This window comes from Alteromonas lipotrueae (assembly GCF_019249255.1).
Classification (GTDB): Bacteria; Pseudomonadota; Gammaproteobacteria; order Enterobacterales; family Alteromonadaceae; genus Alteromonas; species Alteromonas lipotrueae.
In genome coordinates this window covers 115343-173013 of sequence record NZ_JAESDJ010000005.1, presented here as the reverse complement: position 1 = coordinate 173013, position 57671 = coordinate 115343, and the positions used below count along the sequence as shown (strand labels likewise).

48 protein-coding genes and 1 tRNA gene (1 of these 49 cut by a window edge) are annotated in these 57671 nt (G+C 43.5%); 21 read left to right on the top strand and 28 right to left on the bottom strand.

What is annotated here, in order from left to right:
- Together KYS23_RS09250 and KYS23_RS09245 are read right to left on the bottom strand one after the other, a co-directional pair.
- Positions 1-3173, bottom strand: the 5' portion of a protein-coding gene (locus tag KYS23_RS09250; protein ID WP_218418447.1) for an ExeM/NucH family extracellular endonuclease. The gene continues 832 nt to the left of window position 1, outside the view; the window shows 3173 of its 4005 coding nt (coding positions 1-3173); its start codon is at positions 3171-3173; its stop codon lies off the left edge, out of view.
- Between the two features lie 346 nt (positions 3174-3519).
- The gene (locus KYS23_RS09245) at positions 3520-6090 is read right to left on the bottom strand and encodes a M1 family metallopeptidase (protein ID WP_159531679.1); all 2571 of its coding nucleotides are present in this window, start codon (positions 6088-6090) and stop codon (positions 3520-3522) included.
- Between the two features lie 376 nt (positions 6091-6466).
- On the opposite strand from KYS23_RS09245, the gene KYS23_RS09240 reads away from it, so the two are divergent.
- The gene (locus tag KYS23_RS09240; protein ID WP_159531681.1) at positions 6467-7312 is read left to right on the top strand and encodes an enoyl-CoA hydratase/isomerase family protein; all 846 of its coding nucleotides are present in this window, start codon (positions 6467-6469) and stop codon (positions 7310-7312) included.
- A gap of 45 nt (positions 7313-7357) precedes the next feature.
- The gene (locus KYS23_RS09235) at positions 7358-7600 is read left to right on the top strand and encodes an HP1242/YdcH family protein (protein WP_159531683.1); all 243 of its coding nucleotides are present in this window, start codon (positions 7358-7360) and stop codon (positions 7598-7600) included.
- A gap of 88 nt (positions 7601-7688) precedes the next feature.
- Here the strand turns inward: KYS23_RS09235 and KYS23_RS09230 are convergent, their stop codons facing one another.
- The gene (locus KYS23_RS09230) at positions 7689-8342 is read right to left on the bottom strand and encodes a TetR/AcrR family transcriptional regulator (protein WP_218418446.1); all 654 of its coding nucleotides are present in this window, start codon (positions 8340-8342) and stop codon (positions 7689-7691) included.
- Between the two features lie 262 nt (positions 8343-8604).
- On the opposite strand from KYS23_RS09230, the gene KYS23_RS09225 reads away from it, so the two are divergent.
- From KYS23_RS09225 to KYS23_RS09215, 3 genes are read left to right on the top strand one after another with little or no spacing between them, the layout of a single operon-like run.
- Positions 8605-10071 carry an efflux transporter outer membrane subunit gene (locus KYS23_RS09225; RefSeq protein ID WP_218418445.1) on the top strand — a complete coding sequence of 489 codons (1467 nt, stop codon included), beginning with the start codon at positions 8605-8607 and terminating at the stop codon, positions 10069-10071.
- Positions 10064-11563 carry an MFS transporter gene (locus KYS23_RS09220; protein WP_218418444.1) on the top strand — a complete coding sequence of 500 codons (1500 nt, stop codon included), beginning with the start codon at positions 10064-10066 and terminating at the stop codon, positions 11561-11563. Before KYS23_RS09225 ends, KYS23_RS09220 begins: the two co-directional genes overlap by 8 nt.
- A gap of 25 nt (positions 11564-11588) precedes the next feature.
- Positions 11589-12629 carry an HlyD family secretion protein gene (locus tag KYS23_RS09215; RefSeq protein ID WP_218418443.1) on the top strand — a complete coding sequence of 347 codons (1041 nt, stop codon included), beginning with the start codon at positions 11589-11591 and terminating at the stop codon, positions 12627-12629.
- A gap of 11 nt (positions 12630-12640) precedes the next feature.
- Here the strand turns inward: KYS23_RS09215 and KYS23_RS20690 are convergent, their stop codons facing one another.
- Complete coding sequence (locus KYS23_RS20690; protein ID WP_159531693.1) at positions 12641-12892, bottom strand: hypothetical protein; 252 nt, start codon at positions 12890-12892, stop codon at positions 12641-12643.
- 573 nt (positions 12893-13465) lie between these two features.
- Between KYS23_RS20690 and KYS23_RS09210 the strand changes: the two genes are divergently transcribed.
- The gene (locus tag KYS23_RS09210) at positions 13466-13843 is read left to right on the top strand and encodes a type 2 periplasmic-binding domain-containing protein (protein WP_159534591.1); all 378 of its coding nucleotides are present in this window, start codon (positions 13466-13468) and stop codon (positions 13841-13843) included.
- A 122-nt stretch (positions 13844-13965) separates the two neighbouring features.
- On the opposite strand, the gene KYS23_RS09205 is transcribed toward KYS23_RS09210, so the two are convergent.
- Positions 13966-14157: a substrate-binding domain-containing protein gene (locus tag KYS23_RS09205; protein WP_338081873.1), complete on the bottom strand. Its 192-nt coding sequence runs from the start codon at positions 14155-14157 to the stop codon at positions 13966-13968.
- A 468-nt stretch (positions 14158-14625) separates the two neighbouring features.
- Between KYS23_RS09205 and KYS23_RS09200 the strand changes: the two genes are divergently transcribed.
- Entirely contained in the window at positions 14626-16434 is a 1809-nt protein-coding gene (locus KYS23_RS09200; RefSeq protein ID WP_220100281.1) for a putative bifunctional diguanylate cyclase/phosphodiesterase, read from the top strand.
- A gap of 56 nt (positions 16435-16490) precedes the next feature.
- Here the strand turns inward: KYS23_RS09200 and KYS23_RS09195 are convergent, their stop codons facing one another.
- The 5 genes from KYS23_RS09195 to msrA all read right to left on the bottom strand — a co-directional run bounded on the left by KYS23_RS09195 (position 16491) and on the right by msrA (position 21440).
- Positions 16491-17513 (bottom strand): alpha/beta hydrolase, encoded by a 1023-nt coding sequence (locus KYS23_RS09195; RefSeq protein ID WP_159531695.1) that lies wholly within the window; start codon positions 17511-17513, stop codon positions 16491-16493.
- Positions 17514-17617: 104 nt separating this feature from the next.
- A complete protein-coding gene (locus tag KYS23_RS09190) occupies positions 17618-18895 on the bottom strand; it encodes a beta-propeller fold lactonase family protein (protein WP_159531697.1) in 1278 nt (425 codons plus the stop codon).
- A gap of 150 nt (positions 18896-19045) precedes the next feature.
- Positions 19046-19654, bottom strand: coding sequence for a molybdenum cofactor guanylyltransferase (mobA, locus tag KYS23_RS09185; protein WP_159531699.1), 609 nt, complete (start codon positions 19652-19654; stop codon positions 19046-19048).
- 215 nt (positions 19655-19869) lie between these two features.
- The gene (locus KYS23_RS09180) at positions 19870-20658 is read right to left on the bottom strand and encodes a substrate-binding periplasmic protein (RefSeq protein ID WP_159531701.1); all 789 of its coding nucleotides are present in this window, start codon (positions 20656-20658) and stop codon (positions 19870-19872) included.
- A 188-nt stretch (positions 20659-20846) separates the two neighbouring features.
- Positions 20847-21440: a peptide-methionine (S)-S-oxide reductase MsrA gene (gene msrA / locus KYS23_RS09175; protein WP_159531703.1), complete on the bottom strand. Its 594-nt coding sequence runs from the start codon at positions 21438-21440 to the stop codon at positions 20847-20849.
- Between the two features lie 314 nt (positions 21441-21754).
- Between msrA and KYS23_RS09170 the strand changes: the two genes are divergently transcribed.
- A complete protein-coding gene (locus KYS23_RS09170; RefSeq protein ID WP_159531705.1) occupies positions 21755-22186 on the top strand; it encodes an OsmC family protein in 432 nt (143 codons plus the stop codon).
- A 228-nt stretch (positions 22187-22414) separates the two neighbouring features.
- On the opposite strand, the gene KYS23_RS09165 is transcribed toward KYS23_RS09170, so the two are convergent.
- Positions 22415-22918: a thioredoxin family protein gene (locus KYS23_RS09165; RefSeq protein WP_218418442.1), complete on the bottom strand. Its 504-nt coding sequence runs from the start codon at positions 22916-22918 to the stop codon at positions 22415-22417.
- A 174-nt stretch (positions 22919-23092) separates the two neighbouring features.
- Complete coding sequence (locus KYS23_RS09160) at positions 23093-23638, bottom strand: superoxide dismutase family protein (protein ID WP_159531709.1); 546 nt, start codon at positions 23636-23638, stop codon at positions 23093-23095.
- Between the two features lie 392 nt (positions 23639-24030).
- On the opposite strand from KYS23_RS09160, the gene KYS23_RS09155 reads away from it, so the two are divergent.
- A complete protein-coding gene (locus tag KYS23_RS09155; RefSeq protein WP_159531721.1) occupies positions 24031-27177 on the top strand; it encodes a ligand-binding sensor domain-containing diguanylate cyclase in 3147 nt (1048 codons plus the stop codon).
- 119 nt (positions 27178-27296) lie between these two features.
- On the opposite strand, the gene KYS23_RS09150 is transcribed toward KYS23_RS09155, so the two are convergent.
- Positions 27297-27767 (bottom strand): Spy/CpxP family protein refolding chaperone, encoded by a 471-nt coding sequence (locus KYS23_RS09150; protein ID WP_159531723.1) that lies wholly within the window; start codon positions 27765-27767, stop codon positions 27297-27299.
- A gap of 168 nt (positions 27768-27935) precedes the next feature.
- Between KYS23_RS09150 and KYS23_RS09145 the strand changes: the two genes are divergently transcribed.
- The 4 genes from KYS23_RS09145 to KYS23_RS09130 all read left to right on the top strand — a co-directional run bounded on the left by KYS23_RS09145 (position 27936) and on the right by KYS23_RS09130 (position 32734).
- Positions 27936-28649, top strand: a complete 714-nt coding sequence (locus tag KYS23_RS09145; protein ID WP_218396670.1) for a response regulator transcription factor — start codon at positions 27936-27938, stop codon at positions 28647-28649.
- Between the two features lie 8 nt (positions 28650-28657).
- On the top strand, positions 28658-30001 hold the full coding sequence (locus KYS23_RS09140; RefSeq protein WP_159531727.1) for a sensor histidine kinase: 1344 nt from the start codon (positions 28658-28660) through the stop codon (positions 29999-30001).
- 285 nt (positions 30002-30286) lie between these two features.
- Positions 30287-32140, top strand: coding sequence for an FAD/NAD(P)-binding protein (locus tag KYS23_RS09135; protein WP_218418441.1), 1854 nt, complete (start codon positions 30287-30289; stop codon positions 32138-32140).
- A 126-nt stretch (positions 32141-32266) separates the two neighbouring features.
- Complete coding sequence (locus tag KYS23_RS09130; RefSeq protein WP_159531731.1) at positions 32267-32734, top strand: CreA family protein; 468 nt, start codon at positions 32267-32269, stop codon at positions 32732-32734.
- Between the two features lie 86 nt (positions 32735-32820).
- Here KYS23_RS09130 and KYS23_RS09125 read toward each other — a convergent pair whose 3' ends face one another.
- Positions 32821-33492 carry a nitroreductase gene (locus KYS23_RS09125; protein WP_159531733.1) on the bottom strand — a complete coding sequence of 224 codons (672 nt, stop codon included), beginning with the start codon at positions 33490-33492 and terminating at the stop codon, positions 32821-32823.
- 187 nt (positions 33493-33679) lie between these two features.
- On the bottom strand, positions 33680-34612 hold the full coding sequence (locus tag KYS23_RS09120) for a DHH family phosphoesterase (protein ID WP_159531735.1): 933 nt from the start codon (positions 34610-34612) through the stop codon (positions 33680-33682).
- Between the two features lie 266 nt (positions 34613-34878).
- Here KYS23_RS09120 and KYS23_RS09115 point away from each other — a divergent pair, with 266 nt between their 5' ends.
- The gene (locus KYS23_RS09115) at positions 34879-36300 is read left to right on the top strand and encodes an 8-oxoguanine deaminase (protein ID WP_220100280.1); all 1422 of its coding nucleotides are present in this window, start codon (positions 34879-34881) and stop codon (positions 36298-36300) included.
- Between the two features lie 20 nt (positions 36301-36320).
- Here KYS23_RS09115 and KYS23_RS09110 read toward each other — a convergent pair whose 3' ends face one another.
- From KYS23_RS09110 to KYS23_RS09085, 6 genes are all read right to left on the bottom strand, one after another.
- Positions 36321-37286: a nucleoside hydrolase gene (locus KYS23_RS09110; RefSeq protein WP_218418440.1), complete on the bottom strand. Its 966-nt coding sequence runs from the start codon at positions 37284-37286 to the stop codon at positions 36321-36323.
- A 10-nt stretch (positions 37287-37296) separates the two neighbouring features.
- On the bottom strand, positions 37297-38478 hold the full coding sequence (gene tsgA, locus KYS23_RS09105; RefSeq protein WP_218396666.1) for an MFS transporter TsgA: 1182 nt from the start codon (positions 38476-38478) through the stop codon (positions 37297-37299).
- A gap of 100 nt (positions 38479-38578) precedes the next feature.
- Positions 38579-39634 carry an MBL fold metallo-hydrolase gene (locus tag KYS23_RS09100; RefSeq protein ID WP_159531741.1) on the bottom strand — a complete coding sequence of 352 codons (1056 nt, stop codon included), beginning with the start codon at positions 39632-39634 and terminating at the stop codon, positions 38579-38581.
- Between the two features lie 121 nt (positions 39635-39755).
- Positions 39756-40895, bottom strand: a complete 1140-nt coding sequence (locus KYS23_RS09095) for an FAD-dependent oxidoreductase (protein ID WP_218396665.1) — start codon at positions 40893-40895, stop codon at positions 39756-39758.
- 209 nt (positions 40896-41104) lie between these two features.
- Complete coding sequence (locus tag KYS23_RS09090) at positions 41105-43114, bottom strand: alpha/beta hydrolase family protein (protein ID WP_159531745.1); 2010 nt, start codon at positions 43112-43114, stop codon at positions 41105-41107.
- Positions 43115-43117: 3 nt separating this feature from the next.
- Complete coding sequence (locus KYS23_RS09085) at positions 43118-43657, bottom strand: hypothetical protein (protein WP_159531747.1); 540 nt, start codon at positions 43655-43657, stop codon at positions 43118-43120.
- 563 nt (positions 43658-44220) lie between these two features.
- On the opposite strand from KYS23_RS09085, the gene KYS23_RS09080 reads away from it, so the two are divergent.
- The 4 genes from KYS23_RS09080 (at position 44221) to KYS23_RS09065 (ending at position 48339) form a co-directional block, all read left to right on the top strand.
- On the top strand, positions 44221-44652 hold the full coding sequence (locus KYS23_RS09080) for a hypothetical protein (RefSeq protein WP_159531749.1): 432 nt from the start codon (positions 44221-44223) through the stop codon (positions 44650-44652).
- 96 nt (positions 44653-44748) lie between these two features.
- Positions 44749-46263, top strand: coding sequence for a metallophosphoesterase family protein (locus KYS23_RS09075; RefSeq protein ID WP_220100279.1), 1515 nt, complete (start codon positions 44749-44751; stop codon positions 46261-46263).
- Positions 46264-46351: 88 nt separating this feature from the next.
- Positions 46352-46648 carry a hypothetical protein gene (locus KYS23_RS09070; RefSeq protein ID WP_218396662.1) on the top strand — a complete coding sequence of 99 codons (297 nt, stop codon included), beginning with the start codon at positions 46352-46354 and terminating at the stop codon, positions 46646-46648.
- 188 nt (positions 46649-46836) lie between these two features.
- The gene (locus tag KYS23_RS09065; RefSeq protein WP_218418439.1) at positions 46837-48339 is read left to right on the top strand and encodes a catalase; all 1503 of its coding nucleotides are present in this window, start codon (positions 46837-46839) and stop codon (positions 48337-48339) included.
- A 194-nt stretch (positions 48340-48533) separates the two neighbouring features.
- Here KYS23_RS09065 and KYS23_RS09060 read toward each other — a convergent pair whose 3' ends face one another.
- The 3 genes from KYS23_RS09060 to KYS23_RS09050 form a co-directional block, all read right to left on the bottom strand.
- Positions 48534-48671 carry a hypothetical protein gene (locus KYS23_RS09060; RefSeq protein ID WP_167347523.1) on the bottom strand — a complete coding sequence of 46 codons (138 nt, stop codon included), beginning with the start codon at positions 48669-48671 and terminating at the stop codon, positions 48534-48536.
- 454 nt (positions 48672-49125) lie between these two features.
- Positions 49126-49575, bottom strand: coding sequence for an NfeD family protein (locus tag KYS23_RS09055; RefSeq protein WP_218396658.1), 450 nt, complete (start codon positions 49573-49575; stop codon positions 49126-49128).
- A 2-nt stretch (positions 49576-49577) separates the two neighbouring features.
- On the bottom strand, positions 49578-50522 hold the full coding sequence (locus KYS23_RS09050; protein ID WP_218396656.1) for an SPFH domain-containing protein: 945 nt from the start codon (positions 50520-50522) through the stop codon (positions 49578-49580).
- A gap of 280 nt (positions 50523-50802) precedes the next feature.
- Here KYS23_RS09050 and KYS23_RS09045 point away from each other — a divergent pair, with 280 nt between their 5' ends.
- Both KYS23_RS09045 and KYS23_RS09040 read left to right on the top strand, forming a co-directional pair.
- Positions 50803-51135 (top strand): PadR family transcriptional regulator, encoded by a 333-nt coding sequence (locus tag KYS23_RS09045; protein ID WP_218396654.1) that lies wholly within the window; start codon positions 50803-50805, stop codon positions 51133-51135.
- A gap of 3 nt (positions 51136-51138) precedes the next feature.
- The gene (locus tag KYS23_RS09040; protein WP_218396652.1) at positions 51139-51624 is read left to right on the top strand and encodes a hypothetical protein; all 486 of its coding nucleotides are present in this window, start codon (positions 51139-51141) and stop codon (positions 51622-51624) included.
- Positions 51625-51725: 101 nt separating this feature from the next.
- On the opposite strand, the gene KYS23_RS09035 is transcribed toward KYS23_RS09040, so the two are convergent.
- The 4 genes from KYS23_RS09035 to apbC all read right to left on the bottom strand — a co-directional run bounded on the left by KYS23_RS09035 (position 51726) and on the right by apbC (position 55333).
- A tRNA-Pro gene (locus KYS23_RS09035) sits at positions 51726-51802 on the bottom strand.
- A gap of 131 nt (positions 51803-51933) precedes the next feature.
- Complete coding sequence (locus KYS23_RS09030) at positions 51934-53343, bottom strand: SLC13 family permease (RefSeq protein ID WP_218418438.1); 1410 nt, start codon at positions 53341-53343, stop codon at positions 51934-51936.
- Between the two features lie 74 nt (positions 53344-53417).
- Positions 53418-54014, bottom strand: coding sequence for a dCTP deaminase (gene dcd / locus KYS23_RS09025; RefSeq protein WP_159531765.1), 597 nt, complete (start codon positions 54012-54014; stop codon positions 53418-53420).
- A 146-nt stretch (positions 54015-54160) separates the two neighbouring features.
- The gene (gene apbC / locus KYS23_RS09020; RefSeq protein WP_159531767.1) at positions 54161-55333 is read right to left on the bottom strand and encodes an iron-sulfur cluster carrier protein ApbC; all 1173 of its coding nucleotides are present in this window, start codon (positions 55331-55333) and stop codon (positions 54161-54163) included.
- A gap of 106 nt (positions 55334-55439) precedes the next feature.
- Between apbC and metG the strand changes: the two genes are divergently transcribed.
- Entirely contained in the window at positions 55440-57467 is a 2028-nt protein-coding gene (gene metG / locus KYS23_RS09015) for a methionine--tRNA ligase (protein WP_218396646.1), read from the top strand.
- The last annotated feature ends 204 nt before the right edge of the window (positions 57468-57671 follow it).

Genomic DNA, 57671 nt, shown 5'->3' with positions numbered 1-57671 from the left:
ACTGCAATTTCGTCGGTTCCTAATGCTTCACTGATTGACACATAGCTATAAACATCGCCGCCCATTTCAGCATTAACCGCTGCGGTTAACGTTGCAATGGCAGAATCTTCACCATGACCATCATTTTCAACTTCTACAAGACCCACAACATCTGCATCCATTGCTGCTAGTGCTGCAACGATTTTCGCTTCTTGGCGAACCAATTCGAATTCATTGGTAGCGCCGCGAGAGGTTGGGAAGTCTGGTCCATCGAAATAGTTAAGTACGTTAAAGCTAGCCACTTTCACATCGCCAGTTAACCCAATTAACGGGTAAGCCGTACGTGCATTAGTGCGAACTAATTCTAAGTCCATTACCGGTAGCAATTGATACTCGCTAAACGAGTAATGCATTACACCTGTGAGGTTTTCAACTGTATCGCCTAAACGAAGAGGATTAGCATGCGTTAGTCCGCCCACAGGGAATGGAATACCATCTAGATTTTGACTGTTTGAAGCATCATCTACCAACAATGTATTGAGGGCATTTTGTTCTGCTAAAGCTATCGCTTCGACTGTGCCCGCAGGATATTGGTTAGTCGGGATCATCACGCGCTCAGAGCCCACGTTAAACTGACCGTAACGACCTAAGTTATATACGTCATTAACCAGTAACGATTGGGTAAAGGTAATTTGCATACCTTCATAGGCTTCAAGGTTGGTATCTATGTTAAATGGCATACTAAGTTCGGTATATAGAATACTTCCACCTGCGCCTAACAATTCAACGTCGCCTGATAGTACAAACTCGGTTAAGTCGTTGTATTCAACCACATCACCTTGCATGCGAACCAAGTCGCCAACCATTGGGAAAGTCTCGAGGGAAGTAGCATATACAAACACACCTTCAGAGGTTGCGTCGTTGCCATCTGAATCAGCCGCTTCTTCTTGAACAAAGAAACCAGATAAGTCTTCAGCTACTTTAGTCACTACTGCTTCAATAATCACGGTAGTGTCAGCTAATGGTGATGCATCACCTTCGCCCTGCAGTTCACTGATAAGTACCAGTTCTACCGTTGGGTCGACTGGGTCAACTGGGTCTGTCGGATCAGTTGGGTCGGTTGGATCTGTAGGGTCGACCACACTGCCATTATGCGAACCAAAATAATCGTAAGTGTTTTGGCTGTAGCTATCCCACTCACTGTCTGGGTCAAAAGCAGCGTTACGTGTTGCATTACCTTCAGTAATTGAAGCTTTACGCACTAGGGTTACATCTTTACCCCAGTTGGTTTTTACGCCAAACGTACCAACAGCATCAATGGTGACATCACCGTAACTTAGCTCGATGTAATCGTCACCGTTGAAGTTCATTACAAAGCTACTCAACGTCGAGCCTGTAGTCAGCGCATCATCAGCGCTAGCATGACTAAAGGTAGCCACGGCACCAGAGGCTAACGTGCCGCTAAGCTCTAATACTTTCTCATCACCTACGCTGGTATCGCCATTTGAAAGTAGTTTAAGCTTATAGTTACTTAAATCTACTGCTTCAGTTGAGCCATTGTAAATTTCTACCGCTTTGTTATAGCTGCTGCCTTCAATGTATTCAGAAATGAAAACCGCGTGGCCTGAACCTGCACTTCCGTCGGTAGCATCATCACCTGAATCACCAGAATCTTCTCCCGTATCACCGCCATCTGAATCGCCAGCGTCTGTACCATCACAACTTGCATTGAATATTAGTGAAGCAAGCTCAGGCTTGTCGATAAATGGGTTACGGTTACCTTGGAATTCGAAAACTTTGCTGTTTCTTTCGAGTTCGAATTCATCAACAGGGTCGCTCTCATGCCATTGTAAAAGAACACACAATTTGCCATGGGCAGCTTCGTCAGTGCTGGTTAAACGGTCAACCAATACCAAGTCTTCTTCCGACTCGCTGCTATCACTGCCATCGTAACGTACGTCCATGTAGAACATAGCACGCGCTACATCGCCTTTTACGGCATCACGCGGTTCAAACGAGTCGCTGTCGATACGGTTAGCTGACGCTTCAGACAAAGCACCATCACTGAAATCAAAATCTAGATTTCCGCGAGAACCGTTTACTGAAATATCGGTTGGGCGAAGGTGATGAATATCTGAATATGCCGTTAGGCTATTGCTAGAGAAACCATGACTGTTAGCCCAAACGTGCTCTCTATTCCAATTGTCTTGGTTAGTGCTTTGCGTGCCACTACCGTTACTGAATTTAGCTAACGATGTTCCCATGTAGAACAACACGACATTGTCTGGGTTGGCAGGGTCTTGATCGGTGTCAGTTAGGGCTGTCCATGCTTCTGAATAAGAAAGCTGATGGTGGTCGAGTGAGATGATATTTTGAGCCAGCGCTTTAAGTGTTTCAGCACTTTCATTGTTAGTTATTGCAGTATCAAGCTGCGCATAATAATCCGCTTCAACATAGTCGCTAGGTAATTTAACTGCGGTTAAATCAGGGCAGTTAAAGCAGGTTTCGGTTAGGGTACGAAGTGTGTCTTCAGATGCTTCGCCATCATCGCCGCCCTCACCCTCCCCTTCTGAGCCAGTCGAACCTGATAATACAACACTGTCAACGCGATGATATTCGCTGCCAGAATTATTTATCATGGCTAATTTTATTTGAACCGTACTTCCCTCTGGGATAGAGGCATTAATCACGCCGCTAGTATAATCATCTACAAGAGTATGGCTGTCTGTACCTAAATCGTTGGTGACTAGAACGAACTCTCCACCATCAACGGAATACATCACGTCAAAGTAATCAGCAGCTTCTTGCGTACCACTTTCAGAAACGGTTACGTCGAGCTGCAAGTCGCTTAAGCCATTAACAATAATAACTTCTGACAACCATACTGCTTCGCCATCAACATCGCGGGCACTGAGTTGCTCATTCACAACTTTAAACCAATCCGATGTTGCAGTTAATTCCGCTGCAGAAACATCAATATTCCAACGCGAAACGCCTTCCATATCAATTGCGACGCTGTCGCCTCCGGTAGCTCCCTTACCGTCTAATGCAGCCTCATCGAAGTTCTCTTCCCAAATTACATCGGAAAAAGCATTAAAAGAAAGTGGCAGCGTTAACACACTACCCAATATTAATTTCACGCACAAAGCTGACTTACTCAACTTCGCTCGCCCTTGCCTACCCAGTTTCGCCATGTTGTTGTCGTCCACTTTTTTTAGGAACGTATAAATTTATATACTTGCGTATACACAGCAAGAACTTGTGCAAAATAATAACAGTTTTTTATTTAGCCATAAAAAACAAAGCTTTATTTCTTTTAAATAAGTTTATTTTTTGTTTAACTCAAGTGTACTTTGGTACAGGTAAAACTAAGTGTGTAAATTTCGTGCAAAAACTAGGGTCGTAACAAAATTGAAGCTTACCGCCCTCTTTTATGACATTTTGGAGTAGAAAATAAAAAAGAGGCTACCGAATGGCAGCCTCTTGCGTTGAGTGACAGTAATGCTGTTGATTTATAAAGACATTAATTAAATCTTATATTCACTTACCGTATTTGGCTAAGAATTTATTAAAGTCTTCTTGGTATGTCGCTTTTAAACGCAAACACTGGTTCGATTCATCCAACATAATGTCGAAACTACGCGCCATTCCTTCATGCTCATCTTTGATTGGCTCGTAGAATGTTTTAGCCATGTCTAAGTTTTCAGCACTACAGGTAGTAGATACAAATTCAGGCATACGAGATACATGGTAATCAGGCATCTTGGCAATCAATGCATCTAAATTTTTGTTTAACCATTTATACAATACGGTTTTAAGCTCAAGATTACGCGATACTCTTACCAACATATAAAGCGTGTTGGCAGGCGTAATATCATCGGTTAATGCTAAATCTAGCATCTTATTTACCGTAGCTTCATCGGTGTAGCGCATTGAATAAAGCAAAGTGCGTTTAACATTTGGTAGTTGCGCTTCTTTGAATGCGGCCACTAACGTATCGTAAAGATCATCTTCAGTATACTTCGTGGTGATACCTATCGCGGTGCCAGCAATACCCGCAGGAACTGCACTGCTATCTTCGATGTATTGCTTGGCTATCAATTCACTCTTTTTTATCAGTGTTTCGTTGTTTGCTCTGTTTCCAAGCAAACTATAAAGCTGATTTCGAAGACTGATTATACTTTCTGATTCACCGCTTTTTGGCGTTAGTGTAAGTTCGTTTAGCAAAGGTAAGTACTCTTGATTCAACAAGGCAGCATAATTTGCTTTATTATCGTCGTTAATTAAGTAGTCAAACTCACCCAAAACGCCTACCGCGGCACGTTTAACAACAGGGTCCTTGTCTTTTGCCAATGCCGTTAATACTGGCATTATGCTATCAATACTCACCTTGCCCGCGTTAAGTAATGCTTGCATGTTATACAACACATTTTTCTTTTCGCGGTTATTAAGTACATTGAGGTCGTTTAGAAGTTTGCCCATCTGCTTTGCTGAAATGGCCCAACGAAAATAGCCTGTGGCGTTATCGTTAGGAAATACCCATTCTGCTTCGGCAAGTTGTGGCAATGTGGTTTTGGCTTTATCGATAAATACCACTTCCTGCTTCACTTTTCCGTTTACTTTATAAGTAAGTTTGAGTGGAACAGCCCATGTTTGAGCTTCTACGCTAGCGCCCGCATAATGAAAGCGCTCTTGGGTGATAGTGCCGTTATCGTTAATACTAATAAGTGGGTAAGCAGGTTGTTCTAAGTAGGCTTTCATCATGGCACTTAGATTAATATCTGAAACACCATCAAGGGCAGCCCATAAATCGTCAGCAACCGTATTGCCCCACGCATGGGTGTTCATATAGTTACGTACACCTTCACGGAACTTTTCAGTACCAATTAGCGACTCTATCATTTGCAAAATAGACTCGCCTTTTGAGTAATTAAGTCCCAAGCCATCCATTACATCTGGCTGAGTACGAACCACTTTCTTAACCGGTTTAACGGTAGGGCTTGCGTCGGCACCGAACGCAGATTCTTGCACGATACGATCGGCAAAATTAAGCTCTGGGTACAGCTCCATCATGGTATAGCTGGCAGCCCACGAGGCAAACGCTTCGTTTAGCCACAAATCGTCCCACCACGCCATGGTAACTAAGTTACCAAACCATTGGTGTGCCAATTCATGTGCAATAACGTTAAGCGGGCCTTTGCGTTCCGTTAAACCCGGCTCGTCTTCTAATAACAATAAGCTGTCGCGATAAGTAATTAGCCCTACGTTTTCCATCGCACCGTGCGTGAAGTTAGGCACTGCAACAAAATCGAGTTTTTTGTAAGGGTATTTAATAGCAAAGAAATCTTCTAGCGTGGCTAAAATTTCAGGGGTATGTTTCACCACAAATTTTGTTTTATCTGCATAGCCTTTAGGCACGTAGATTTTACCAGGTACCGACAAGCCTTTTAATTCTGCGCTATCGAACGGCCCTACGGTGTAAGCAATTAAGTAGGTTGGCATAGGTTTGGTTTTTTCAAACTTAACCGTTTGCATGCCTTCGCTAACTTCTCGAGTTTCCACGGGCGTATTCGACACAACAACTTGTTTTTCAGGGGCTGTAATTGTCATTTGATACGCTATTTTAAATGCAGGTTCGTCGAAGCTAGGAAAGGCTTTACGTGCATGCATATCTTCAAACTGCGTAAATAGGTAGTTTGTCTCTTCAAAACGAGATAAATACATCCCATCAGATGAAGTATTTACCTTACCTTCGAAGTTGATGACAAGCGTGTATTTACCTGGTGCAATGTTAGCATCAGCCATACCCCAATTCATGTTGTACTCGCCTTCTTCAACATTAAGTGCTATTACGCGCTCGTTTTGAATAAGCTCGGCATGAGTGACGACAAGATCTTGCTGATAAAAGCCTACTTTTTTAGTGGCTGAATTAACCGTAAGGTTTATGCGAGTAGAACCAGAGTAATCTGGTGCATCGGGATCAAGGTGTAAATGAATATCTTGAAAGGTTGGCGTAACGGAAGAGGGTAAACGGTATTCCACATCTTTTGCTATCGCTTGTGTTGTTAGCAGCGCCAAAACACAACTGAACAACGTTATGATTCGTCTCATATCTTATAATTCCATGTAGAGAGGGAACTGAGTCCCTGAAGCCGGAGCATTGCCCCAAGTATAATCGCGAGGGAGCATAATTAGGTTTGTCACGGTACGCAACGTAGGCGGTCGCAAATCAAACTTGAAATTGTTACGAAAAATGTCCGTTACAACAGAGAGTTCCTCCATCTTACTACCAACTTTCCCCGCCTTCCTTTCACCTCAAACACGCAGTGATGACATTCGCAGCACAAATCCTATCTTCAACAAAATACATAAACTGTATTCACGGTTTTACCGATTATTTAGCCACCCAAGCACTGCTAGTCTTTTAATGGAAAGTTAAACACATCTATAGAATGACTTAACAATTAAGCAATCAGAGGAAACTATCATGGCGTATAACGGCTATACCACTTTTACCGCAAAGCAAGACGGTGCAATACTTACCGTCACTTTCGATTTCGGCCCCGTTAATGTTCAGGGCCAAGAAATGCTAGAAGACCTAATGGGTCTTGCTATGCGACTTGAGTGCGATCGCACCGTCAAGGTTGTGGTGTTCCAATCAGCTAATCCGGAAATTTGGGTTTGTCACTATGACACTAACCTTCTAAAAGATATGTCTACCGAAGCGGTAGCTCGCAGCGATGTGAAATTGCTCGACCTTCAAGTGGTATTAGAACGTATCAGCAAATTGCCACAGGCCACAATCGCGAAACTTGAAGGGTTTGCCCGAGGTGGTGGTCATGAATTTGCCTTAGCTTGCGATATGCGTTTCGCCGCTCGCGGCAAATACAAGTTCATGCAAATGGAAGTAGGCATGGGAATATTACCTTGTGGTGGTGGCGCATCTCGGATGGCTCGTCAAACAGGCCTTGGCCGTGCTCTAGAAATAATTTTAAGTGCCCGTGATTTTAGCGCCGATGAAGCCGAAGCTTACGGCACCATTAATAAAGCGCTGGAGCCCGATGAAATAGGCCCATATGTAGACGCCCTTGCTAAACGCATTGCGCTGTTTCCCGCAGAATCGATTAATGCCTGTAAACAAGCCGTTTATGAGTCTATCGATAAACCTATAGATGAAGCGTTACGTGCAGAAGCTTACTGGCTCTATCAAGCAACCAGTAAAACCCCTGCCGTTAAACGATTTAACGAAGCCGACATTAAAGGCATGGAATACGACATGGAAAATCAACGTAATTGGAATGATCTCGTTGTAGCCGTACAAGATATTAACTAACACTACTTGAAACATTTTAGTGAACAAAAATTTTAGGAGCATATTATGTTAGGTGAAAACCACTCGTTACAATCTGACTTTCCAGAATACAAAGCCGTTATTGAAAAACTTGTAGAAAGCGACAGTACGTTTGCCAGCGAGACCAAACAATACAACGCGTTAGATGAAGAAATCCGCAAGCTTGAGCTAAAAGGCGGTCCAACCAGCGACGAAACACTGCATCAAATGAAGCATGACCGCGCAGTACTCAAAGATACGCTGTACAACAAGTTACAAGCAGCAACGTAAATAATAAGCAGATTTAATAGGTAATTTCTTACGCCCTCTGTTGCACGTATTACTTAGTACAACAGGGGGTATGAATGTTCATTTTACACTAAGCGCTCTTACCGTAAGCTCGCGTGAAGGTATCGACAATTAACGTGATCCACTGCTCTTTTTGTGCTTTTGTAGGCATATCATCTGGGTGAGTTAAATAATAGAGTTGTAACTCACTTCTCACTGAACCAATAAATATTCTCGCCGCACCTTCACTCGTTAATGACCCGAGCTCTAGATCACCTGCTTCATTCGCTGAAACAATAATATTTGCGACAACCTTAATGCTCGCCCGCGGGCCAGATTCATAGAAAATTTTACCTAAATTCGGAAAGCGCTCTACCTCTGCAATGACCATACGCGCTAATGCTGCCCCTGATTTAGATAGAACAACATTCAAGTACACGTTAGCGACCTCGCGTAACACGTCGCGTAACTGTCCGGGTTTATATCGAATGGTACGCATACTAGTCGAGGTGGAAAAGCATTCGGTCTGTACAACCGCACTGAAAAGGGTTTCTTTGTTGGCAAAATGCGCATAAACCGTAGACTTAGATACTCCCGCTTCTCGCTGAATCATGTCAGTTGTAGCATTAGAAAATCCATGGGCTAAAAATACCTTTCTTGCCGCCTGTAAAACCGTGATGGCCTTTGCCCCTAGTGTCTTACCAAGCGCTTGCGCTACGTTTTCTTGTTCATTTGCTATCGTCATTGTGCACTACCCAACCCTAAGCGTTATTGACAATTCTTCAATTCAACCTTATAGTACCGAACTTAGCGGTACAGTTCAATATTATTCTCTTCCCAAAAATTTTTCTGAGAATTAATAACACTAAGTCTAAAAGACCACGAATTCCCTGAAAATCGATTCACTATTAAATAGTGAGTTGATTTTCTTTCGACTTTAAACTGTACCGATAAGTTCGGTTCGATTTTATGATTTGTAATAACCAACACCAAGAGATTCTATTGCTATGCGCACCCACTACTTCAAAACAGCCCTTAGGCTTAAAAGTCTGACTCTTTCTGTAGGCATTGCGCTTCTTGCTGGTTGCACAGTAGGTCCAACCTTTACTATTCCTAAAGAAGCTTATTCAATAACGGATATAGAGAATAATAGAGACTACGTTCAGCAATATAATGTCTCTAATACCATGATTTCCGCTTCATGGTGGTCGCAATTTAATGACCCTATCCTGACTGAACTTGCCGCGCGAGCTGAACATGCCAATCTGGATTTACAACTTACCGCGAGTCGCATTGAGCAAAGCCGAGCACGCTTAGGAATAACCAAAGCCAATAAACTCCCCCAAGTATCTTTTTTTGGTGACTACACCCGTGAAGATATTAGTGACAAGAGTAAATTTGCAGCGCTTGGCGCTAAAGACAGTGGAAACAACTACTGGCAAACAGGCTTCGATGCAAGCTGGGAAATCGACTTGTGGGGTCATATCAAGCGTACCGAAGAAGGTGCTATGGCTGAGTTAAAGGCAACGCTTCTAGACCGAGAAGCCTTTAAGGTTAGCTTGATGGCCGAAGTTGCCCACCAATATCTACAACTTAGAGGTACGCAAAGCCAATTACAGATTGTGCAACACAATAAAGCTATTGCAGCGCATAAACTAAAACTGGTTAGTAACCAAGCTAACAATGGTTTTGCTACGCGCTATGATATGTCGATGGCAGAGGCTCAGCTAGCCACGGTGGAAGCGCAAATCCCCAGAATTATTGCAAAAAGAAATGCGCAAATGAACAGTATTGCTATCTTGCTTGGTGAATCGCCGCACGCACTCGATGCACTGCTTATTGATGCCATGCCCCAACCTTCGCTACCTAATACCATTCCCATTGGCATACCCAGTGAGTTAGCGCAACAACGCCCTGATGTGCTCTCTGCCCAAGCTAGGCTTCATAAAGCCACTGCTGATATTGGGGTGGCACAAGCTAACTTCTATCCGCGCATTACCTTAGTTGGCCGCACGGGGTTCGAGTCATTTGAAAGTGGCGACTTAGCCACATGGGATGCCAGTTTTTTTAGTATGGGCCCAGCTATTTACTTACCTATTTTCCAAGGTGGGAAGCTCGAAAAACGCTTAGAGCTAACCGAAGAAGCTCAAAAAAGTGCGGCTATCACTTACCGAAAAACCGTACTAAATGCGTGGCACGAAGTAGACAATGCCCTCGATGGACTTGCGTCTATGCGAAGCCATCATGATGCCCTTGAAAAAGCCTACCATGGCTATCAACAGGCGCTTCACTTTGCAGAACGCCGTTTTGAACAAGGAGCGGGAAACTATCTTGATGTATTAACCGCACAGCGCAATTTACTCGATAGCCAACTTGCACTGAGCGAAAGTGTGACCAGTACAAGCTTAAGCTTGGTGTCTTTATATAAATCGTTGGGCGGCGGCTGGAACGCAATAGAGGTGAGCGATGAGTAAACCTGCTTTACCACCCACCAAAATTCTAGCAGCGTTACTTGGTATATTTATCAGTGCGATGATGGCAGGTCTTAACAACAGAGTTGGCACCTTGGGATTAGTGGACGTGCGTGGCGCGCTTGGCTTTGGGGTAGATGGTGGCTCATGGATAACCACCAGCTATTTAGCAGGGGAAATACTCATTACCCCCTTTGCGACATGGTTTGCCATTACCTTTTCGGTTCGTCGTTTTCACACCTACATGGTGATAATTATCGCATTGATTGCGCTTACCTTGCCCTTCGTCAATGACTTATCACTGGTTATCGCGCTCAGGTTCGTTCAAGGCGTAGCCAGTGGGGCTCTTGTTCCACTATTGATGATGATGGCGTTAAAAGCATTGCCGCTGCATATACGTTTGCATGGGCTAGCGCTATACGCCATGACAGCGACATTTTCGCCTAATATTGCTATTTGGTTAACCGGACAATGGACTGATGAGGTAAACAATTGGCGCCTTATATATTGGCAAGTTATCCCGCTGTGTTTTGTGGCTATTGCGTTGGTACGTTGGGGGGCACCGAAGGAAGCCACCAAGTATGCGCGATTTAAAGAAGGGAATTGGCTAGGCATGGGCTTAGGCGTAATTGGCATGGCGCTGCTAACTATCGCTCTTACACAAGGGGAACGTTTAGACTGGTTCAATTCCACCTTAATCACCCTAGCATCAATAAATGGGGGCGCTTTGCTCGCTCTTTATCTTATTACTGAGTGGTACCACCCTACTCCCTTTATAAGTTTGCGACTACTCGGACGCAGAAATTTAGGGTTAGGATCGCTCATCTTTACTCTAATACTAATTGTGTTCATGTCAGCGACGGTGCTACCCATGAACTTTTTAACTGCAGTACAAGATTATCGAGTACTCCAATCGTCTCAACTTGCACTGATCATCGCCCTGCCTCAGCTAGTGTTGGGTTCTGTGGTAGCCATACTGCTATATAAAAAGTGGGTTGATGCACGTGTTGTGTTCGCCATAGGTTTATTAACTATTGGTATCGCGTGTTTCATAAGTGCCGGTATTACCAGCAGCTGGAACCGTGATCAATTTTTAGTAACGCAAGTTTTGCAAGCCATTGGGCAACCTATGGCGGTGGTGTCTATGCTGTTTCTGATGACAAGCGTGGTTCAACCACACGAAGGCCCTTACTTCTCAGGTATTATCAATACGTTGCGGGTATTAGGAACATTGTTAGGCGGCGCATTAGTAGGCCACCTTTTGACGCAGCGCGGCAGTTTGCATACAGATACGCTTATCGGGCACGCGTCAACATCAAGTTCATATTTACCCATACTGAACCCTGCAGAGTTGTCACACGTTTTCGCTCAGCAATCGCTTACGCTATCAATAGCCGATATTTACCGTCTATTTGGTGTGCTTGCATGCCTGCTGATCCCCATCGTGCTCAGTATGACTCACGTGCCAGCGCCCAGCTCACCTGTAACCAATTAATCATTTTTAGCAAGGATAACAAATTATGGCATTACCCCGCCCTATCAAATTGACTATCGCTAGCGTACTTGTCGTCTTAGCAGTGGGCACTGTAGTTTATTTAAATGAACCAGAATCTAACAGCGCCTTCCAAACCACAAACGACGCTTACATAGAAGCCGACTTCAGTTCGGTGGGAGCAAAGTTATCAGGTACGGTTAAAGCCGTTTTAGTCGAGGAACACCAGCAGGTCAAACAAGGTGACCTAATGGTTTTAATTGAAGATGATGACGTTAAGCTTGCCGTTGCCGCTAGCAAAGCGAAAGCCCATAGTGCTAATGCGAACCTCGCGAGTATTAAAGCGAAATTATCTCAACAACACACAAAGATTGAACAAGCAGAGGCAACGTATAAAGCGAGTAAAGCCGCGCTCGCCTTAGCAAAAGCGAATCAAACTCGTTTCAGCAACCTCGCCCAAGATGGTTCAGGTAGTAAGCAAGCACTACAACAAGCGGATGCTCAACTTACTATTGCTCAGGCTAACGTAGCGAAAAGTAAAGCAGAACTAACCTTTACACTGCAGCAAACCCAGGTACTTAAAGCAAGTTTGGATGCAGCCAGAGCTGCGCTTGAACTTGCCGAAGCAAACCTTGACACTCAAACGCTTAAACTGTCCTACACAAAGTTTTATGCCCCTATAGACGGTATCATTGGGAAGAAACTAGCGCGGGTTGGTGAGTACATAAATACAGGGGAACCTTTGATGGTAGTCGTCCCTAGTAATACTTTATATATCACGGCAAACTACCGAGAAACGCAATTGGCACATATTAAAGCGGGCCAAACCGTAAACGTTGAAGTCGATGCCTTACCGGGTATCACCCTGAAGGGTAAGGTAGCCAGCTTAGGACCAGCAAGTAATGTCAGTTATTCTGCAGTTGCCCCACACAATGCGACAGGAAATTTCACAAAGATTGTTCAGCGCCTCCCCATACGCATTGGTTTAGACGGGACACAAGAACATATTGAAGATTTACGGGTGGGCATGTCGGTAGTTACAACCATAGAAACTAGCGTTGGCAAATAACGCGAGTTTTACTATTTCATAGTCACTTTGCCGCCAATTATTTTATAAGCAGGAGCGCCCCGCACGAGAGCTTCTCGAGCAAAAGACTGCTCGCAGCCCGGGCATTGGCAAGGTGTGGTGGTATAGTTTTCAACAATACGCTCCTTAAAACACTTTACTAATGCTCCTTTACCACCTTTACGGTATTTAAAAATGGGGGTTTTACATTTCGCGCAGGCTATTTGCACTGTTCGAACTGGCCCCTTTTTGTTTGGTTTTGCCATATCTGCCCACTTTATGAATCAACTCGTTCCTGGCGATGCTAAATTTAAACATCTGTGGCAACAACAAGCATCCTTTCCACATACGCTAATTATTGATAATACACCAATCCATAAACCTATTGGGCACACGCTTAGCTTGTCATTAATGGAAGTTCCCGAAAACTTCACCTATTATGGTGTTAAGGCTCATATCTCCATAATAACACTCAGGTAATTATGTGAGGTATTCGGTTTTAGGTATTTATTCTGGGTATGTCGTAGTGGAAGTCTGCATCTTTGTTTATTTTTTAAAGGTAAAAGTAGGCACATTAACGTTCAGTATGGAGGATTTAACATTTTGCATAAGCTTTCACTGCTAATATACTGAACTTATACTATTCTAAGTTCGAAGAATTAATACGTAATTATCGCGCCTAGCAGGATACATGCTGGATTCGACGACACAGACGCAACGGCGCTATCGACTAACGCCTTACGATAGAGCAATCGCCCCCTGCAATAGCAGTATCTTTAGATTTAGTATTTTAAGGAATAATGAAAATGAAAGCGAAAGCGGTCCTATTACTTAGTTTAATGTGTGCACTTCCTGTAAGTGCAGCAAACGTAATTATCGTTAGTGCAAAAAATAGTTCGGGTATTGATGCCGAATCCGTCAAAAGAATCTATCTTGGCAAAATGAAAGCATTTCCTGACGGAAGCAAAGCACTTCCTTTAACATTTGAACAAGGTAATGACGTTCGTGGTGCCTTTAATACTGGCGTGCTAGGTAAATCAGAGAGCCAATACTCTGCGTTTTGGTCTAAATTAGTTTTTACTGGCCAAGGAACGCCCCCGGAAGAGGTATCTACACAAGAAGAAATGCTGCAACTTGTTGCTGATAATCCAAACACTATTGGCTTTGTGGATGAGAGTTTAGCGAATGACTCTGTCACCGTAGTCGGTAGCTTCTAACTAGATAAAATTTTGCAACAAGAGCGCTTTTAATCATATTGAAAGCGCTTTTTTCATTTGCCATTAAGTATCAAGTAAACCCTACGCCCCACAGCAAAATTCACCTATTCCTCTCGCGTTTACTACCCCCCTTTTCTCTTCGGGCTAGCGCAAGAGTCTCTTTGCGTTACTGAGCAGGAAATCATAATTTTTTGTGAATGCTTGTCTTTATCTTCTATCAATTCAAGAAGCAGTTGTGCAGCTTCTTTTCCTATAATGTAAGGCTCTTGCTTTACTACCGTAACAGGTACTTTAAAAAACGCTGTCATGGGAATATCATCAAAACCTCACAAAGAAACCTCGTCAGGAACACTACCCCTTCTTGGTTTTAAGTGCGCTAAAAGTTCGGTAGTAAGGGCAATATGACGGTGCTCGGTTTCGGTCGGAAAAGGAAAAAACAAGTTTCTGAATACGCCTAAAACGTTCTCGATAGGCTTTATCGAATCAATTGAGTATGAAAAAGTGTCAAAAGAAGTGGCTAATATATTGAACTGAGAGAGAGTGAGTAAATGAGCAAGAAATGGTTTAACACCATCTATAGCACATTCCGACGTTGTGCATAAGTATCGGGAGGCAGCTCAAGGTATTAATACAAGCGCTGGAATTAATCTACCTCACCGGAAAAGTGAGCTATTATAAATACATATCCCAAGGCCTTTAGTCACTAGAAAGAGCTCACAATTTCTAACTCTGCGTTAACCATAGATAAAGACGCTTTTAATCAAATACGTCGCCGTAGACTCATGCAAATTTGTGGAGTGTCTGCCCTCGGGCTAGTGGCTTCTCTTTCTGTGGCTCGAAACATTACCTTTTTCATTATTGCCGCCGGCCTTACCTGCCTAATTGCTGCGTTTGTATTCGCTTATAAACATAAAGTACTTGCCTCGGCTTCTACCCTGCTGGTGTCATTGTCTTCCATGTTGTTCGCGCTAGCGGCAACCGGTGCAGGGTTATTCGACCTAGCTATTTTGGGTTACCCCACCCTGATAATTTTCGCTGCTATTTTAGGCGGTGTAGGCTTGTTTTTAACGCTACTTTCTTTCGTTATTTTGCAATGTGTTCTGATTGTCGGGTTATCACTTCAAGGCGTTATTAGCCCCAATATCCCGTCGCTTAGCTGGGAGCATTTAATTTTTACATTAGTAATATTTATCGTCACGGGTTTTAGTGTTTACATTTTAGTTCGTGATATCAAAAATCTGATGACATCTCTGCAGCGAGAAAATATAAAAGTGGCCCAAAGTCGCATGCAAATTCAGCATTTAGCGCACCACGATAGCCTAACAAACTTACCTAACCGGCTTTATGGTGAAACCCTATTTAACTTATCGCTAAGCGAGTGTGAAGAAAATGGGCTGTCATTAGCAATTCTGTTTATTGATTTAGATAATTTCAAGCCTATTAACGATGCCTTAGGCCATGCAGCTGGCGATCAATTGCTTAAACTACTTACCCAACAGCTAACTGCAATCTTGTCGCCAAAACAATATCTCATCCGCTTCGGCGGTGACGAATTTCTGGTTATTGCCCCAATCACCCCTCAAACTAATGAATTGACGTCCCTCGCTAATTCTCTGATTGAGCAGTGCGCATCTGTTTTCGATATATTTCAAACCCAGGTAACGGTTTCAGCCTCTTTAGGTACAGCTAGCGCACCTAGAGATGGCACTGATTTTAAGCAGTTGTGCCGTAAAGCCGATATCGCCATGTACAAAGCGAAACAAGATGGCCGCAATACCTATCACCATTACAATGAGAGCTTAGACAAAGCCAGCGAAAACAAGTTTAAAATGCTACAGCTCTTGCGCCCCGCGCTGAGTGAACAGCAATTCGAACTGCACTACCAGCCCATTGTAGATTTAAAAAGTGGCAAAGTTGACACCTTAGAAGCACTATTACGCTGGCCTCAACCTGATGGCAGTATGATCCCACCGGACCTATTCATCCCCTTGGCAGAAGGTAGCGGCTTAATTAATGAACTAGGTAGCTGGGTAATACGTCAAGCCACCCTATTTTGTGCCAAATTGCGCCAGCAAGGTCATCATGACATACGCATGGCGGTGAATTTATCGGTGATGCAGTTTAAAGACGGCCAGCTTCAACGCACTATAGAAAGTGCATTGTATGAAGCAAGTTTACCTCCTGAAGCCTTAGAACTAGAGCTTACCGAATCCTTATTGATTGACGAAACCGAGCAAATACAAAAGCAGCTCGCGTCACTGAGTGAGCTTGGCATTACCATTGCCATTGATGACTTTGGAACTGGTTATTCTAACTTGGGTTATCTTCGAAATTTTAACGCATCCAAGCTTAAAGTAGATAGATCTTTTATTATCCCGTTATGTTTCTCTGAGCACGATGAGTCTCTGGTAGGCGCGATTATCAATATGGCAGCCAGTTTAGGCTTGAAGACGGTTGCGGAAGGGATTGAAGATGAAGAAACCTTGCAAAAGCTCCTGTCACTTGGCTGCGACATTGGGCAAGGTTATTTCTGGTCTACACCATTGCCTGAAAACGCGTTAATAGAATTTTTGTTAAACCGTAACACTTAACATGGCGGCTTTTTCCTGCACTGTGTTTTCAGCCTTTGTCTGAAAAACAACTTTCATTAATTAAGTAGCTGCTTGATCCAGTTAACTGATAAAGTCAGCACTTCTTCTTTTTTGCTCGTATCAGGCTCATAAACGTTGAATATATGATCGGCGCCACCTAGGTAATAGGCATCTTCACGAACCGCATTACTCGCCTCAAAAATGACTTTTTCATGGGCAGGTAAATAGTCGTTCGAGCCTCTTATCGCTAATAACTCCCCTTCAAAATCACCTAAGTTTCGAATAGGGTTGTAACCTAACATTCCCACTACGTGCTTGCGGGTCAGGGTCAAATCAACCCAGCTTTTTAACGTGCTCTGCCCCTCTTCTAACGCTTGTCGAACTTCTTTATAGTTCTGCGCATTCGTGACTATTTCATTTGGGTTTAGCGCTGTGGACCATAACACCATACCATCGAAAACTTTAGGGTGCGTACTGACCAACTCCATAGCTGTCGCGCCCCCTAAACTAAACCCTACCACTACCAGTCGTGTACTAGGGTATTGCGCTTGCAAGTAATCTAGCCCAGCCTGAGCATCTTCTACGCGGCTTTTAAAGGTACTCGACAACGTATAGTTACTTGCTTCACGCTCAGCTTCACCTCGAACATCAAATCTAACAGAGGCTATGCAATGCGTACTTAACTGATGAGCCAAATCTTTATATAAGTCGCCTACTTCGTCTTTTTGCCCTGCCCAACCGTGAATTAACAGCACTGCGCCTTTTACATTAACATTTGAATCGTTTTTAACGGTGCAGCCAGGCTTTTCCAGTACCCCATTGGCACCCGAGCTCAAGGTTACGTTTTGGCTTAAGGTTACGTTTTGGCTTAAGGTTGCAATATTGCTTTCGCCTTGGCTACTTATATCGACATCAGCGTATACAGCGGTCGCTGTACTTAATAGTAATAGGCTTAATAACCATTCACTCAATCGCACCGAATTAGTTAGCACTGTATTTAATGCCCCAGCTCCAAGGCGCAAACTTACATTAAGCCTTCTTCTTACATGGTGTGATTTAACGCTTTTATGTCGAACCATTATTATCCTTATTGCTGTGACTTATTCTATGGCTTGGCTTTGGTGTCTAGTTCTGGTGCTTACCGCTATTGTTCAACTTTTTTACTTAGCCGATTTGCCTAGCGCTATTGATTATTCTCAAAGCCTGTTAATACAAATTTTTGTACTCGTCGGCCTGTACTGACTTCCGAGGTGTACAGATTACCCTTGCTGTCAGCTACCACACTATGTAACCAAGTAAACTGACCAGGGTAGCGGCCAGGACGACCAAAACTTCCCAACACTTGATAGTTTTCGTGTAATAAAATCCAAATGCGACCATTCATCATATCGGCCACGTACATGTATTTATTGTCTGGCGAAAATGCGATGTCAGAAGCTGTACCTAAGCCGCCGGTTTCGCCAGCCACTATCACGTCTTGCACGAAATTAACCGTGCCACTCTCATCAGCTTTGAATACTTGAATCCGATTATTCCGTCTATCGCACACATATATTCTGCCGTCAGTTGCTAGGGTTACACAATGCACAATGTCGCCAAAATTTTGCGCTTGTGTGCTGGTAGCACCGGCATTGGCGGTAGCTTGAGAAACATCGAACGCGCCTTCTCGCGTACCGCCGCCGGGTGCAGTGCCGTACGCACCCCATAGTTGGTCAAACTCGTTGGCATCTGTGTTAAACGCCGCCACGCGTTTATTAATATACCCGTCGGCAATAAAAACTTTGTTAGTCAGGGTGTTATGAAAAATGTCGGCAGGATTACCTAACATTGATTTACTTAAGTTGCCGTCGGTTTTCCCGCGAGTGCCAAACTGGCGTATAAATTCCCCATTTTCAGTGAAGTTAAGCACCACATGATCGCCATCGCCATTGCCGCCTAACCACACCGTGCTTTCTTCATCCACATAAAGTCCATGGACTGTTGCTGGCCACTGGTTTTCGCCGTTTATTGAAGGTGATATTTCAGGCCCGCCCCACGCTTTCAGTAAGTCGCCTTGCGCAGAGAATTGTAAGACGTGAGGGGCAGCTTCACAGCACAGTCCCATCTTGTTGGAAAGCCCTACATCAAGCTTACTCAGTGAATTTGGTCGATGTAGTATCCACACGTTATCGTTTTTATCTACAGACAACCCCGGCACCTGACCAATAATCAATGTTTTCGGCATTGTAGGCCAACTTGCATCTGCACTAAATTGAGGGACTGGTTGGGTAACATCTGCTTCAGGGTAGCGTTCAACGTCAACCAAACTGGGGGATAGTGGTTCCTGACGAACTTCACCATCAGTGGAAGCCTGACCGTTGGCATTAGCGGCACTCACCGAGAAAGAGAAGACAACGCAGCAAATGCACAAGCCAGCTATCTGCATATAAGATTTAGCGGATGATAAAGAGGTACAAAGCATTGCATTAACCCTTAAATGTATTGAACAAGCAATATTGAATTCGGTGAAATTGATGCGCTTTGGCAAAAAGCGATTTGTTTACGCGCTTAAATAATAAGCCAGCTGATGATTAAACACACTAACAAGAAAGTAATGTTCGTTGAAATGTCGTTAATTTCCGGCCAGTAATAGCAATTTTTTTGCGGCATTCCACTGTGCTGGCGTATTCACATTGGTTAACCGCGAATTTTTTTTAGGTGTTACTTCAATTGCACCAAAATTTGTACACATTGTATTGACCGAACGCTGCGGCACTTTTCCTTTAACAACATCTTCCAGGTACTGACGAATCTCTATGGTTAATGGCAAAAATAAGGGTAGATAATGATGGGAATAATAGACGGGACGTTTTGCGCTAGTTCCTCTGTTGATAAGCGCTTCTAAATCTTCTTTTCGTAACAGTGGCAAATCAACGGGCGTGATAATCAATGCGTCAGCGTTGCTCTGAATAGCGACAGAGTATATCCCCCCCAGAGGCCCAATATCTGCCACAACATCATTGACCACTTTATAGTTCTGAGCGCAGTCATCAGCCTCATTAGTCAGATAATTAGCAGTGATCGCTTCATTGCGGCTAATCAATAAATACTCAATAGGTAATGAGGAAACTAAGTCTGCCGTGTAAGTAAGCATATCGCGCTCGTCACGTTTCAAAAGTGCTTTATCCTCCCCCATTCGGCTTGACATCCCACCTGCTAGCACTACACCATCGATGACCATACCAACTTCCTTTCCTAATACTACCCTTAACAAAATCTCAACTCACTTTACCACGCTATTAGCATGGAGATAGTCATAAATTTCAGTCAACTGATGATAATTGAGGCAGTATTTAGTTAGCGGTTTACGCCAGTTAATATGGTTATCTATTAAGCACATTTACATTGATTAAGCGCAATGACAGCGCCTAATTGCTTGCAGTATTTCAACCAGTGCTATTTTTGATTGGCTATGGCTTCAAACCGCGCATCTATTTGGCGGCGCTCGCCGGACTGTTCAATAAACGCTAATGCTGCATTAAATTTATCGATGTGCGCTTGCGCATTTTCAAGCTCTTTAGAGACAATGTAATAAAGCGGAATAGTGGCTACAGGAATATCGATAATATTCACACTATCTAACACTTCAAATAGCGCTGAATTGTAATCGCCTTGCAGATAACCGTTAGTAAAGCCTACTTCGCCCCAGCCTTTCGATACTTGAACAATACACCCTCCTGCATCGGCCGCTCGTTGAACAGAAAGTTTATAAGCTTTGATAAACGCCGACTGTTCGCTACTTAAGCTATGACCATAGGGCAAACACAGGCGAGCCCCTGTAACGTCAGCTAATGTATTCACTTTCATTTCTTTCGAGGTGTAAATACGTACGGGAATTGAATTAATTTTTTTAGAGTAAATAAACGACTTAGCCCGCTCGTCGGTATAAACATAGGGAAATGTACCTTGGTACTTGCCTTCAAGCGCCCATTTGTAACCGCGCTGCCACGGTAAATAATCGATATAAATGGGGGTATTCATACGCTTGAAAATAGCTTTCACTAAGGAAACAGACCAGCCACCGTCTTGCGCCTTCTTATCAACATAAGGGAAATAGCTCGAACCTGTGGTTAACAGTGTATCGCCATCTTTCGGCATAGGTAGCTGGCTTTTTTCAGCCACACTAACGTAAGATGAAAATCCCAGACACAGCAAGATAAGCTTAACCACAACGTACTTCTTCATGTACAACTTCCAGCCGTTTTGATAATTTCATCGCTATTAAATGTTAAACAACGTTTATGTGTCTTTTAAAATTAACTATAAAGAAAAAATAGCGAGATAAAAATACAAATCGGATAATGCCACACAAAGCAGACCTGTGTTTTAGTCCACTGCAGCGGCACTCAATAATGATCACCGCACGAAACCAATTAAGACTCACCTGTTGATTTATCACCCCAAATCTCTTCTAAGCGCTGATCGCGGCCGCAGTTCCAGCGATATAATTTGTAGCGCACTGGGCTTTTTTTATAAAAATCCTGATGACCTATCTCGTCACCTTTAATGGGATAAAACGTCGATGAATCTAAAATAGGCGTAACCACTGTTTGATTTGGAAATTGCGCCTTTACCGCATTTTTAGTGTCTTGTGCGATGGCACGTTCTTCTTCACTAGCCACAAACACGGCACTTAAATAACTAGGGCCTTTATCACAAAATTGCCCTCTTGCATCGAAGGGGTCGATATTCACCCAGTAATGGTCGAGTATCTCTCGATAAGACACCTTGCTTTCATCATAGGTTATCTTCACCGCTTCATAATGCCCCTTATGGCTGCCGTTATAGGTAGGATTGGGCGCGGTTCCTCCGGTAAAACCCGAGACCACATCGGTTACCCCCTCTAATTTTTCAAAATCAGATTCCATGCACCAGAAACACCCACCAGCCAGAACAGTCTCGTCAGCATTGGCAATTGGGGCAGCGATAAACGTGCTTAATAATAATGCGGGCAAAATAGATTTCATTATTAACCTTAAAATTAACTATCGAAGACAAAATATACGGCTCACTAATACAGAACGGATTAAGCCTTAGAAACTTTCATTTTCAGTGACATTATAATTGCACGTAAAATTTTCATGTATCCCTGTAACCATAACGTGATGACACCACATTTAACTTACGACACTCGTGGCGTTTACTATCAGCATTATAACGCTATCGCCTGCATGGCTTAGGTTTGCAGAAAATTAGTGACAACGGCAGAGCACTTGCATCGTTACGTTTTTAAAATTCAAACTGTATAACCAGTTTGGTCAAAAACGTAAGGAAATAGCAAATGAGCATAGTTAAATCAGGCAGTGCGGCATACAAACCTTTAGGCAAACAAGGCAAAGGCAGTATTTCGACCGAAACAGGCACATTATCTAATCAACCCTACGGATTTAATACACGATTTGAAGATGGCAAAGGCACCAACCCCGAAGAACTCATAGGGGCGGCACATGCTAGCTGCTTCACCATGGCCTTATCTTTTGCATTATCAAGCGCAGGCTATGATGACGGAGAACTAAACACTACGGCTAAAATTAGTTTAGACAAGACAGACGATGGTTATGAGATTAGTCAGTCAGCGTTGAGCCTAGAAGCGAGCGTTGAGGGTATTACCGAAGACGAATTTGCTAAAATTGCTCAGGAAGCAAAAGATAACTGCCCAGTTTCGCAGCTTTTAGATACGAAAATCACCCTTGAGTACACGCTTAACCAGTAACAGTTTTCGTCATGTTATTAATTAATAGCTACTGAGTTTAACTCTTGGCTTAGGTCTTTTGACCAGGTTCTTGAATTAGCGACTAGGTTAGGTTATTGAACTAAGGTTTAAGGCTAGCTCTTGAACAAGGCGATTGTAAAAAATTAGTGGATAAGTCAGCAGGCTAACAGAGGCCTGCTGCTTCTTTTATTCAATACCATCTTATCAACTACTTCTTTATCCGCTGCTTCACTCGGCCGCTAACGCCAGCATCTGTAAATCTTGGGTTAAACTGGTTTCCGCACGTTCTACTACTCGCCCTATTTCTTCACCATCGCGCATTAATATGAAGGTAGGCGTATAGTTAAGCCCGTGCTTTTCTGCCACTCCCTCTGGGTCGCTCTTTTTTCTATCAACGGCGAATAAAGTAAATTGAGGTACATCTAACCCGCTAGCATCTAGTGTTTTTAATAGTCGGGGCACTTCCCTTTCACTGTCATGGCACCATGCGCCAAATAGTATGATTAGCGTATCGTCTTCTAAAGCAGATACTGCTTTAATCTCAGCGTCGCTAGGTTGGTACGACTTATATTCGTCCATAAAGGCTGGATACTGTGCTAGCAATGCTTCACCGCTAATTTCACCCACAACATCTGAAATGTCATCTGCACTCGTAGCATTGGTTGAGACTATTACTATTAATACAGTTAACATTGACTTTAGCACAGTAGACACAAACTTATCTGTAAACACCTTACATCTCCTTAAAAAGCGTATTACCGTATTCAATAGTGCATTGAGGTAAAACGCAAGTTCGCTATTCCCCCTTTTTCAGGTTTGAACGGCTTTGATAGTTGTGAGGAACTTAAACACAAAAAAAGCGGCATTCCTGCCGCTTTGGTTACTAATATTGCTCTTAGAGGCTATCTATTTACCGATTACGCCGCAAGCCACTCGCTCGCCGCCACCGCCAAGTTTGGCTGGGGAATCAGAGTAGTTATCGCCACCGGCATGAATCATAATGGCGCGCCCTTCGATGTCTTCAAGCTCCAATTCTGGTGCGAACACAGGTTGAGTCGCATTACCACTTTCATCAACGTACAAGGTTGGCAAATCACCTTCATGACCTTCTTCAGACCAAGGTACACTGTGACTACCCGTATTTTCAGGGTCGAAATGCCCGCCTGCAGCACCACCTAGCACCTTTTTGCCATCTTTCATCGCCGCAGAGCAGTCGCCATTTTCATGTATATGAAAGCCGTGAATACCTCGGGTTAGCCCTGATAATTTTGGCGTAAATACCACACCGTCATCGTCGTAACTACTTACCATCACGCTGCCGATAGCTTCGCCTGTTTTCAGATTATTCATCATAATCTTTTTCCCTTCATCCTCATGATGGCCTGCGAAACTATTTGCGCTTAAGGCTAGTGAGATTGCACCCACCATAGCGGTTAACGTAAGCTTTTTCATCGCGTTCTCCTTCTCTGCTTAAAATTCGTATTAATGAAACCCGTACCCGTACCCGTGCAATTGTTAGGCGAGCTTGCATTACAACTTACTTTTAAGAGCAGCATAATTTGCACCATAAGTGGTTAATTCGCTATAACCACATGAAAAGCAAACATTAATAGGATCTCGATAATTTAAGCGTTACCGTTGCCTTTGAATAGGTGTAACGATTTAACTGGTGATGTGTAATCTTTACGCAGACAAGCGCTTATTCAATGAAGTCTATATTAATACTGCTGCCGCCTGTTTCTCGTTGCAACACGAATAACAACGCTTTATTCTCAAAGTACAAAAGAGATTTAGTGCATCAGTATGCATTGGGTTAATACTAACGATTAACGTGGTACGCTACTTTGTTAACTAGAGTTTTTAATCTGTTTCGCACTTTATCAGTGTTGCCATTATTTTTCTGCATCCCTGCTTTAGCTAGCACTAGCTGGCATACGCTTCATCAGCCTACGTTTTACACGCCTCTAGCCGAGACTTCACTCATTGACGGCCCTATCCTTTCGGTATTGGAAACTAAAGACGGGTTTATTTGGTTTGTTGATTCCAAAGGGTTATGGCGATGGGATTCCCAGTCGTTGAAAGCGGTAACATTTGAAAATAAGCAAAGCGATACACCATCGCCTCAAATTCAAGCCACCTTTGCTACAAACAATGGCGAAGTATGGGTAGGTACTCAACAAGGTCTCTACCGTTTACACCAAGGAAAACTTCAACTCATTGCTTATGAACAAAGTTTACTTTCGGATGTATCGATACTCCACCTTAACGTCACCTCGGTTGCCAATAATAATATTTTCACTTTTACATCAGATAGAGCCTTGTTCATTTTTAATGATGCAACGAAAAAACTATTGAGATTTGAACTACCTAATAAAGCGAGGATCCATGCTCTTCATGTAGATAACAAGCACCAGTTGTGGGTTGGCTCTCAACATGGGCTATTTCATTTTCCGCTTGTTGATATCGCAAGTAGCGGCATAAAACATGCTCCGCAACTAGTAGAAGTTGGTAGTGATAAACAACCCCGTATCAGTAGTATTCTTTCGACCGCTTCAGGCTCACTCGTCGTAGGCACCGCCGACAAAGGCTTGTTCGTCAAAAATGTGGATGCACCGTTTCGCCAATTAGCGATTGGTAGCACGACATTGCCTTGGCTTTTCACAATGAGCGAAATAAAACCTGATTTGCTGCTGCTTGGCACTTTTGGGCAAGGGTTGATAGAAGTGAATATTAAGACTCACGAAACCCGCCAGTTTTCGCACAATCCACTTCAACCAGCCTCGCTTGCTGACGACAATATCTGGTTTACCTTTACCGATAGCAAGGGGCTAGTGTGGATTGGCGCTGGGCACACACTGAATATTTTCGATGCGAATAACCATTCAATAATCAATATATTTGGTGGTGCAAATATTGATAAAAGCTTGAGTTACCGAAAAGTACATTCGGTACAGTCTCATCATGGCGAACTGTTCGTCGGTTCTGGTAATGCTGGTATTGAAATACTGTCACCAGTAAACGGCAAAACAGAACCGCTTTGGGAAACTTCAGAAAACCCCGTTGAAACCTTGCATGTCTCTAAAAATGGTGATGTATATGCGTCAAGCAACTTTGCAACAGTGAAAGTTGACCGTGTCACTAAACAAGGCCGACCGTTGGCGGTTTCAGCACGTAGCCCTACAACATTTACCACTGCCTTTTTATCGACAGGGACGAGTTTGTGGCTAGGCGGCACAGACGGCTTATGGGTGCAGCACAACGCTACAGAAAAACAAATTGAATTTGCTGACAGTATTACCGAGAGACGTATCGCCTCATTGGCCATTGATGAGAATCGCTTATGGATTGGTACGTGGCAAGGATTGGTCGAAGGCGATATTCGAATGGATCGAACTATCAACTTGGCTACAACTCACGTTGCTCATCCCATTCTAAAACAACAATATATATCTAGCTTATTCGTTGACGATAAAGGTTACCTTTGGGTTGGTACAGGCTCTGCAGGTTTATTTGTTAACCCTAACAAAGCCGACTGGATTCAAATAGAGAGCTCTAGTGGCTTACCAGGCGATAATATTGCTGCTATCGCGGGAGAAAGCGAAGATCATATTTGGGTAAGTACTACACAGGGCATTGCGGCAATAAATCGCCATACTTTTGTTGTCAGTCACGCAGTCGCTGCACCAAGCGTGGTGAATGCGCCTTATGCACATTCAGCAGCTGCAACGACAGATGAGAACGACATTGTTTTTGGAGGCATCAACGGCTTAACCATTATTGACAGTGCTAACTTTACGTTTTCGAAGTCGTCTGTGCCGATTTTGCTCACTGATGTTACTGTGGTTCACCATGACGATAGCATCGAATCGCTAGGGCTAATCGCGACTGATTTGACAGTTCCTCCGCTGATAAAACGAATAACCTTCGAATTTGCGGCGCTTGATTACCTTACCCCTGAACATACTCACTATCGCTATCGCGTATTGGGATTAGATGGAAACTGGGTTCAAGCAAATGCTGAGCAACGTTTAGCCGTCATTACTATGCCACAACCTGGCGACTATACTTTGCAAATTGAGTACTCTTACGATGGGATCACGTGGGAAAAAAACGCATTGCATCGACAGTTAGTTGTTTTGCCAGCGTGGTATCAAACCCCGCTAGCAAAATTTGCCGCTATTTTATTTTTATGTGTCGCTGTGTACATAGGCCATTTACTAGGGGTAAAACACCACAGACACCGTCAAGCATTTTTAGAAAAACTCGTGAACGCAAGAACCGCTGAGTTATTGACAGCCAATAAGCAACTCAGTGAACAAGCCGCCGCGCTCAAAGAGGCCAGCTTGACTGACCCGCTGACTGGGTTGCACAACAGGCGCTATCTAACACAACATATTGAGCGCGATATTGCCCTAGTGCAGCGTTATTACGATAACTGCGATCAAACGTACACTGTTCCCAATAACGACTACGATATATTATTCTTCGTTGTCGATTTAGACCACTTTAAAAACATTAACGATACTTATGGTCATCAGGCTGGTGACAAGGTTCTAATTGAAACACAAAAACGCTTAAAGCATATATTTCGTGAGACTGATTACCTTATTCGCTGGGGTGGTGAAGAGTTTTTAGTCGTCGTCCATAACACGCCTAGAGAAGAAGCTTGCGTGTTGGCAGAGCGAGCGGTGGATATTGTGGGTTCGACTACTTTCCAAATTACAGAAGAAACACGCAAACACGTCACCTGTTCAATTGGCTATGCTGCATACCCGCTTTCTCAGCAGCACTACAATATTTTTGATTGGCAAACCACAATAGGGTTTGCAGATACCGCGCTTTATGGCGCGAAAAATAATCGCCGCAACACATGGATGGGAGTAACGTCTATTCCATCAAGCACAGACCGAAAGGCACTAGAAAAGGTTGCCAAAGCGCCTTCATCTATTTTTACCTACGCGCAAGTTCAACAACCTAGTAACTCGCAATAATAAAGAACACCAAGGCGAGTTTTGCTGAACATAAAACAGTAATAGTCAACAAAATAGCCCCCGCTCGTTGGACTTTCCAACTGCGGGGGCTTTTATTAAAAACAAAGTCTATAATACGACTAACTGTTTCTTTCTCTCTTGTCACCACGGTCGCCGCGCTCACCACGCTTGCCACGCTTTTCTTTCATCGACTCGAACTTTTCTAGCTGTTCGTCAGTTAGAATTTCACTTACCTTGACACGTACATCGGCCATTTTAAGGAAACGTGCTTTCGCTTTTTCGGCTTTTAGGTTTGCAAGTTCATTTAGGTCTTGCTCGTAATTAGCGTCTGACGGATCGAGTGCCTTAAATTGCGCTCTGAACGAGTCTTCACTACCTTTCTCTGGGCGGTTTGCTTTACGCTCCGCTTTAAGTTCAGCTTTTAATGCTTTTAGTGCATCTTGTTGCTCGTCAGTTAAATCTAGCACTTTCGTCATTTTGTGTATGGGGAAGAAGTCGGGACCTTTACGATCATCAGAATGTTTACCACCTGCATAAGCAGTAGTGGCGATACATGCACTCAATAAAACACCGGCAATTAATTTTTTCATCTTAATATTCCTACTTGTTTTGGTCATGATGCTGCATGACATGGTGGAAACGTTTTGTTTCATCAACGAAGCTAAGTATGCATAAACGATTCGATAAGTAGGGTTAAGCTAGTGTAAAGTTCGGTAAAGTTGAAAAGCCCTCAAAATAAAACGGTTAAGCTCTATTTTATGGAAAATGAAAAATACAAAATCTTACTGGTAGATGACGACGCAGAACTCTGCGCGCTACTCAGTGAATTCCTGCAGACCGACGGCTTTGCAGTTGAAACCTTAAATAGTGGCGATGCCGCCGTTACCCGCCTATTGCAAAGCGATGAGTTCGATACGGTAGTATTAGATATTATGATGCCCGGCATGTCAGGCCTTGATGTACTGCGTAATGTTCGCGCAAAAAAGCAAACGCCTATTCTCATGCTTACGGGCCGTGGTGATGACATAGATAGAATTCTTGGCTTAGAAATGGGGGCGGATGATTACCTAGCGAAGCCTTGTAACCCACGGGAACTCGGCGCGCGTATTCGCGCCATTATTCGCCGGACCCAAAATGGCAATGCGCCAACCCAAGCGGTTGTGCATGCTCAACTTCACGGTATTGTACTTGATAGCGGCGCTAGAACGGCGTTAGTAGACAACACCCCTCTGCCTTTAACTGGCGCAGAGTTCAATGCGCTAAGCTTGTTAATGGAACGCGTTGGACAAACCATTACTAAACAAGAAATGACAGAAGAAGTGCTTAATCGGCCACTTGAAGCCTACGACCGCGCGATGGATGTACACGTAAGCCGAATACGCCAGAAGCTGACTGCGGTAGGTATAAACGACGTGATTAAGTCGGTTCGTGGCGTGGGTTATCAAATGCTTACCCCACCAACACAACAGTAAGGTATAGCATGAAGCGTTCAGAGGTTTGGCATTCAATAAAACAAACGTTTGGGTTCAAACGCCTGTTTTGGCGAATATTCCTTACGTTCTGGTTAGCTAGCCTACTCGTGATGACTGCCACAGGATATGTACTGATTAGTAAATACACTTCTGATGAATACAACCAACGTTATTTTAATGGTGTACTTAGCCAAGCCGAACGCATTGTGTGGCGTTACGAGCAAGACCTTGCAAACGGTAATGTCCCTAAAGGGAAAATAAAAGATTGGATAAGCCATAATGTCAGACATCGTGGCGATCTCATTGCTATGCAGATATCGGATAACACGGGTAGAACCATCTATCACTATCGTATGAACAAAGTGCCTCAACGGGATCGCACAGTAAAATTAGTTTATGGCCTATCTGCACTGCCCTACCGGGTAGAAACCCGATTGCCAGAAGCGCCTCGCATCTATAAACAAGTACTTTACCGGTTTCAATCTCTGCAGTTCGTTTTTATCTTTATTGCCTCAGCCATTGTCAGTGCGCTATTAAGTTGGGGCATCGTACGCCCTATTAACTACCTAGGTGCGTTTAGTCGACGTTATGCCAACCAACAAGAAGTTGCCACGCTGCCTAGAGCCATTCTGACTCGTGGTGATGAACTAGGCGACTTAGCCGCTGATATTAGCTTTATGGTCAATAAAACGCATCAAGCTGCCACGAATCAGCAACAACTGTTGCATGATGTCTCCCATGAACTTCGCGCGCCGCTGGCTCGTTTGCAAGCATCAGCAGCCATTATAGAGCAGCACACGCCTGATAGTCGCCATGTGAAGCAAATTCATAATGATTGCGTTCGTATGGATGCACTTATTCAACAAATATTGGATTATTCAAAGTTAGAAAAAGGTAAGCCAACCCCAGAAGCTTGCGATATTAATGCCCTGTGCGAACGTATAGCCGACGATATGGCAGTGCACTACCCGGGCATTCCTCTAACCCTTAACTGCGAGCCAAATGTAACAATTTCAGGTTATGCAGAAGCCCTTCATCAAGCACTGGAAAATATTATCGGCAATGCCTGCAAATATTCATCTCGCGGTGAATTGGTTGAGGTGAGCACGGAAAAGCAGAATAACATGGCTGTAATTACCGTGCGCGACCATGGCCCTGGCGTTGATAGTGATGAAATAGAAAAGTTGCTTCAACCTTTCTACCGTGCAGGCAACCAAATGCATACATCAGGGTTCGGACTAGGGCTGAGCATTGCGAAAAAAGCCATTGAAAAACATGGTGGAAGATTACAAATGACTCGCCCTGCCGATGGTGGCTTAAGCGTTGCAATTGCGTTGCCGATAAATCAGTAATCCACCGCGTATAATCCGCCAACTATTCGATATAGAACGTTGAACCAGATTCAATCCTGATATAAACCAGTACTGTCTAACCTGCCCCCTACAGCCGAGTAAAAAACCAGTGCAATGCAGCTTGAAAATAAGGCATATAACCTGCTTATTTATGATGACTAGCTAACTTATTCCCCGTGTTTGCCAATGTGAATAGCCTGCGTTACGTGCTTGAAGTATAGGCTCGACAACACCGTGGAGATAATATATTTCTAATAAATAGCGTGCTTTATTACGGGCAGGATAATGATGACAAAAACAAGGATTGCGTTAATTGGTGGCGGCCCCAGCGCCCTTTCTATTCTAAAAAAAGTATTGCGCTTTTTTGACAAGCAGCTTGATGATGCCGAGAGCGTAAATGGCAGAGCACCTCCTCGTTTAACCTTCGATATCTTTGAGCGAAATACCGCCCTTGGCAAAGGCATGCCTTATAGTAAAGATGGGGCGTCGTGGGAACATATTACCAACATTTCATCTGATGAGCTGGCTCCGTTTGATGAAACACTACTTGAATGGCTGCGCCAACAAAGCTCCGAGCACCTCGCGGAATATCAAATTGTAAAAACTAAACTACATGAAAAACACGTGGTACCCCGATTGCTCTTTGGGGAATATTTACAGGCCCAATTTTGTGAACTAATTGGCAAATGCCGTTCAGCAGGGATACACGTGAACGTGCATCTTCAGTGCAACATTTTGGACATTAAACCCAGCACTGCAGATGAAAGTAGCCTTGAGCGTAATAATAGCCCTGAGCGTGTAGGCAGCCTTGAGCGTAATAACAGCCATGAGCGTCAAAACAGCCCTGAGCTTACAAACACCGACAGTCATACTGGCACTAACATATTAACTGACAGTGGATGGGTAACAGGATTCGATAACGTGGTGATCTGCACTGGCCATATTTGGCCCAAGACCCACGAAGGTAAAGTAAAAGGGTATTTTGATTCTCCCTACCCGCCCACTAAGTTGCAGCAAAAATATAACCATACAATAGCGCTTAAAGGCAGTTCCCTTACCGCTATTGATGCAATTCGTACATTAAGCGAAGCTAATGGTGAGTTTTATCAATCTGATAACCAACTAAAATATCGTTTATTCGACGACGTACCAGATTTCAAGATGATCATGCACTCTTTAGCGGGCTTACTGCCGAATATTCGCTTTCACTTAGACGACCCACTAGTGTCTGATGAAGGCATGCTAAGCGAGCAAGAAATTGCTCAACATAGGGCTGATAACGATGGTTTCTTAAGTTTAGACTTTATTTTTGAGCGAAACTTCAAAGCGACATTAAAAAAACGCGCCCCTCACTTTCATCAGCAAATCGAAGACATGAATGTAGAAGCGTTTTGCCAATGGATGCTTGAGTCTCGTAAAGCGTATGAGCCCTTCACCTTATTTAAAATTGAGTACCTGCAAGCTGAGCAGTCGATTAAACAAACGCACACCTTAGAATGGAAAGAAGCCCTCGCATTGTTAAGCTTCACGATGAACCACCCCGCTAAGTATTTTAGCGCAGAAGATACCCTACGACTACGCAATCACCTTTTACCACTCATTGGCCTTATGATTGCGAACATTCCGCAATCATCCGCTTCTCAATTACTTGCCCTGCACGATAGTGGCGTACTCGATATTGTTGCTGTAGATAGCAGTAGTCACCTTGAAATTGAAGGCGATGGCGATTTTCAATTTCATTTTAAGGACGAGGATAACAAGCCTGCTGAAAACACATATAAAACTTTTATCGATTGCACTGGGCAGAAGTCGCTGCCAATAGACGAATTTCCCTTTAAATCTATGTTTGCAGATGCCGAGCCATTGGTCGCTAAAGTACGGTTTAAAGACAAGCACCAAGGTAAAAAGCATTTAGCAGACAACCCTAATAGCGTATGCAAAGGTTCCGACAATGAATACTATTTAGAAACAGGTGGTTTTGCTATTAATGATGATTTTCAGCCCCTTCTAGCGAACGGCAGCGTGGATGAACGTTATTTTATTATGGCAGTACCCTATATTAGTGGGTTTAATCCAGACTATTCCGGTTTCGACTTTTGCGATCAAGTCGCCGAGTTAGTTGTGAATAAGCTTAAGTGAGCCAATAAAACTATGCACCATCTATGCTAGAGTGCCTGTGTCATTTGGGGATAAAAATCGATTTTTAAGTGATTACCGTATTAGGGGTAGACGCACTATTAGAACGTGCTTTAAAAGGATAGAAAAATGAAAAAGATAATTGCCGTGATGGTCGCAGCAGCCAGCTTAGCCGCGTGCAGTGATAACGAAGTGGGAGATGTGTCGTTAGGCGTATTCACCACTAAAGATATTAAATTAGATGCCATGCAAGACCCTATCGTTACGGGCGTAACTTGCCACATCTCTAGCATTGAAGCGAATTTAGATGTGTCTGATCCTTCCGATAGCTCTATCGCTTGCCGTCAAACCGGTGAAATTACCGCGCAAATGCTCAGAGATATCGATAAGTCAGATTCAGGCGATATTATTTTCAGAAAGTCGAAAAGTATTTTCTTTAAGAATATGAAAGTGAGACGCATTTTTGACGCCAAGTCACAAACCTTGATGTATCTTTCGTATTCTACAAAAGAAACATCAGGAAGTTATAAACATAGCTTATCAACCGTGCCTTTATGGGGAACGGCGGCCTACGGTGTGATTACTAACGAAGATTAACCGCCGATTACTTACCAACAATTGCTACCCGTCAATTGCTAGCCGTCAAAGATTAGCTAGAGACGTAATTTAAGTTTAATTTAGAACTAAAAACCGTGGTACGTGACGAACTCTTCATTGTCGGCACGTACCGACCTTACCTCGTTAGCAGCAAAGTTTTCATCAGGGTAACCTAGCGCAATACAAATCATAATGGCCTCAGAGTCTGGTATTTGCGCATGTTTGTGCACTACATCAGACTGCATTATGCCTTGACCGTTAATTACGCAACCAAGCCCTAAATCCCACGCGGCTAATACAATACCGTAAGCTAGAGAGCCTAAACCAAATTGCGTGATACCTGCAGGCTCTAGAGCTTTATCGTAAGTTAATACGAGCGATACAGGCGCATCGAACTGGCGAAAGCCACGCATCATCCAGTCCATACGTTTTTCTTTGTCTTCTCTGGCTATACCCATTACATCAAATAACTGCATGGCAACTTCACGCTGGCGCTGTTTATGAACGCCGTCATAATCCTCCTTGTACGGGAAGTCTCTCACGTAAGGCGTACCGGCTAATGTTCTCTCTGTATTACCTTCACGAATTTTATCAAGCACGTCACCCGATACCGCATGTATTTTCCACGTTTGGGTGTTGTAAGACGAAGGGGCCCATTTTGCTGCGTTAATTATGGCATCAACGGTTTCTTTAGTAACAGCTTGTTTCGTAAAACCACGTACGCTCTTACGTGATGCAGCAAATTCAGCAAAGTTCATACTTACTTCCTATTTTAGTCATTACGCTCAATTGTTAAAATAGAGTAAACACAGCAAGATAGGTATGCAATAAGCGCTAACCAGATATTGGATTGTTTGTTTTTATAGATATGTATTCGAGGGGAAAGCCAGGGTGCGTTACCAATGATTTTTAACAACCCCCCCAGCGTACTTTTATTGGTATGGATTAACCATCAGACGTGATAGTGTCAATTATCTCGTCTAGAACGGCTTCCGCTCTACTGCTTTCTACTTGGCACGTACCGGCGTTCAAATGACCACCACCTCCATACTTAAGGCATAGTTCACCTACGTTCGTGTTTGAAGTGCGGTTCGTGATTGATTTACCAATAGCGAAAACCACATTTTGCTTCTTAATACCCCACATTTTATGAATAGAGATATTACAGTCGGAGTACATGGCATAAATAACAAAGCGATTTGTAGCGTAAATGGTTTCTTCTTCTGTTAAATCAAGCACAACAAGGTTCTTGTGAACAGTTGCACATTTAGCCAATTGCACTTTCGCTAGCTCATTGTGCTCGTGATACAAAGCAACACGCTCGGCAACATCTTCTATTTCCAGAATGTCTTCAATGCTCTTGTCTTTACAAGCATCAATCAATTTCATCATTAGCTGATAATTCGAAATTTTGAAATCACGGAAACGACCTAAACCAGTACGCGCATCCATAATGAAGTTCATCAATACCCAATCGGTTGGCTCTAATATTTCTTCCTCGGAAAACTGCGCGGCATCACCTTTGTCTACGGCCTCCATCATTTCAAGGGAGATATTAGGAAACTTTTCTGCGCCGCCATAATAGTCGTATACCACTCGCGCAGCAGAAGGCGCATCAGGGTCGATAACATGATTTTTAATATCACTCGCGTTTCGCACTGTTTCACTGAGATGATGGTCGAACGCGATGTGACAGCCTGCCACATAAGGCAGATTAGTGGTTATATCACTTTCGGTAATATCTATTTTACCGTCTTGCATATCTTTTGGATGCACAAATAAAATATCATCGATGAGACCTAAGTCTTTCAAAAGAACGGCACAAACTAATCCGTCAAAGTCGCTTCGAGTAACTAGTCTAAATTTATTGTCAGGCATGTGGTTTCCATCTCTCCATTAGGCTGCTGCTTTTAATGTAACAGCTAAAATGAAGTTTAGCGTAATACCACAACAGTACAATCCTCCCTTCGTAGAAGGGCTTTAAATCGAACCTAAAATGCATTAGCATTACAATCCTATATTGCGTTAATCGTTAATAGTCTTTGTTTATTAGCAAAGACTTGTAAAACAAACGCTCCCTGGATCAGCAGACAGGGCATAACTGAGCTGGCATCTTTAATTTTATTATTTTATGGAGCCAAGTTATGTCTGAATTGTCGTCCTTATTTAAGCCTCAAGATAAGCCTCAAGATAAGCCTCAAGTTAAACCTTCATCTAAATCTAAATCACTTTGGATTAAAAACCCGCAAGCCGTTTTCACCGGCAACGAGCTCGATGCTGTAGGCGGCATTGTGGTGCAAGACAATAAAATTGTTGAGCTTGTAGGGGCGGGAAAAACACCAGTAACGCCTATCGATGCAACAGAAGATGCCTCTCAATTGGTTATGCTTCCGGGGCTTATTAATACTCACCACCACTTTTACCAAACCCTCACCCGCGCATGGGCGCCTGTGGTCAATCAGCCGCTATTTCCATGGCTTAAAACCTTATACCCAGTTTGGGCAAAGCTTACCCCCGATGCGTTGTCGCTAGCCTGCGATGTGGCGTTAGCTGAATTGTTGCTGTCTGGATGTACTACCACGACCGATCATCACTATTTGTTCCCAACCGGTATGGAAGATGCCATAGATGTGCAAGTAGACTCGGTAAAGCGTATGGGCATGCGCGCCCTTCTTACTCGAGGCTCCATGAGCTTGGGTGAAGATGAAGGTGGACTGCCCCCTAGGCACACGGTGCAAAGTGGTGATGCAATACTAAAAGACAGCCAACGGCTAATAGACACCTACCATGAACGTGGTGACGGCGCGTGGATGCAAATAGCTCTAGCGCCCTGCTCTCCGTTTTCGGTTACTAGGGAAATTATGGCCGACAGCGCGCAAATGGCAATAGACGAAGATGTACGTTTGCATACTCATCTCGCTGAAACCTTAGATGAAGAAGACTTCTGTTTGAAGATGTTTGGCATGCGCACCGTCGATTACTTAGAAAGTGTGGGCTGGTTAAGCGATAGAACATGGTTGGCTCATGGTATTCATTTTAACAAAGATGAAATTCGCCGCTTGGGCGCAGCGGGCACAGGCATAACGCATTGTCCGGTTTCAAACATGCGCTTAGCCTCCGGCATGTGCCCTACCCTTGAACTGATTGAAGCGGGTGCCCCCATTGGCTTGGGTGTAGATGGTTCAGCCTCTAACGATGCATCGAATATGATGTACGAAGCCCGCCAAGCACTTTACTTACAGCGCTTAAAGTATGGTGCAGCGAAAATCACCCCAGAGTTAATTCTAGGCTGGGCGACTAAGGGTTCTGCATCGCTTATAGGCCGCTGTGACATAGGCGAAATTGCCGTGGGCAAACAAGCCGACCTTGCCTTTTTCAAACTCGATGAGCTGCGTTTTAGTGGCAGTCACGACCCTATATCTGCACTATTGTTATGCGGAGCAGATAAAGCCGAACAGGTAATGATTGGCGGAAAATGGCGGGTAAAAGCAGGGCAAATTATTGGGTTAGATACCCAAACGCTAATGGCGCGCCACCGTGCAGTGGCGGCGAAACTTGTCAGTTAATTTAGTAACTTAGCAACCCGTTAGTCAAAAGCCGCTTGGCTAAGTATATCTTTATACTTGGCCAAATAGGCATCTACATCCACATCTGAACAAACCGATTGCGCAGGATAATTGGCCCACTCGTCGATAGGGAAACGCTTTGCTACCGTTTTTTGCATAGTATGACCTATGGCAGGCCCTTCTGTGATCACACGAATTGGCCCCTCTACCGTTTCAAACAATTGTGGCGCAATCACCTGCATAATCGCTGATGAATCGTGCACGTATATGCCATCAACTTGGTCTGTTTCTTGATGGAAATTGGCATAAAAGCGAGTGATATCATAAATGAAAGACCCATATTTAGGCGAACACTCAGCAAGGCTTGCTAAGTAGTCGTTACTCATTATCACCTTTTTAGTGACATCAAGCCCCACTGCGGTTACCGACCAGTCAGCGGTAAGGACTTCGTCGGCGGCATGAGGGTCGCCAATAATATTGGCTTCAGCAAAGGGGCTCACGTTTCCTGTATTACCATGGTAACCAAATGCACCGCCCATGATCACCACACGCTTCACTAAATTAATAATCTCAGGACATTTTCGAAGTGCCAGCGCTAAGTTAGTCATACGGCCAACGGCTACTAACGTGATTTCACCGGGGTTTGCTTTCACCTTCTCGATAATATAATCGTGAGCGGCAAGTGACACTTCACTTGGTAAGTCGGTTTCATCAATATCGACGCTGCCCAAGCCGTTATCGCCATGTACAAAATCGGCAGGCTCGTCTACCGGAATGACTAATGGTTCTTTTGCACCACGGGCCACATCTGCGCTTAAATTAAAGCGCTTTTTAAGGTACAAGGCATTACGCGTGGCGGTGTCGATATTCGCATTACCGAAGCCTGTAGTAATGGCCACCAAATCAATATCGGCGCTTGCCTGTGCAAACAAAATCGCCATAGCGTCATCAATACCTGGATCGGTATCAAAAATAATCTTTTCCATTTTTAATTCCTTACGCGTGGGCACGCAGCTCACGTTTTTCCAAAAATAAACAAAAACCAAACACAAGCGCCACAAAGGTGTAGCCAACCCATGTCATAATAATCGCGCTTTGTACGCCAAATAGCTGCACCACCCAACCAGATAACATGGGTGCAATTGTACTGCCTACGTTGCCACTGAATAATAAAAAGGTGACGAGCACAGCGGGCGCTGAAGTTAGCTGCTGAGAACCAACAGATATCGCAATTTTATATATGCAGGTAGTGGTTAACCCAAATAGGTAACTGGTTAAGAGAAACCACTCCGCAGAGGAAGCTAACATAAATGTGAAAGTGATCAGGCTTGCTAACACGGTTACCAACATCAATAACGAGCGCTGCGGAATTTTATTCACAAAAATAGCTGCGGTAATTAATCCGAAAATAGACATACCCCAATAATTCCCAACGGCCTGCGCCGATATTTTTTCGCTTACCCCGAACGTGTGTTGTAAGTAATTTGGAGACCAAGTAAGAAAAGTAGTTTGGGCCATTAAATAAGTACAAACGCCCACGGCAATTAAACACACCCTAGGGGTTAATACCCGTTTAAATTGTGACAATGCCGATGCCGCGTTAGTATCGTCTGCCTCAGTGGCAGGAAAGCGAACAAAAAATAAGGTTGCCCAAAGTACTAGTGCCAACGCCCCCACAACCCCAAAGCTATAAACCCAATCTACTTGCGCGGCAATGATTACGGCAGCTAAAGAAGGAAAGATAAACCCCGCAGCACTGAACGCGCAGTCGGTGGCTAAAAATGCCGAAGCTCTTTTTGCTTCATGATAAATCTTGGATAAAATGACTGCCCCACCAGCAAGCCCACAACCACAGCCTACACCAAGCCCCCAAAGCACTATTGCAAGCGGCCAATAGGAAGTAGGCGCCACGACGACCAATACCAGCATGATCGCCAAAAATAGCGTGTAATTAGCTATAAGTACTTGCTTTAGCGAATGGCGAGCGTACAAGAATAGTGATGCGAATGTACCGCACAGTGCGCCACCAGTTAGCCATGAAAACACGCCGACGGTTGCCGCTGGCGTGGCATTTAGCGAAGACGATACCGCATTCAAAATAACGCCAATTTGGGTGAGTAAACCCGACATTATCATGTAGCTAATGAACCCTATTGCGGTAAGTAAAAGTCGATTCAATTCTTAGACCTAGGTGCTAGTAATACTCTTTTATACCGAGTTAGAACTGAAACAACAATGCTCTCCATAAAAATATTGACCATTTAGTCAAAAAATCATTTTATAACGCTAGCACTTGCCCTTGTTTCGCTAATATAAAGTTAAAGCCTAGTGCATTAGCACTTTCTAATTCCTGTGCAATAACTGCTCGCGGATCTGTGCCTCGCTTTAAGCTGTATTTTATGTGGCTGATGATAACCTTCATATTGCTAAGTTGTTCTTTGTCTTCTACCAATGCATGAAACGTTGTGAGTTCTTGCATCAACCATTTAGGCGTAAGGTGGCCAAATAACAGATTATCAGGCCGTGTGTTGTCGAACGAGACTTCAATGGAAATACCGCGAAGGGTTTTATGCTGCATTTGCTTTGCGAGATAACGCCACACTGCATCTAGCTTTCCTTGCTTTTCTACTTCATCAGGCCCGGTATCACCAAAATACACAAACATATCGTTATTATGCTCAATCACAAATGCGGTGGACTCTAATGGATGGCTTAAACTAAACGCCGTAACGCTAAGTGCTGTGTCTTTAATTTCTACCGTTTTCTGAGGCGTTAAGTCGATAACCTCGTACTTATTTAACATTGGCGCGATACCACGGTTGGTGAAATTGGCCCATGCCTGCCAGTTAAAATAAGTATCGCTCATGGTTTGATTTACCGACGAAAGCGCATAAATAGGCTTACTGCTGTCATCAGGGGATGCAATTAAAAGTCCAACGACGTGATCGAGGTGACCATGGCTAAGTAAGTAAGCTTTAACATGATGATGCAGAATATTACCGTTTGGGTTTAACGAAGGGTCTGGTGTGGTAGTTAAGCTATCAAAAGCTTTGTTTTCAAGCGCCACGTTAATGCCGTTCACTAAAGAGCCTGCGTCTAAGCTAATAAAGTTCTCATCTTCTACGCTGCGCAATAAAAACGAACTTAGGTTTCCATCTTCAATACCGCCCGTGTCACCTAAGGTAATAAGTTCAAAAGCCGGTGAAATAGTATTTATTGATGATTGAATGTCTTGCTGAGCTTGCTTTTGTTTTTGACTGTGTTCTTGCGCGTTTTGATGAGCCTGACAGCCACTTACTATCAAAATAAGCAGTAAAGTACTTATGAATTTCACGTATTTTCCAAATTTAGATGTTTAATTTTAGCGAGTCATTTTAAACAGCATATTTCTGTTTATCTTCTCGATATCAATTCTCTATATCAAGTCTCGCATACGCGCTTGCTAACGGTTATTGTTAAGTAATAGAAGAGAAGAAAGCTTGGCTTTCGCTGATGATCCTTGCCGTCTCGATAGGATCGGGTTCGGTAGTCCAATCGTTCAGTTTAAAGGTTCCGCCTAATATCATATAGTCGTTTCTAGAGAACATATACAAAACGTCAGAACCGCCACCTACCGTAAGGTAATCGACGGCGGGGTCTGGCGGTAACAACACCAACTGTCCTTTAGCTGGCATAATACCTTCATCGTTAAACAACGCTCTTGAGCCTAAACCTGTGCAGTTGAATACAATTGGCTCAGCTAATGAGTGTATATCGTCTTGGCTGGTAAATTCACGTATCACAAACTCACCACCCGATAATCGAATATCAGTTACTAAGCGCCTTAAAAAGGTGGTGGTTTCCACCAGCATAGTGGCAGATGAAATGCAGTAATCGGTTGGAAATGGGTGCTGCTCAGGCCCATACACTTGTGTATAAGGGTAGTATCGCCGAAAAAGCCCTTCACTATCAGGCTTTGTGTTTCCGGCGGTATATAACTCTTTCCATTGAATGCCGTAGTCCTTCCCCACCATCTTCGCAAAGGTGCTGTGTGCTATTTTTGCTGCTTGCTGCAATTGGGTTTTAAACGTGCTGCTAGATATTAATGGGTCGTGCACACTATATGGCCCCCATTCTCCACCTGCTACTTGTGAAGTAGTAAAGCGCGGCATAGATTTAGTGTACAAAGTCACCTTCCAACCCGCTTCTTGCAGCAAACGGGCTGTGGTTAACCCCATCACCCCGCTACCGATAATAGCTGCTTCTTTAGTTTCAAAATTAGCAACTTCATTCACTGCCAGTGCCGAAGAGCCCCATGATAGGGAAATCCCCCCACCACCATGCCCGTAATTGTGCACCAATGTTTTATTCCCGAATGCTTCGCTTTTTACCACAAAGCCTTCAGGTCTATAAGGACGATGCCCCACTATTTCGGTAACGATATTATTGGCAGAAATTTTAGGCGCCACCATGGGCCTACGAGAAAATGGGCGCTGAAACACGTGGTTTGTTGAGGTTTTAGTTGCTGATGTAGCGCACGCTGCAAGTGATGCTGCTAACGTTCCTGCGCCAATACCTTGTATAAACTCTCGGCGTTTGAGTTTGTTGTTCACCATGCCCATTCCTCAATGTGTTTTTGGTTATATCCGACTTTACTGCAAGACACTCGGTTTATATTGCAAATTAAAACGAAAGAAAGCAAAACACTTGCCAAGGGCATTGATTTAAAATGGAAAAAAATGAAGTAGAAAAGGCTAATGTGAAACCGCTGAAAAACACGGGTTATCTTGATAACGATAACCCGTGCTCAAGCTCGGGTAGATGCTTAGTGATTAATATTGGTTTGTTCTTCTTCAAGATGCGTATTAAGAAACTCAATGAGTGCATTGTAATACAACCCCGCATCATCAGGATTTATAAAGCCGTGGCCCACGTCATCCATCACCATCCAATCGTGTTTTATACCATGGTCTTTTAACGCAAAATGTAATCGATAAGAATGCTCAATATCAACCGTATTGTCGTCTGTACCATGGGCAATAAAAACGGGCTTTGTTATATCTTTGAATTGATACAATGGTGAATATTTAAATAGCTCATCTTGCTGAGTTTTGGGATCACCCATTATTTCTGTAAGTGCCCGCATCATGTCATCGCTTTTGGCATCACTTCGTTGGAATCGCAAAGCGAGATCAGTAACCCCTGCGAAAGACGCTGCACACTTATAAAGCTGCGGGGAACGAATAACACTGTACAAGGCTGAGTAGCCGCCATAGCTGCCCCCTACAATACAGACCTGGTTTGGGTTTACCTCGTAATTTTCTTTGGTGTAAGCGAGAGCTTGCTCAATATCATCTTCAATAAGGCGCCCCCATTGCTGAAGCCCCTGTTGCTTAAAGGCCTTTCCATACCCTGAAGAGCCTCTGTAGTTAACCTGAAGTGTAGCAAAGCCTGCATCAACCAACACTTGTATGTTACCTGAATAATGACGCGAGTCACTCACGCCTATGGGGCCACCATGGGGAATAACCACCAATGGAGGGTTTTCGCTATTTGGAAGGGTTAGGAATGCTTCTAGCGATACTCCGTCTTCAGCTTCTAAGCGCAATAGCTTTGTTTTACTGAGGGACTTTTTGGCAAGCCAAGGGTACAAATCAATAAGGTGGCTAAAACTGTCAGTGGTGCGGTTGTAGTAATAGGTTTGCCCAGGATTTGCGCTGTCGTCAGCCACGAAAATAATATTGTTCCCCGACTTATCCATATCTACCGCATAAACCCCCTCCGTTTGACTTGATTTACTAAGCCGAGATGTTAGCGCGTTGTAGCCATCAGAAAAATAGACCTGCTTCGCCATGCCTTTTTCAATAAAAGATACACCGATGATATCTTTCGTCTCAGGGTGCCTAATGGCAGCAGTTAAATCGTAAGAGGGGTGCTCAAAAACAACCTCAGTAAACTGTTGAGATTCAATATCGAAGGCACGTAAATTGATTTTATCGCTGTTGTGATTGGTGAGTAAAAGCAATTTGTCTGCATTACCGCCAACGACTTTTAAAACATCGCCTTCATTGCTCTTCCACACTGCTTTGTAACGGTATTTCTTGGGTTTGCTTCCCGTTCTTGCAAACAGTTCAGTGACTTCATCAACGGTTCTGGTTCCAGCCAATCGCCAACCTTTGCTGTCGAACACCCAGTTGTGCAGTTTTGGCCCCGTTTTATTGAGTCGTAGCTTTCTACGAAAATTAGACTCAGAAATCTTTTTAGTGAGGTCTAGCTTAAATAAGTTGATGTAATAATCGTAATCATCAGAGTATTCATAACGGGCGAAAATAGCCTTGTGTGCCTGATTAGGTAATGTATCTACCCAATAACCTTCCTGCGAAATATAAGAAAGTCTAAAAGCCGGATTAGGCTGCTGACTTCTATCTGCGAACTCAACGAGCACATAACGGTGAAAACGGCCGTTAGAATGTTGCTTAAGTGAAAGAAAGCTATCTGAGAGCCACTTTAATTCATGAATTTTATTATAATGAGTTTCCCAACTCATTATCTTGTTTTGGTGCTGTACTTGAAGTTGCTGGCGCTCGAACGTTATTGGGTCGTCCATAGTGCCCCGTTTCAAATCATAAATAATAAGGTCGTAAGTGGCTGCTTTAGGCTCGATAAATGCCACGGCGGTGCCTGAAGGGTTTATGGAAAATAACTTGTACTTAGATGCTTTGAAAAAGTCGCTTATATCTTCACCATTGGCTTCCTTATCTACAGCCTGAACAGGAGCACAAATAAACACTAAGCTTGAAAACATTACCAAAAGTATAATTTTAAGATGTGACATATATTACTCCCCCTCTTTTAATGCATGAGTGAGATAAAAGTCGATATAGTGATCGTTTGGATAAAGACCGTTTACTACATCGAAACTCCCTATGTAACCAGGGTGATCTTGCTCTAGAATTTTGAGGATAATTGACGCTCTATTTAGCTGTCGTACCTGAAGTCGGCTACCCAACTTTTCAATCATCAATAAGCCTGTGTAGTTCAACACGCCAGGCTTAACGGAAAAGGTCAAATTATCGTCAGATAAATCGTAATAAACTTTTAGTAAGTTACCTTTTTTTCTGGAACCCGTACGTTCGTATACTTCGGTCCACGAATACGTACCGGCTGGCATTTTTATGACTTCGATATGTTGGGAGTAATTTAACGGCCCAAAAGTAAGTTTGTTCCCGAAGCCGCTGCCTTTTAAAACAATGCTTTCTGAATAGCCCTTAGAATACAGTGCAATGGCAACGTATCCTTCATCAGGTCCAAGGGGTTCTATTTCTGAAAATACCTCAGCCGAAAATAAGGCAAATATTGCTATTAATACAGCTTTCACGCAGTTCATTCCTTTGATTTTTTTGTAATTATTTTGCCAGACACTTTACTCAACCAGAGAAGGATTATCAACGGCGTTTTGTGGAAAATTAAATTTCAGCCCCGCGCATGTTTAGGCACTATACTTTCGTCTACACGACTATCAAGCACGACGTTTAACGTTAATTCACTCGTATCTGTATAACCCAATTTCAATTGCACATCATTACCTTAACGAATAGTTTAATCGGCCTTTCAAGCTTATTAACTCGCAGTAAAATGTTTGGAAATTGTTCGCGATCACACTCTTGGCTTTGCGACAGGCCACAAGCTTGGCGACAGGCAATTTCCTTTTCCCTGTTCACCGCCCCAACAGCATATTGTTAAATCAGAGAAAGTTTGCTACGTTTTAAATTGAACAAAATTCGAACAAACATTTAACCTTTATTCTATTCACAACAAATTGAAAAAAACATATTTGACGAGAGAATATTAATGAAAATTAGGATGATGTTAATAATCCCCCTTGTTTTACTTTCACACGTAGCCTCGGCTAAAAACACACAAACAAGCAGCCAAGAAGACATGGAAGTTATTCAAATTATAGGTCAATTTTCTGCAGCAAAGTGGGGCCAAATAGCTGAACAGGCTAAAGTTGATTTCTACGACTTATTTAATCAACTTAATACAATTGAAAAATTTAGAATGGTTTGCAGAGCAGAAAAACCAATTGGTTCGAACATCAAGCGAAATGTATGTGAACCCATGTTCTTCAAGCACGCAATGTTCAATCGAACGCAAAACGATATCAATAATGGCAGTACGAATAATGGCTCAATCAGATTGAGCAGCGCGCCAAATTCTGACGATATACTTTTTTTAACTACCAACACTAAAGAAGCCGCAAATGCTCACATGGAGCAACTAATCATGGAGCATCCCGAGCTAAGAGAAAAATTCAGCTTTTACGCCAAGGCCAAAAAGTCGGCAGAAATAAGAGAACAAATGGATGACTAGATTGCACGTATAACCCAAAGCCGTAATCGAGGTGTTAACACGACAACGACACTAACCCATTACTGTCAATTTACCACTAACTCACGTGGGCTTCATATGGAAATAGTCAATCGGAGCAGTATTGAGAACGAGATCCCCGATCTTTTTTCAGACACATCGGTTTGGAGCCTAGTGCCTCATAAGGTTTCTGAACACAGTGCTGAAATTTGGACGGGCACTTTATTCCCTTATTTAAGAAAACCGGCGCTTAGCCGTATAATTGTATATATAAATAATACCGAAATAAGCCGAGTAGATATTACCCTAGACCAATGGCAACGCCCTTTTCGCCGTGTCAGCAAGCGATTTTATACGCTTTTAACGCTGGATAACTTGCAGTCAAATCAAGAATATAAAATAGTTCTTTTTCAACAATTAGAAGACGATGCACTGGATTACGCAGGCGATTGGCTTCTGTTAAAAACGGCTTATTTCAGTACCTTACCTTTAGCACTTCCCACCAGCGAGACAAACGCTTTTACGGTTTCTTTAAGCAGCTGCTTCTATGAACACAAAGACTATGGTCAAACTGCCCAAGCTTTCAAAACACTGTACGCAAACAATGACAAGGTGTTTAAACCCGACATAAAGTTCATGGTAGGCGACCAAGTTTACTTAGATATTGGCGCTGACTCTCTTTCCCCGCTAACCAACGAAGTAAGACTTAGAATTGCCGATGACTACGCCAAGCATTGGCAAGCACTAGGAAGCATGCTTTCTCGTGGCGGCACTTGGATGCTACCGGACGACCACGAATATTGGAATGATTACCCGTTTTATGATGGCATAGTACCTACCCTATACATGTTGAGAATTCCTAAAATTCGCGCTGCGTGGAAAGGCGCATCTGAAGATGGTGTTAAGCGCATTCAGCAAACGAAAGCGCTGGTTGAAACCTTCACCATTGGTAACGATTTGTCTTTTTGCATCGCCGATTTACGCTCTTCACGGTCAAAAACCCAGTTTATCAACAAAGCGGGATTTGCTGAGCTCATTGAATGGATAACCACGCTTACAATGCCTGGGGTATTGGTCATTCCACAGGTTTTAGTCACCCAAGAAAATAAACTAGAACGAAATTTACTAAGCTTTAAAAAACAATACACCGCGCTTTTAAATGCCCTTGCTACTGCCAGCCATGACATTGTTGTACTGGCGGGCGATGTGCACTTTGGCCGTATATGCTCGGTAGATATTGGTACACAGGGCATTAAACTCATTGAAGTCGTTGCATCGCCAACATCGAACCTTACTGGGGTAAACTCTGTTGCCTCATCTAAGCCAAGCTATTGCCCCGAGAAATTTCCCGACCCGAAAGCCAAGCTAGATGTAAATTGGCCAGAAAGTGACGTTGACTATTATGATAAGCCATACAAACTCACCACAACGAAAGGCCGATGGTTTTCTTCTTACTGGCGGGAGAAAACGAATGAACACATGATGACAATTGGTTTTAACAAAATAGACGGCAAAGTGAACATGACTGTTCAAGCATGGTTAATTAGGAAAACGGATGCAGACGGGAAGCCAAAACCCCAATTTAAAGCGCCTTTTACGATTGCCTTAAACTGAACAAAAAACGTTATTACTACTGGCTATTGCTTGCCGCAATAGTGTAACTTTTCACTACGCTCCTAATTACCTTTATAAGGCACCAGCAATGAAGTACGTTGCATTTGCATTAATACTGACGGCACTTTCAGTAAACAGCTACGCTTTTGACCCCAAGCAAGCACGACAATCACACAAGGTTGTCGTGGAATGTAAAGATATCGCTTGGTCGGACGTTCAAACTCTTGTACAGCCCTATTTATCTGACGATATAAATGCAGCCCTGGTTATGCAGGGGCAAAGTGCCAATTACAAAGTGTCGTTAGCTGCCGAGCAAGTTATCGGTGAACCACTTCCAGATATTATTAATACCATACTGACATCTATTGTAGAGGCAGATTGTTAACCTTATAGAGCCGTCAATGAACAAAGAGTAAGTAAACTTCCCCACCCGCTTCTGATTTTATTCTTTCACCTGCGTAATCATTTCTAAACTCTTTCACGCATTGTGCCGTAGCAATAATAAGCCCACGGTCGAGCGACCATGATTGCAACGGAAACTGGCTTTATTCAAAGCCCTGAAGGATATTTACAATGGCTAAAAAACCCCAACTAACAACGTCAGCTGGTGCGCCAGTTGCGAGTAATGAAACAACTAAAACGGCAGGAGCACGCGGCCCCGCTCTTCTTCAAGATTATCAATTGCTAGAAAAACTAGCTCACCAAAACCGAGAGCGTATTCCAGAGCGCGTTGTTCACGCTAAAGGCTGGGGAGCTCAAGGTACTTTCACGGTTACCCATGATATTACTGACTATTCTTGCGCTGATATTTTTTCACATGTAGGCAAGCAAACTGAAGTGCTAAGCAGGTGGTCAACCGTAGCAGGCGAATCTGGCGCGGCTGACACCGAGCGCGATGTGCGTGGTTTCAGCCTGAAGTTTTATACCGAACAAGGCAACTGGGACATGGTAGGTAACAATACCCCGGTGTTCTTCGTTCGTGATGGCTACAAATTCCCTGATTTTATTCGCACCCAAAAACGCCACCCGAAAACCAACCTTCGCTCTCCAGAAGCGATGTTTGACTTCTGGGCAGGCCAGCCAGAAAGTGTACACCAAGTGACTATTCTGATGTCTGATAGAGGTATACCCGTATCGCCTATGCATATGAATGGTTATGGAAGCCATACTTTCAGCATGTGGAACAAAGACGGCAAACGCCATTGGGTGAAATTCCATTTCAAAACACAGCAAGGCATTAAGAATTACACCAATGAAACCTCTGAGCAAATTATTGGTAGTACCCGTGAGAAATATCAAGAAGAACTGTATAGCGCCATAGATGAAGGGAACTTCCCTAAATGGACCATGTACATTCAGGCTATGCCTGAAGAAGATGCGGGTAAGCAAGCTTTTAGCCCTTTCGACTTAACGAAAGTGTGGCCGCATGATGATTACCCGCTTATTCAAGTAGGCGAGCTGGAAATGAATCAAAACCCTGAAAACTATTTCCAAATGATTGAAAATGCGGCATTCAGCCCATCCAACGTTGTACCTGGCATTGGTTTCAGCCCTGACAAAATGTTGCAAGCTCGTATCTTTTCGTATGCTGATGCACACAGATACCGTTTAGGTACGCATTATGAAGCGTTACCCGCTAACGCGCCTAAAAACAGCAAGGTGAACCACTATCATAAAGACGGTGCAATGCGCTTCTTTACCAATGATTTTGGCAATCCAGATGCGTATTACGAACCAAATCAACACGAAGGCCCTGTGGCAGATTTCTCAGTCAAAGAGCCACCACTTCGTATTGACGGTGATGCAGATAGATATCATCAAGAAGATGCGGATGTTGATTACGTTCAACCTCGTAAACTTTATGAGATGTTCGATGACGCACAAAAAGAGCGTATGTATAAAAACTACGCGGCGGCGATGGGCCCATGCTCAGATAGCGTAAAAGAGCGCTGGTATGCCGTGTTAGAAAAAGTACATCCAGATTATGCTGCGGGTGTGAAGCACGCGGTAGAAACCTTGGATACCGACGTTAATACTGTGCCTATCACCGAAAATACGCCGATTGAAGATAACTAATTTCAATCGGTAACGTTTGAATTAACGTTATTTTAAATAGCTACACAAAAGCCCCAAACACGAAGTGTTTGGGGCTTTTTATTGATATTCAAATTAGATAAGAACGAAACTTAAAGATGCGTGGGAGTTGAACTACACAATGCCTAATATTTTATAGCTATGACACCCACTTTTATCGCTAGGTTTTAAACGGGCTATTTCTTATCAGAACGTTCCGCTCTTTTCTTTTTCTTTCGCTCGTTCTTGTCGGTTACAATTTTAATCGCTTCTTCTTGCGTTAAGTTAGGGTGTTTAGCCACTATTTCTTTAACTCTGTCATCAAATTTTGTCATTTATAAATCTCATGTTTTGTATGTTCAATATTACAGCGGTTCTAGCTTTCAACGTGAATAGATGTGTAGCGGTTCAACTTCCGGCACCGTTCAAAAAAGATGGAAAGATCAGAAATAAGCGCACCCTTTATACTTAGATATACTCAGATGCCTTCGCACAAATAAGCTAGAACAACACCTCATGTGTGATAACCGTATTTTACACCAAACTCGCAAATAAAGATGTGGAAATCGAGTTAAAATTTGAGAGGGGATTTGTGGACACCCACAATAATTTTACGGACATCTAACTTTATGGACACCCACAGCGAGCTACAATCAAATTGGAGATTTTGTGGATACCCACCGCCAGTATTTGATGAGAGGGAAAGCGTGAAGGAGGAAAACGGTAAAGGGATAAGAGGATCAGAGTACTTTGAAATGGTGAATTAACTCTGACCCTTTTGGTTTTTTGTTAAACCGGCTGAACGTGTAGAACGCCTACTTCCACTTTCACCACTTCTGCCGTTGCGCCCTTTTTTATGGCCGATGAAGATTTAACTGTCCATACCACGCCAGAAAATCGCGCGGTACCGGGCGCCCCAGGAGCCACGTCACTTTCTAAATCGAACTGTGTTCCTATCCAGTCTGACTTTACCTCTTTAGGAGCGCGATCTTTTTGAAGTAGCTTCAATGGACGCCAGAGCACTAATGTAAGGATTGCATCAATAATCGCAATGGCAATAAACGCATCTAACAACGCCTCATCAAGTATTCTAATATACATAAGACCTGACACCAGCATCATTGCGATGCCCAACGTCAACAGAAGTATTGTGGTGAAACCCATTAATACTTCGATAATTAGCAACAATAAGCCTATGCCAATTAAAAAATGCGGTAAGTTGGTAAACATATTGTCCATGGCTACGCCTTCTTACCTATTGTGTTCGCAATCGTCATTGCTTGCGCCACAACATTACCTATTTCTGTTCCACTTTCAGGCAGCAACACAATGGAAGACTCTTTTGCAATTTTCTCTTTCGCCTGAATAGCGCCTTTCGCCAGCTCAAGCTGCACCGCTTTTTGACCCTCTTGGGTTGCGGCCGCTTTACCCACGGTTTCAATGGCTTCTGCATCTGCTTGAGCAACACGAATAATCGCTTGCGCTTCACCGTCAGCTTTTAGTATTTGCTCTTCTCTATCGGCTTCAGCGGCAAGAACGATGGCTTGCTTATCACCTTCGGCGCGGTTAATCGCTGCTTGACGATCACCTTCAGATTCTAAAATCTGGGCGCGTTTTAATCGTTCCGCCTTCATTTGCTGTTCCATCGCATCTAGCACTGAATTCGGTGGGTTAATATCTTTTAGCTCGTAACGCAATACCTGAACGCCCCATGGCGCAGCGGCTTCGTTAAGCGCAGACACAATATTAGTATTCAATAAGTCTCGCTCTTCGAAGGTTTTGTCCAATTCCATTTTTCCAAGTTCAGAGCGCATGGTGGTTTGCGCCAACTGCGTTACCGCAAACGTATAATCTTCCACACCGTAAGTGGCTTTGTAAGGGTCTACCACTTTGAAATACAACACACCATCAACACTTAGAGTGATGTTGTCTTTAGTGATGGCAGATTGCTCTGGAACGTCGCCCGCCTGCTCTTTTAAAGAGCGGTTTGCAGCAACCTTATCAATAAACGGAACAATAAAGTTAAGGCCGGCTTCCAAGGTGGTGTTGTATTTACCAAAGCGCTCAATGATGTACGCACGGTTTTGAGGTACAAATTTTATTGACGATTTAAGGGTAATAACAATTAGCACAAGTAAGATGATTTGATACGAAAAAACGTATCCTAGTAAGGTGTCTAATTCCATTTACGTACTCCTGAACGATTAATACAATGGCTTCAATTAGTGTTTATATCACAATAATTAAACACTAAAAGCAGTTAAATTGTGAGGGAACGTTTCAATTGACTAGTGAGCGCGGCAATCATTGGACACCCACCGCTAGCGGGTAATCAAATACATACTTACTTAACACAGCTATTTTCTCCTGCGTTTTAACAGCTTAGCTCCCGCTCAAAAAACAACCATTGCCATACATAGAAGTATTATGTAAGTTATACCTAACACTCCTATGCAAAGAGACGCTATGGCTTCAATAATTGCAAAAGACTTAGTCGCGGCTTCGGCAACGCCGTTAATACTCTCTATTTTGAAGAATGGTGACAGTTATGGTTACGAAATTATTCAGCAGGTAAAAGAGCATTCAAACGGTTTGCTTGAATGGGCAGATGGAATGCTATATCCCATTTTACATCGCATGGAGAAAAACGACTTCATTGAATCCTATTGGGGTAAGGCCGACACGGGTAGAAAGCGAAAGTATTACACCTTGCAGGATGAAGGCCGCAAAGAATTAATTAAGATGCAAGAGCAGTGGCATCAGCTATACACTTTACTTATGTCTTTTAAAGGAGAATAACGCATGTTTGATCTCGATAACGCTGTTGAGAATTGGTGTAATAAGGTTGTCTCTCACAACATTTGGGATGCAGATAAAGTTGATGAATTGAAAGACCACTTATATTGCATTATCGAACAAGATGTAAATTCAGGTACCAATGAACAGCTCGCTTTCGAAAAAGCGACCAGTGAATTGGGCTACCCCGAAGCAGAGATGGGGGCGTCTTCTGGCCGAGCCAAAATTATTCAAAGAATATGTCGAGTAATAAATAAAATTGAAGGCAATTCCTCGTCAGATTCACCATTAGTGCTCGGTCATGCGATAATATGGGCCAGCGTAATGCTTGCTATGGCTTTAGTTGTTGATGATAAAGACACGAATGGAGCTGTACTGATGATTTTAACACTAGGTTGGTTTGCCAGCTTCATGACTCTTGATGGTACTAAGGCTTCAGCAAAAAAAGAATGGGCTTGTTTAAAGCGCTTCGTTGAACGAAAAATGTCTTAATTCTTTAGGACAATTGGTTCTGGCGTGGACTTAACGTGATTTTGGTGTACTTGAATAAATAGATATGATTTGGTCATGTATACTGCGGGGAGCAGAGAAGTTGGTCGGTGTGAGAGGATTTGAACCTCCGACCCCTGACACCCCATGACAGTGCGCTACCAAGCTGCGCCACACACCGACCGAAAGAGCCGATAAGTCTACTTATTTTTAGTCACAATGCAACGACAATTACACAAATCCTTGGTTAAGCGCTTAATTGCTAATCAGTTTGTAATATAAAACTGCAAATTCCGGTGCACAACGCCGTTTTTATAACGTTAAATAACACACACCTGTTACCACTAAGGCAACAATTACGTTAAGCACTATGCCCTCTCGTGCCATGGTTTTTATATCAAACTTCTCGGTGGAATAAGCAATTGCGTTTGGCGCGGTAGCTACTGGCAGCATAAACGCACAACTAGCGCTAATAGCGGCGGGTATCATTAGTAGTTTAGGATCTACACCTACCGCAAAGCCTGCTGCCGCTAATATTGGCATAAGTAGTGTGGCTGTGGCGGTATTCGATGTAATTTCGGTCAAGAAGGTTACAAATAAACAGATACCCAGAATAAGGAAAATTACCGGTAGGGTTGAAAGCCCGGTAAGCCACTCCCCCATTAGCACGCTCAAGCCCGATGATCTAAACGCTTTAGCAATACAAATACCACCAGCGAACAATAACAACATGCCCCAAGGAATATTATTGGCGGTTTTCCAGTCGAGTAATTTGTCGTGTTGGCCTTTGCGCGTTTCAGTGGCAGGCGTTGTTTCACCGTTATTGGTCATAAACATGGCCACAACACCGGCTACCGCAATGGTGCTATCGCTAATAGTGGTAATACCTAACCACGCACTCCAGAACGGCCTGAATACCCATGCCATGGCGACGGTGCCGAATATCGCCAAAACGCGCTTTTCGGCCACTGTCCATTTGCCTGGTTGAGGTAAAGCAATGTTACCCACTTGCGTCAATCCCCGTGCTAGCCACAACGCCATTAGCGGAATAGAGACCAGTACAATGGGCACCCCAGTTTTCATCCACTCAATAAAGCTGTATTCATGCCCTTGCGTTTCTTCATAAACGCTCATAAAAATAATATTGGGCGGCGTGCCAATGGGCGTGCCCACGCCGCCTAGACTTGCGGCATAAGCAATACCTAAAATAAGGGCTACACCAAATCGTGGGTTTTCCATAGCATTAATAATGGCCATGGCCATAGGTAGCATCATTAAAATGGTGGCGGTATTACTTATCCACATACTTAAAATAGCGGTGGTCAGCATAAAACTTAATATTAGCTTTAGCGGGCTTCCCGCCCCGGTGACTCGTAGCATATAAATAGCGAACCGTTGATGCAGGTTAGCTTTCTCTAACCCTTTCGATAGCATGAACGCCGCCATTAGCAAGATAATAACGTGGCTACCTAGCGATGAAGCCGCTTCGGTATGGGTCAATACACCGGCAAGAGGAAATAGTGCAAACGGGATAAGTGAAGTGGCTGGTATGGGCAGTGCTTCCGTCACCCATAATATAGCCACAAACAAGGTAATGCCTGCGGTAAGGGCAATATCAGCGCTTATATTTGAAAAATAAATACCTGAGCCAAGCGCTAGTGAAGTAATAAGGGCAACAAGAATAATAAACGAGCTTTTGTCGAACGGCTTATCGGCACTCATTGCGCATCCTTATTTATACTTTATTTCATGTTTTGTTACATGCTTTGCTTTATAGAATTTATTCGCTGTAGAATTCAGGCGCTGTTTTTATCGTCTGACGATATACGGCTGGCCACGGCACCGTCTTGCCCTTTGTATTTTGCATCTACGCGGGCATTGTATGGCTTTTCGGCGGGGTTCGATAACACTTCAAAGCTTAACGCACCAATTTTCATTTTTGGGCGAAGGGCTAAAGGCAGTTTTCCGCTGTTATAGAATTCCAGCACAATATTACCCGACCAACCTGGATCGATTCTGTGCGCGGTTACATGTACCATCAGGCCTAATCTTGCTAGCGATGAGCGCCCATCTAACCAGCCTACAATATAATCTGGCAACGTCACAGATTCATGAGTGATTGCCAGTGCAAGCTCGCCTGGGTGCAAGAAAAATGCTTTACCTTCAGGTAATTCAATTTCGTCACTCATTACATGGTCTAGCGCTTCTTGTACCTGCGCTTTAGGGCCACTTAAATCGATGTAAGGTGCTTGATGATCTTCAAATACGCGAAATTTATTACCTAGGCGAATATCTACCGTCACCCCACTAATTTCTTCGTAGTCGGGGGTTGGGTCTATTTTTATTTTCCCAGCTTTTAAATGTTTGTATATATCGCGATCGCAAAGGCGCATAAGCGGTAAGTCCTTACTATAAAGTGTGCGGTATTATGCGTATGTAGCACTCGCCAATCAACTGGCTATAAGCTCTATTTACTTTAAATACCAAAATTAATAACTGAGACGGTTAAAAGTGACTAATTTCTGTTTAAATTTATCATTTACAGCTTACTGTTAACGCCAATGGGGTCGCCTTTAATATGCTTGCTTTGCTGCGTTCTGGGCACAACGGTTAACGCTAATTGCATCGACAACGCTCTAGCGGCTTCGCGGTAGCTTTCACTTAATGGGCTCTCAGGTGCACTTACCAACAGTGGCGTACCCGCATCGGCGTGTTCGCGCACGGTGATATCGAGTGGTAATTGGCCTAGTAGTGGCAAGCCATGTCGCTCAGCTAAGATTTCGCCGCCATCTTTTGAAAACACATAGTCTTTGGTGCCACAGGCGCGACATTGGTAATAACTCATGTTTTCAACTAGCCCCAATACTGGCACACTCACTTTTTCGAACATGCTAATGCCTTTTTGGGCATCGGCTAAAGCTAAGTCTTGGGGTGTGGTTACTACTACCGCAGCAGTTAGCGGCACTTGTTGTGCCATAGTAAGCTGAATGTCGCCAGTACCCGGTGGCATGTCTACAATTAAGTAGTCGAGCACTGGCCACAAGGTTTCGTCAATAAGCTGTTTTAATGCCCTACTCGCCATTGGGCCGCGCCATACTGCTGCGTCTTCTTGTGGCACTAGGTAGCCGATAGAGTTTGCCACCAATCCATGGGCGCTTAACGGCTGCATGTGTTTGTTATCACTACTATGAGGGTGTGCATCCGTATTGCCCAACATAATAGGCACAGATGGGCCGTAAATGTCAGCATCTAAAATGCCTACACTTGCCCCTTCTTGCATAAGTGCAAAGGCCAAATTAATACTTGTGGTCGACTTCCCTACCCCGCCTTTGCCTGATGCCACGGCAATAATATTTTTAATATTATTTACGGCAGTGTTTTTAGTTTCGCCCGACGCTATGTTTTGGCTAACGATGAGTTGCTGCTCGGAAAGCTCGCCTTTTAGTGCTTCTAGCACGTAAGCTTTAATTGTTGCTTGCTGAGTTTTATAACAAAACGGTAAGTTGATGGTGAATGTGTTGGAAGGAGTTTCGTGATCAGCTTTCTTGTTGTCAGCTTTTTCGCTACCAGCTTTTTTGTCACCAATGGCTTGATCTGAACCTAACTTATCTGCACACCATTGTGCGGTAATGTCGGCTTCAATACTGAAATAGCTGGCTAAAATAGCCGCAACTCTGTCTATGAGTGGCTTAGCTTTACGGGAAAAGAACATAAATTATCCTGTCTACGGGGTATTTTGTGAATTTCGTAATGCAAAAAACGCGGATTTCCGCTAGTATTTGCAGCCATTTTGAAACGCGAAGAATCTATACGTTATTATGTCTGAAAATCGCCGCATTCTGGTAACCAGTGCGTTGCCCTACGCCAATGGCTCTATTCACTTAGGCCACTTGCTTGAACACATTCAAACCGATATCTGGACACGGTTTCAGCGTCTGCGTGGAAACGAATGTTACAGTGTTTGTGCCGATGATGCACACGGTACACCTGTTATGCTTAAAGCGCAGGAACTGGGTATTACACCAGAAGAAATGGTGGCCAGAACTCGTGCAGAGCATCACCAAGACCTGCTCGATTTTCACGTAGAGTACGACAACTACTATGTAACCCATTCGCCTGAAAACAAGGCGTTGTGTGAAGAAATTTACACTCGTTTAGATAACGCCGGTTACATTAGCAAGCGTACGATTAATCAATTATACGATCCGCAAAAAGAAATGTTTTTGCCAGACCGCTTCGTTAAGGGTACCTGCCCTAGCTGTGGTGCTGAAGATCAAAACGGCGATAGCTGTGATGTGTGCGGCGCAACCTACAGCCCTACTGAGGTTAAAAACCCTCGCAGTGTGGTATCTGGCGCTACGCCAGTATTGAAAGAATCTGAACATTTCTTTTTCGACCTTCCTAAGTTTGAAGACATGCTTAAAGGCTGGATCCGCTCGGGTGCCCTGCAAGAAGAAATGGCCAACAAGCTTCAAGAGTGGTTTACCGAAGGTTTGCAGCAGTGGGATATTAGCCGCGACGCCCCTTATTTTGGGTTTGAAATTCCAGGTGCCCCGAATAAGTTTTTCTATGTATGGGTAGATGCCCCCGTTGGCTACATGGCCAGCTTTAAAAACTTCTGCGACCAAAATAACTTGGAATTCGACGATTTCTGGAAAGCCGATTCAGACGCCGAGCTTTACCACTTTATTGGTAAAGACATTACCTACTTCCACTGCCTTTTTTGGCCTGCGATGCTAGAAGGTGCGGGTTACCGTAAGCCTACTGGTGTAAATATTCACGGTTTTGTTACGGTGAATGGGGCGAAAATGTCTAAGTCTCGCGGCACCTTTATTAAAGGGCGCACTTATCTTGACCACTTAAACCCAGAGTACTTACGTTATTACTTTGCGTCTAAGCTTGGCGATAGCGTGACAGATATCGACTTAAACTTTACCGATTTCGCTCAAAAAGTGAATTCAGACTTAGTAGGTAAGGTAGTAAACATTGCTAGCCGGTGTGCCAGCTTTATTACTAAGCGTTTTGACGGCAAATTGTCTGACAACGTGTTAGAGCCAGAGCTTATTGCCGAGTTCCAAAATGCAGCCGACACTATTGCCGATTTATTCGAGCGCCGTCGTTACCATCAAGCGATACGTGAAATCATGACATTGGCCGATAAAGCCAACCAGTTCATTGATACCAACGCCCCTTGGGTAACTATTAAAGACGAAACCAAACAGCAATTCACTCACGATGTATGCTCGTTGGGTATTAATATGTTCCGCCTGTTGGTCATTTACTTAAAACCTGTGCTTCCAGTATTGGCAGAAAAAGCGGAAGGCTTCTTGAACGATGAGTTTACGTGGTCGTCTCTTGAAACCGTGCTAACGGGCCACGCTATCAACAAGTTTAAGCCAATGATGCAACGTGTAGAAATGGAGAAAGTAGACGCCATGGTTGATGATTCAAAAGAAAACCTAGAACCAACAAAGCCAGCGGTTAGCCCAGACAGCCCGTTAGGTAAAGATCCTATCAGCGAGACAATCTCGTTCGATGACTTCGCTAAAGTAGATTTACGTATTGCACGTATCGCCAACGCTGAGCATGTTGAAAAGGCCGATAAACTTTTACGTTTAGAACTAGATTTGGGCGGCGAAACAAAGCAGGTATTTGCCGGTATTAAGTCTGCCTACTCACCTGAAGCGTTAATTGGAAAGCATACCGTAATGGTGGCTAACCTAGCACCGCGTAAGATGCGCTTTGGTATGTCTGAAGGCATGGTTTTAGCTGCCGGCCCGGGGGGTGATGAGCTTTATATCTTAGAGCCACACGAAGGTGCATTGCCTGGTATGCGCGTTAAGTAATATTGGGTTGCTGACTTTTTAGGTAAACGAACCGCTAGAAAATTTGAAAGCCGTGTTGATAGTCTCAACGCGGCTTTTTTGTTTGTGGGGAAAATGATGTAGATTTTCTTGTTTCTCTGCCTAGTTTAAAAGTGGACATCCATGTTTTAACGCCCACTAAAAACATGGACACCCACTTTTAAAACCCCAGTTCTATTGCGGACA

What these genes read in the sequence shown, in the direction of transcription:
- KYS23_RS09245 (WP_159531679.1), bottom strand. Translation starts at nt 6,090, where the DNA reads ATGAGACGAATCATAACGTTGTTCAGTTGTGTTTTGGCGCTGCTAACA.
- KYS23_RS09240 (WP_159531681.1), top strand. Translation starts at nt 6,467, where the DNA reads ATGGCGTATAACGGCTATACCACTTTTACCGCAAAGCAAGACGGTGCA.
- KYS23_RS09235 (WP_159531683.1), top strand. Translation starts at nt 7,358, where the DNA reads ATGTTAGGTGAAAACCACTCGTTACAATCTGACTTTCCAGAATACAAA.
- KYS23_RS09230 (WP_218418446.1), bottom strand. Translation starts at nt 8,342, where the DNA reads ATGACGATAGCAAATGAACAAGAAAACGTAGCGCAAGCGCTTGGTAAG.
- KYS23_RS09225 (WP_218418445.1), top strand. Translation starts at nt 8,605, where the DNA reads ATGCGCACCCACTACTTCAAAACAGCCCTTAGGCTTAAAAGTCTGACT.
- KYS23_RS09220 (WP_218418444.1), top strand. Translation starts at nt 10,064, where the DNA reads ATGAGTAAACCTGCTTTACCACCCACCAAAATTCTAGCAGCGTTACTT.
- KYS23_RS09215 (WP_218418443.1), top strand. Translation starts at nt 11,589, where the DNA reads ATGGCATTACCCCGCCCTATCAAATTGACTATCGCTAGCGTACTTGTC.
- KYS23_RS20690 (WP_159531693.1), bottom strand. Translation starts at nt 12,892, where the DNA reads ATGGCAAAACCAAACAAAAAGGGGCCAGTTCGAACAGTGCAAATAGCC.
- KYS23_RS09210 (WP_159534591.1), top strand. Translation starts at nt 13,466, where the DNA reads ATGTGTGCACTTCCTGTAAGTGCAGCAAACGTAATTATCGTTAGTGCA.
- KYS23_RS09200 (WP_220100281.1), top strand. Translation starts at nt 14,626, where the DNA reads ATGCAAATTTGTGGAGTGTCTGCCCTCGGGCTAGTGGCTTCTCTTTCT.
- KYS23_RS09195 (WP_159531695.1), bottom strand. Translation starts at nt 17,513, where the DNA reads ATGGTTCGACATAAAAGCGTTAAATCACACCATGTAAGAAGAAGGCTT.
- KYS23_RS09190 (WP_159531697.1), bottom strand. Translation starts at nt 18,895, where the DNA reads ATGCTTTGTACCTCTTTATCATCCGCTAAATCTTATATGCAGATAGCT.
- mobA (WP_159531699.1), bottom strand. Translation starts at nt 19,654, where the DNA reads ATGGTCATCGATGGTGTAGTGCTAGCAGGTGGGATGTCAAGCCGAATG.
- KYS23_RS09180 (WP_159531701.1), bottom strand. Translation starts at nt 20,658, where the DNA reads ATGAAGAAGTACGTTGTGGTTAAGCTTATCTTGCTGTGTCTGGGATTT.
- msrA (WP_159531703.1), bottom strand. Translation starts at nt 21,440, where the DNA reads ATGAAATCTATTTTGCCCGCATTATTATTAAGCACGTTTATCGCTGCC.
- KYS23_RS09170 (WP_159531705.1), top strand. Translation starts at nt 21,755, where the DNA reads ATGAGCATAGTTAAATCAGGCAGTGCGGCATACAAACCTTTAGGCAAA.
- KYS23_RS09160 (WP_159531709.1), bottom strand. Translation starts at nt 23,638, where the DNA reads ATGAAAAAGCTTACGTTAACCGCTATGGTGGGTGCAATCTCACTAGCC.
- KYS23_RS09150 (WP_159531723.1), bottom strand. Translation starts at nt 27,767, where the DNA reads ATGAAAAAATTAATTGCCGGTGTTTTATTGAGTGCATGTATCGCCACT.
- KYS23_RS09145 (WP_218396670.1), top strand. Translation starts at nt 27,936, where the DNA reads ATGGAAAATGAAAAATACAAAATCTTACTGGTAGATGACGACGCAGAA.
- KYS23_RS09140 (WP_159531727.1), top strand. Translation starts at nt 28,658, where the DNA reads ATGAAGCGTTCAGAGGTTTGGCATTCAATAAAACAAACGTTTGGGTTC.
- KYS23_RS09135 (WP_218418441.1), top strand. Translation starts at nt 30,287, where the DNA reads ATGATGACAAAAACAAGGATTGCGTTAATTGGTGGCGGCCCCAGCGCC.
- KYS23_RS09130 (WP_159531731.1), top strand. Translation starts at nt 32,267, where the DNA reads ATGAAAAAGATAATTGCCGTGATGGTCGCAGCAGCCAGCTTAGCCGCG.
- KYS23_RS09125 (WP_159531733.1), bottom strand. Translation starts at nt 33,492, where the DNA reads ATGAACTTTGCTGAATTTGCTGCATCACGTAAGAGCGTACGTGGTTTT.
- KYS23_RS09120 (WP_159531735.1), bottom strand. Translation starts at nt 34,612, where the DNA reads ATGCCTGACAATAAATTTAGACTAGTTACTCGAAGCGACTTTGACGGA.
- KYS23_RS09115 (WP_220100280.1), top strand. Translation starts at nt 34,879, where the DNA reads ATGTCTGAATTGTCGTCCTTATTTAAGCCTCAAGATAAGCCTCAAGAT.
- KYS23_RS09110 (WP_218418440.1), bottom strand. Translation starts at nt 37,286, where the DNA reads ATGGAAAAGATTATTTTTGATACCGATCCAGGTATTGATGACGCTATG.
- KYS23_RS09095 (WP_218396665.1), bottom strand. Translation starts at nt 40,895, where the DNA reads ATGGTGAACAACAAACTCAAACGCCGAGAGTTTATACAAGGTATTGGC.
- KYS23_RS09090 (WP_159531745.1), bottom strand. Translation starts at nt 43,114, where the DNA reads ATGTCACATCTTAAAATTATACTTTTGGTAATGTTTTCAAGCTTAGTG.
- KYS23_RS09080 (WP_159531749.1), top strand. Translation starts at nt 44,221, where the DNA reads ATGGAAGTTATTCAAATTATAGGTCAATTTTCTGCAGCAAAGTGGGGC.
- KYS23_RS09075 (WP_220100279.1), top strand. Translation starts at nt 44,749, where the DNA reads ATGGAAATAGTCAATCGGAGCAGTATTGAGAACGAGATCCCCGATCTT.
- KYS23_RS09070 (WP_218396662.1), top strand. Translation starts at nt 46,352, where the DNA reads ATGAAGTACGTTGCATTTGCATTAATACTGACGGCACTTTCAGTAAAC.
- KYS23_RS09065 (WP_218418439.1), top strand. Translation starts at nt 46,837, where the DNA reads ATGGCTAAAAAACCCCAACTAACAACGTCAGCTGGTGCGCCAGTTGCG.
- KYS23_RS09060 (WP_167347523.1), bottom strand. Translation starts at nt 48,671, where the DNA reads ATGACAAAATTTGATGACAGAGTTAAAGAAATAGTGGCTAAACACCCT.
- KYS23_RS09055 (WP_218396658.1), bottom strand. Translation starts at nt 49,575, where the DNA reads ATGGACAATATGTTTACCAACTTACCGCATTTTTTAATTGGCATAGGC.
- KYS23_RS09050 (WP_218396656.1), bottom strand. Translation starts at nt 50,522, where the DNA reads ATGGAATTAGACACCTTACTAGGATACGTTTTTTCGTATCAAATCATC.
- KYS23_RS09045 (WP_218396654.1), top strand. Translation starts at nt 50,803, where the DNA reads ATGGCTTCAATAATTGCAAAAGACTTAGTCGCGGCTTCGGCAACGCCG.
- KYS23_RS09040 (WP_218396652.1), top strand. Translation starts at nt 51,139, where the DNA reads ATGTTTGATCTCGATAACGCTGTTGAGAATTGGTGTAATAAGGTTGTC.
- KYS23_RS09030 (WP_218418438.1), bottom strand. Translation starts at nt 53,343, where the DNA reads ATGAGTGCCGATAAGCCGTTCGACAAAAGCTCGTTTATTATTCTTGTT.
- dcd (WP_159531765.1), bottom strand. Translation starts at nt 54,014, where the DNA reads ATGCGCCTTTGCGATCGCGATATATACAAACATTTAAAAGCTGGGAAA.
- apbC (WP_159531767.1), bottom strand. Translation starts at nt 55,333, where the DNA reads ATGTTCTTTTCCCGTAAAGCTAAGCCACTCATAGACAGAGTTGCGGCT.
- metG (WP_218396646.1), top strand. Translation starts at nt 55,440, where the DNA reads ATGTCTGAAAATCGCCGCATTCTGGTAACCAGTGCGTTGCCCTACGCC.